The following is a 51,814-nucleotide window of genomic DNA, read 5'->3' as shown; positions in this document are numbered from 1 at the left end:
GCGCTGCGCGCCGCGCCACCTCCCCCAGAGGGGGAGGATTTCGGTCATCGCATTCCTCCCTTTTGGGGAGGGGGACCGCGCGAAGCGTGGTGGAGGGGGAACCGCCCCACCGCCGTTGCCCGTAACCGCGCAGGCGGGTAGAGCGTTCGGCTTCTCCCGCCCAACCGAAGTTTCAGACCATGCACGACATCAGAGCCATTCGCGAGAACCCCCAGGTTTATGTCGCGGGCTGGTCGTCGCGCGGGGTCGATCAGGCCGACGGGCTGGTGGCGGACATCCTGCGATTGGACGCCGAACTGCGCCACGCCCAGACCACCGGCCAGGACGCCCTGGCCAAGCGCAACGCCGCCTCCAAGCTGATCGGCGCCGCCATGGGCAGGAAGGACATGGCCGAGGCCGACCGCCTGAAGGCCGAGGTCGAGGCCCTGAAGGGCGACATCGCCGCGGCGGCCGAGGTCGAGGCGCGCGTCGGCAAGGAACTGCGCGACCTGCTGGCGGGGTTGAAGAACCTGGCGGCCGAGGATGTGCCGGACGGCGAGGACGAAGCGGGCAATGTCGAGGTCTCGCGCTGGGGAACCCCACGCGAAGGCGGCCCGGCCAAGGATCACGCCGACCTGGGCGAGGCCCTGGGCATGCTGGACTTCGAGGCGGCGGCCAAGATGTCGGGCGCCCGGTTCGCGGTGCTGAAGGGCCAGCTGGCTCGGCTGGAACGGGCCGTGGGCCAGTTCATGCTGGACCTGCAGACGGATCAGCACGGCTATCTGGAAGTGAACCCGCCCTACCTAGTCGGGTATGATGCGATGTACGGCACGGGGCAAATGCCCAAGTTCTACGACGATCTTTTCCTCGTCATGGACCCTGAGACCCGGACTAAACTTCTCAAAGAGGCCTTGGCTGACAGCCAAGCTCCCCAAGGCGGTGGGCCTCTCGCGGAGTTGGTATTGAGTGCCGTGGAAGCTGCGCCCACCAAGGAGCAGCTATTCGCCATCCCCACTGCCGAAGTCTCCCTGACCAACCTCGTGCGCGAGACCATCCTGTCCGAGGACGACCTCGCCACGCCGATGCGGATGACGGCGCTGACGCCCTGCTTCCGCGCTGAAGCCGGGTCGGCGGGGCGGGATACGCGCGGGCTGATCCGCCAGCACCAGTTCTCCAAGGTCGAGATGGTGTCGATCGCGCGGCCGGAAGACTCCGACGCCGAGCACGAGCGGATGACGGCCTGCGCCGAGGCGGTGCTGAAGGCGCTGGAGCTGCCGTTCCGGCGGATGCTGCTGTGCAAGGGCGACATGGGCTTCTCGGCCCAGAAGACCTTCGACCTGGAGGTCTGGCTGCCCAGCCAGGGGACCTATCGCGAGATCAGCAGCTGCTCGAACTGCGGCGACTTCCAGGCGCGGCGCATGGATGCGCGGTTCAAGCGCGCCGGCGAGAAGAAGACCGAGTTCGTCCATACGCTGAACGGGTCGGGGCTGGCGGTGGGCCGGACGCTGGTGGCGATCATGGAGAACTATCAGCAGGACGACGGGCGGATCGCGGTGCCGACGGTGTTGCAGCCCTATATGGGAGGTTTGACCCATGTGGGCGTTTAATCCTCCCCCGTTGGGGGAGGGGGACCGCGAAGCGGTGGAGGGGGCCTTCCGCCCCCGTGCCGGTTCCGCCTTGCCCCCCTCCGGCGCGCTATGCGCGCCTGTCTCCCCCAACGGGGGGGAGATCGCATGAGAATCCTCCTGACAAACGACGACGGGATCGAGGCGGAAGGTCTTGAATCCCTTGAGCGGATCGCGCGGACGCTGAGCGACGACATCTGGGTGTGCGCCCCCGCCGTCGAACAATCGGCCAAGGGCCGGGGCATAACCCTGACCGAGCCGCTGCGGGTGCATAAGCATGGCGAACGGCGGTTCTCGGTGACCGGGACGCCGACCGACTGCGTCATCCTGGCGGTCAACGATCTGATGCCGCAGAAGCCCGATCTGGTGCTGTCCGGCGTCAACCGGGGGCACAATATCGGCGAGGACGTCAGCTATTCCGGCACGGTGGCGGGGGCGCTGCAAGGCATGGCCTTCGGCATCCGCTCCATCGCCCTGAGCCAGAGCCTGGAAAGGTTCCATGACGAGGTGGTCGCCCACTGGGAGACGGCCGAAGCCTTCGCCCCGGCCATCATTTCGCGTCTGCTGGACCAGAAATGGGCGCCGGGCGTGGTGATGAACCTGAACTTTCCCAATCTGCCGCCCGAACGGGTCGAGCAGATCGAGGTGACGACGCAAGGCTTCCGCGACGTGGGCGAGATGCATGCGGTGCGCCGCACTGACCTGCGGGGGCGCGACTATTACTGGATGAGCTTCCGCGGCGAGAAGCAGGAGCATGCCGAGGGCACGGACCTGAGGGCCATCGAGGCGGGGCGGATTTCGGTCACGCCTCTGCACATCGACCTGACCCACATGCCGAGCGTCCATGACCTGAAAAAGGTGCTGGGCGGGGCGCCGCCGAAGACGGTGAAGGCGGCATGAACCTGCACGACGACCGCGCCGGACGGCTGATCCTGTCGCTGCGCCAGCAGGGGGTGACGGACCCCCGGGTGCTGGGCGCGATGGAGAGCATCGACCGCGCGGTCTTCGTGCACGAAAAATTCCTGGATCAGGCCTGGGAAGACCAGGCCCTGCCGATCGACTGCGCCCAGACCATCAGCCAGCCCTATATCGTCGGCCTGATGACCCAGGCCCTGGACGTCCAGCCCCGTCACCGGGTGCTGGAGATCGGCACCGGCAGCGGCTACCAGTGCGCGGTGCTGAGCCGGCTGGCGCGCTATGTCTATTCGGTGGAGCGGTATCGCAGTCTGCTGGTCGAGGCCGAGGCGCGTCTGCGCGCCCTGGAGATCGAGAACGTCATCACCCGTCACGGAGACGGCGGCCTGGGCTGGATCGAACAGGCGCCCTTCGACCGGATCATGGTGACGGCCGCATCGCCGGGCGAGCCGACCGAACTGTTGAAACAGCTGAAGCCAAACGGGGTTCTGGTGGCGCCGGTGGGCCGCACCTCGGTGCAGATCCTGCACCGCTATGTGGGGCAAGGTGACGGCTCGTTCCGGCGCGAAAGCCTGACGGAAGTGCGGTTCGTGCCCCTGGTCGAGGGGACGGCGAAGGAGGGGTGAGACCTTCCCCCGCTTGCGGGGAAAGTGTCAGGTCGTGGCGCGAAGCGACACGCCTGACGATGGGGGAAGTCATGCTTCTTGAAAGAAAACTTCCCTCTCCGACCCTGGTCCGCTGCGCGGACGCCAGGCCACCTCTCCCGCAAGCGGGAGAGGGTCTGGACGGCCGTTAACCTTCCCGCCCCACTTTGGCGATGATTGCGGGCTTGGCTTGGGCGGCGCGAGCGGGCAAACCGGGCGGGCGGATTTAACCACGTAAGGAGCGGCCGGTGCAGGTGATGTCGGGCGGAATGAGAGCGGTTGTGATCTTGGCGGCGTCGCTGAGCGCAGCGGCCTGTATGACCTATCCGTCCGAGCCGCAGTATTCGACGCGCCCTGTTCCTGCCGGAGGCGCCCAGCCGCAGGCTCAGCAGGGCCCCTATGGTCAGCCGGCCCAACCGCAGACCCCCGCCCAACCGTATCAGCAGCCGCCGGCGACGGCGCCGGTCGGCTCGATCGACGGCGGGGCCCTGCCGCCGCCGGTTTCGGTCACGCCGGCCCAGCCGACCTATCCGGCGACGCCCGCCCCATCTTCGCCGCCCGCCGTGGTGACGCCGGGCGCGGCCTATGTGATCCAGCCGGGCGACACCATCTCGGGCGTCGGCCGGCGGTTCCAGACGCCGGTTCAAACCCTGATCGACCTGAACGGGCTGGGGCCGCGCGGCGCGATCACCAGCGGTCAAAGAATCATTCTGCCCGATTCCGCCGTGGACACGGGACGCGATCCCTACGCCACGGGGCCGTCGCCGGCCGGTGTGCTGGTGCCGAACTCGGGGGTGGTTCCGCCGCCCCCGCCGCCGCCCTCGGGCAATCCGGCCCTGCCGGCCCAGACGCGGCCGGTCCAGACGCGGCCGGTCGAGAGCGCGCCCGGTCCGGCGACGACGCCCGTCGCAGGCGGAACCATCGCCCTGCAATGGCCGGTGCGGGGCGACATCCTGAGACGGTTCGGTCCGGTCGGCATGGGCGAGCGCAACAATGGGATCAATATCGGCGCCTCGGCCGGCGCCTCGGTCGTGGCGGCGGCCGGTGGGCGCGTGGCCTATGTGGGCGACGATCTGGTGGGCCAGGGCCTGACGGTGCTGATCGTGCACAACGGCGGCTGGCGCACGGTTTACGGCCATCTGGGCTCGGCCACGGTCAAGGACGGCGACGACGTGCGCGCGGGTCAGCAGATCGGCACCGTGGGTTTGACCGCCGGGGACGGCCGCCCGTCGATCCATTTCGAGACCCGCCAGATGCGCGGCGACGACCCCGTGGCGGTCGATCCCCTGAGCGTATTGCCGCGCTGATCGTTCGTTACGTTGCAATCCGCGAAGCGCGGCCCTAGGTTCCGCGCCTCGTTTTAATGGGGGCGCCGACGAGGGCCGCCCCGCCTTGTGTTCGGAGAGACCCCATGGGCGCCCCAGCTGACGGCGGCATGATGGCCGTGATCATGCAGTTCCTGCCGATCGTCGCCATCTTCATCCTGTTCTACTTCCTGCTGATCCGTCCGCAGCAGAAGCGCGCCAAGGAACATGCGGCCGCCATCGCCGCCGTGAAGCGCGGCGACACGGTGGTCCTGTCCAGCGGCGCCATCGGCAAGGTGACCCGCGTCGAAGAGGCCGAGGTCAATGTCGAGATCGCGCCCAGCGTCAATATCCGCGTCGTCAAGGCGATGATCGCCGAGGTGCGCAACCGCACCGCCGTCGCCGCCAACGACTCCAAGGCCTGAGACCCGAAGCGTATCGCTGAACCTGGACTGTCCTCATGATTCAGCTGTCGCGCTGGAAAATCATTCTCGTCGTCGCCTCGGCGATCATCGGCTGCCTGCTGGCCTATCCCAACCTGCTGAGCCCGGCTCAGCGGGAGGCGCTGCCCGGCTGGCTGCCGAAGAACGCCCTGAACCTGGGGCTGGACCTGCAGGGCGGCTCCTATCTGCTGCTCGAGGTGGACGTGCCGGCGATGCGCGAGAAGCGCGTCACCAATCTGATCGAGGACGTGCGGGTGACCCTGAACGGCGAGGGCATCGCCACCAACGGCCTCCAGCGCGAGGCGGGCGGCGTCGTGGTCGCTTTGGCGGACCCGGCGAAACAGACCGCCGCCTTTGAAGCCCTGCGCCGCCTCGCCGGCGCGCCGGGACCGTCCGGCCAGGTCGAACGGACGGCCAGCCGCGTCGGTTCGGACCGGGTCCGATTCGCCTATACGGACGCGGCCCTGGCCGGCATGGGATCGACGGCGGTCGATCAGTCCATCGAAGTCGTCCGTCGCCGCATCGACAGCCTGGGTACGCGCGAACCCTCGATCACCCGCCAGGGCGCCGACCGGATCGTGGTCCAGGCGCCGGGCGAGAGCGATCCGCGCAAGCTGGAGGAGGTCATCGGCCAGACGGCGCAACTGACCTTCCAGATGGTGGACACTGAGAATTCGGTGACGGAGGCCCAGGCGGGTCGCGTGCCGCCGGACGCTGAACTGCTGACCGATGAACAGGGCACGCCCTATCTGGTCAAGAAGCGGGTTCTGGTCTCGGGTGAAAACCTGACACGGGCCTCGGTCGACGCCGATCAGAGCGGCCGCCCCGCCATCGGCTTCCGCTTCGACGGCGCCGGCGCCCGCCGCTTCGGCGAGGCGACCTCGGCCAATATCGGCAAACCCTTCGCCATCATCCTGGACGGCAAGGTCATATCCGCGCCGCGCATCAACAGCGCCATCACCAACGGATCGGGCATCATCGAAGGCCAGTTCACGATCCAGGAAGCCGCGACGATGGTGAACCTGCTGAACGGGGGCGCCCTGCCGGCGCCGCTGAACGTCGAGGAACGCCGGACCGTGACCGCCGAACTGGGCGCCGACGCCGTGGCCGCAGGCGCCCTATCGACCGCCGTCGGCTTCGCCATCATCGTGGTCTTCATGATCCTGGCCTACGGCCTCCTGTTCGGGGGCGTTTCGGTGGTCGGCCTGATCCTGAACGGCGTGCTGATCGTGGCGGCCATGTCGCTGACCCAGGCGACCCTGACCCTGCCGGGCATCGCGGGTCTGATCCTGACCTTCGCCGTGGCGGTGGACGCCAATGTGCTGATCTATGAGCGGATGCGCGACGAGGCCCGGGCGGGCCGCAGCGTGATCGCCAGCATGGACGCCGGATTCTCCAAGGCCTGGGGCACGATCCTGGACGCAAACGTCACCACCCTGGTGGCGGCGGCGATCATGTTCGTCTTCGGCGCCGGTCCGGTACGCGGCTTCGCCTGGACGCTGAGCATCGGCGTCTTCACCTCGGTGTTCTCGTCGGTTCTGGTGGCCCAGGTGCTGCTGGCCTACTGGCTCAAGACCGCCAAGCCCAAAAAACTGCCGATCGCGGAGTAATGGCGATGCGTGGATGGCCCCTCATCAAACTGCTGCCGCAGAAGACGAACTTCCATTTCGTCAAATACTCCCGGTACGCCGCCGTCCTGTCGGTGGTGCTGTGCATCGCCTCGATCGTGGGCTGTTTCGTGCCCGGCCTGAACATGGGCATCGACTTCCGGGGCGGCGCCTCGATGGAGGTGTCCAAGCCCGCCGGCCAGACCATCGAGCTGGACCGGGTGCGCGAGGCGGTGAACGGTCTGAACCTGGGCGACGTCCAGGTGCAGGGCATCGCCCGGCGCGACACCAATGTCGATGACGGCTCGACCGCCATCCTGCGCTTCCAGGTGCCGGAAGGCCGCGATCAGACCCAGGTGGTGAACCAGGTCGAGCGCGCCATCAGCGGCACGGTCGGCGAGGTGCAGTATTCGGGCGTCAGCGTGGTCGGGTCCAAGGTGTCCGGCGAACTGTTCACCTCGGGCCTGTTGGCCCTGGCCGTCGCTATCGGCCTGATGTTCCTCTACATCTGGTTCCGGTTCGAGCCGCAATTCGGCTTCGGCGCCGTGATCGGCCTGCTGCACGACGTGGTGCTGACCTTCGGCCTGATCGTGGTCTTCCGCCTGGAGTTCAGCCTGAACATGGTCGCCGCCATCCTGACCGTCATCGGCTATTCGATGAACGACACCGTGGTGGTGTTCGACCGGCTTCGCGAGAACCTGCGCAAGTACAAGACCATGCCTTTGGGCGAGGTGATCGACCTGTCGCTGAACGAGACCCTGTCGCGGACCATCATCACCGGCGTGACCGCCGTCATGGTGCTGGCGGCCCTGGCCCTGTTCGGCGGCGAAGCCCTGTTCGGCTTCTCGATCGCCCTGATGTTCGGCATCATCGTGGGCACCTATTCGTCCATCTATGTCGGCGCGCCGATCATCCTGCTCTGGGGCGTCAAGCGCGGCGCCCTGAACGAGGAGGCCAAGCCGGTTAAGCTGGGCATGGCCAGCCGGCCCTGATCAAGACGACCTAGGTCTGCGGGGAGCCTTGAATAGGCGACGAGGGTGTTTAGGGTGAGCGACCTGTGATCGTTCTCAAGAACGGCGCGCCCTGGGGAGGGATCATCGCATGACCAATGCGGAGCTGAGTGTCGCCTTTTTCCTGCAGATGGCGGTGATCATCGCCGCCTGCCGGGTGGTGGGATGGGCGGCCAAGCGCTGGTTGGGTCAGCCGCAGGTTGTCGGCGAAATGATCGCAGGCGTGATCCTGGGGCCGTCCCTTTTCGGACTTCTGGCTCCCGACTTGCAGGCCGCCCTGTTTCCGAAGGAGTCGCGGTCCATCCTGTTCGTCGGCGCCCAGCTGGGCGTCGGTCTCTACATGTTCCTGGTCGGGCTGGGGTTTCGCCGGGATCATTTCCGCGCCCATGCGACCAGCGCGGCGGCCGTGTCTCTGGCCGGTATGGCGGCGCCGTTTCTGGTCGCGGTCGCCATCGCGCCCTGGCTACTGAGTCTTGGCCTGTTCGGCGAGGGAATCGTGACCTGGCAGGCCATGCTGTTTATGGGCGCGGCCATTTCGATTACCGCCTTTCCCATGTTGGCCCGCATCATTCACGAACGCGGCCTGAGCGGATCGAGGCTGGGATCGCTGTCTCTGGCCGCCGGCGCCATCGATGACGCCGGGGCGTGGTGCGTATTGGCGATCGTCCTGGCCAGCTTCGGCGCCGGCCCGATGGTGGCGGTGGTGGCGATCGCCGGAGGCGGCGCCTTCGCCCTTTTCATGATGACCTTGGGGCCCCGGCTTCTGGCGCCCCTAGGCCGGATCGCAGAGCGGGAGGGGCGCGTCGGACCGAGCGTATTGGGCGTCGTCCTGATCCTGTTCATGCTCAGCGCCTGGGCGATGGACGCCGTCGGCATCCATGCGGTCTTCGGCGGTTTCATCCTGGGGGTCGCCATGCCGCGCGGCCTTTTGACGGCGGAGATCAAACGTCAGCTGGAGCCTTTCGCCGTTCTGGTTCTGCTGCCGATGTTCTTCACTTTTTCGGGGCTCAATACGCAGCTGACGATGGTGGACAATATCGGTTTGGCCGCCGTCACCCTGGTGATCCTGGCCGGCTCCGTCCTGGCCAAGGGGGGCGCCTGCTGGGCGGCCGCCCGGCTGACAGGCCAGGACAACGCCACGGCCCTGGGGATCGGCGCCCTGATGAACGCGCGCGGGCTGATGGAGCTGATCATCATCAATATCGGACTTCAGCGCGGCGTCATCGGCCCAGCCCTGTTCTCCATCCTGGTTCTGATGGCCATCATCACGACCCTTATGGCGTCGCCGCTGTTCGAATGGGTCTATGGCCGCAGGGCGCGAGAGCGAGGGGAGCTGGGCGATCCGAATGAACCGGACGGCGACGGAGCCCAACTGTCGCCTCGCGCCACGGCCTGAACTGCGGCCGTTGATCCGGACGGACACAGAGGCGTCCGTCCGGTGGAAAACTCAACGCAGCGAGGCGGCGAAGCGCTGGATGCGGGTGCAGGCTTCTTCCAGCACGGCGTCGGAGGTGGCGTAGCTGATGCGGAAATAGGGCGACAGGCCGAAGGCCTCGCCCTGGACCACGGCGACGCCCTCGGCGTTCAGCAGCTCGGCGGCGAAGGTGCTGTCGCCGTCGATGACCACGCCCGATTCCGTCGTCTTGCCGATCAGGCCGGCGATGGACGGATAGACGTAGAAGGCGCCTTCCGGCACAGCACAGGTGATCCCCGTCGCCTGGTTCAGCATCGAGACGACCAGGTCGCGGCGCTTCTCGAAGGCGATCTTGCGCTCGGGGATGAAGTCCTGGGTGCCGTTCAGGGCCTCGACCGCGGCCCACTGGCTGATGCTGGTGGGGTTGGAGGTGGTCTGGCTGGCCACCTTGCGCATCAGGTCGATCAGCGGCTTGGGGCCGCCGGCGTAGCCGATGCGCCAGCCGGTCATGGCATAGGCTTTGGACACGCCGTTGACCGTCAGGGTGCGGTCGATCAGGTCGGGGGCGACCTGGGCGATGGTGGTGTATTCGAAGTCGCCATATACGAGGTGCTCGTACATGTCGTCGGTCAGCACCCAGACGTGGGGGTGACGACGCAGGACCTCGGCCAGGGCCAGCAACTCCGCCTGGGTGTAGGCGGCGCCGGTCGGGTTGGAGGGGCTGTTCAGGATCAGCCACTTGGTCTTGGGCGTGACGGCGGCCTCCAGCACCTGGGGGCGCAGCTTGAAGCCGTCCTTCTCCTCGCCGACCACGGTCACGGGCTCGCCCCCGGCGAGCAGGACCATGTCGGGATAGGAGACCCAGTAGGGAGCAGGCACGATGACCTCGTCGCCGGGGTTCAGGGTCGCGACCAGGGCGTTGAAGATGACCGGCTTGCCGCCCGGGGCGACGTGGATCTGCGACACGTCGTAGGTCAGGCCGTTCTCGCGGGCGAACTTGGCCACGATGGCCTTCTTCAGTTCGGGCATGCCGTCGGCGTCGGTATATTTGGTCTCGCCGCGGTTAATGGCGTCGATGGCGGCCTGTTTGATATTCTCCGGCGTGTCGAAGTCCGGCTCGCCGGCCCCTAGACCGATCACGTCGCGGCCTTCTGCTTTAAGCTTCCGGGCCTGGGCGGTCACGGCGATGGTGGCCGAAGGCTTGACACGGGCGAGGGCGGAAGATTGCAGGCTGGACATGGGAATCCCATCGGTCTTGGAAGGTTGTTGCCGGGGAGGCGAGGTTCCTTACGCGCGCAGGCCCGCCGGGACAATCCGCCCAGGCTCGCTAATGTACAGCCGGGGTGATAAGCGGCGCGTCTGATGCGTTGGATCCTCGATTTCCTGTCCAATATGGAGGCGCGGCGCTGGCGCGCCGTGCTGGCGACTATTGTCGTCCTGGGCGCGATGACGGCTCTGTTTGCTGTGGGTAAGAGCCAGCTGGGGCTGGACGCCGAGGCGCGGCTGGAGGCTTGGCTGGGCGGGTTCCGGCACGGACCGTGGGGCCTGCCTGCGGCCGTGATCGTGTTCACGGTCGCAGCCTTCTTCGGCGCGCCTCAGTTCATTCTGATCGCCGCCTGCGTGGTGGCCTTTGGCCCCTGGTTCGGGTTTCTGTACAGCTGGATCGCCACGGTCGCCTCGGCCGCCGTCACATATTGGATGGGGCGCGGGCCGACCGCGCGGGTGCTGGAGCGGCACGGCGGCAAGACGGTGGGGCGGCTGACCCGGTTCGTGGGTCAGAACGCCTTCTACGCCAGCTTCATGATCCGCAACGTGCCCTCGGCGCCCTTCATCGTGGTCAACATGGCCTTTGGCGCGGCGCGGGCGTCCTTTCCGGGCTTTCTAGCCGGGTGCGCGCTGGGGGTTTTGCCCAAGACGGCGCTTGTGGCGTTTTTCGGCGGCTCCTTCATGACGGCCGTCAGCGGCGACGGGGTCTGGACCTCGGCGATCCTCGCGGGCGTGGCCCTGGCATGGTTGGGTCTAATGCTGGGGGTCCGGGAGTGGGTGAGGCGTCGCGAAAAGGCGCGTGGGGACTGACGTCGCGGCAGGCGCTGGCAGGATGTTTCACAGGAAGTCCTTGCCGCTCATGACACTATCGTGAACGGCCCTGAGCGCCAAGCTTCCACAGGCCTGGGGGTGAACGCGTGTCCGGCACGCGAAGGGGGTTGTATTCCCTGTTTCATACGGGCACACGGGCCAGCGGTAGGCATGGCGAAGACGATCAGGAAGCCGTCCGGCAAGGGGATGTCAGGACGGCGGGGCGTCGCCAGGTCGACTGCGAAACTGACGCCCTCGGTCAAAGAACAACGGTATCGATTCCCATGAGCTTTTCCCTTTTCGGCGCGATCTCCAACGACATCGCGATGGACCTGGGCACCGCCAACACCCTGATCTACATGAAGGGCAAGGGCATCGTCCTGAACGAGCCGTCCGTGGTGGCCCTGCGCAACGTCGGCGGACGCAAGATCGTGCACGCCGTGGGCATTGAGGCCAAGCAGATGCTGGGCCGAACGCCCGGCCACATGGAAGCCATCCGCCCGATGCGCGACGGGGTCATCGCCGACTTCGAAGTCGCCGAAGAGATGATCAAACATTTCATCCGCAAGGTGCATAACCGCAAGGGATTCGTGAACCCGAAGATCATCGTCTGCGTGCCGTCCGGCGCCACGGCGGTCGAGCGTCGCGCGATCAATGATTCTTGCCTGAACGCCTCGGCGCGCCGCGTGGGCCTGATCGACGAGCCGATGGCCGCCGCGATCGGCGCCGGCCTGCCGATCCACGAGCCGACCGGCTCCATGGTCGTCGATATAGGCGGCGGCACCACCGAGGTGGCCGTGCTCTCGCTGTCGGGCATCGTCTATTCGCGTTCGGTCCGCGTCGGCGGCGACAAGATGGACGACAGCATCATCAGCTATATGCGTCGCAACCATAATCTGCTGATCGGCGAGACCACTGCCGAGCGCATCAAGAAGGACATCGGCACCGCCCGCATCCCGGCCGACGGGGAAGGCCTGTCGATCGAGGTCAAGGGCCGCGACCTGATGCAGGGCGTGCCGCGCGAAGTGCGCATCTCCGAACGCCAGGCGGCGGAAGCCCTGGCCGAGCCGGTGACCCAGATCATCGAGGCCGTGAAGGTCGCGCTGGAGGCCACCCCGCCCGAACTCGCCGCCGATATCGCCGACAAGGGCATCATGCTGACCGGCGGCGGCGCCCTGCTGCGCGGCCTGGACGTCGAAATCCGTGACCACACCGGCCTGCCGGTTTCGGTGGCGGACGACCCGCTGTCGTGCGTGGCGATCGGCTGCGGTCGCGTGCTGGAGCATCCGCGCTGGATGAAGGGCGTGCTCGACTCGGCGCTCTGATCTTTTTTGATTGCGGCCGGACGTAAGTCCGGCCGCAGATCCTTTTCAGCCCTGCGTGATCGACGGTTCCATTCCGGCCCTGATTTTGCGATAGGCAGGCAGAACGACAGGGATCGCCTGTCAATTCCAACCCCTTTTGTGGAAGGTCGCCCGTGGCGTTTCGCGACGGTCCCTTTGAAAACCTGAAGGTGCCGCTGGTCTGGACCGCCGCGGTTGTGGTCGTCGTGTCGATCGTGGCCGCCGGCCTCCTACTGGTGAGCGATCGCAAGGCCGTCGACGGCGGTTCCAGCTATGGCGCCGTGCGCGGAGCGGCTGATACGGTGACTGGACCTGTCAGCGGGATCTTGGCCGCGCCGGTGCGCTGGGTCGGCGCCGTCACCGACTATGTCGGGGGCTATTTCTTCGCGGTGTCGGAAAATCGGAAACTCAAGGCGGAATTGGCGGAACTCCAACCGTGGCGCGACCAGGCCATCGCCCTGAAGAACGTCAACGCGCGCTATGAAGCCTTGCTGGGGCTGCGGACTGAGCCGCCCGTTCCGATGATCACGGCGCGCGCCATCTCCGACGCGCGCGGACCCTTTAATCGGGCCAAGCTTCTGGACGTGGGCACGCGCCGCGGCGTGCGGATCGGCAATCCGGTGATCAATGAACACGGCCTCGTCGGTCGCGTGACGGGCGCGACCGGAGGCGTGAGCCGCATGGTGCTCCTGACCGATGTGGCGTCTCGGACGCCCGTCCTGGTGGATCGCACCGATGCGCGGGCGCTTCTCACCGGCGACGGCAGCGACAACCCGCGTCTGGAGTTTGTTCGCGGAGCCGGCTCGGTGCAGCCGGGTGATCGCATTCTGAGTTCTGGGGACGGTGGGGGACTGCCGCGCGGCATACCGATCGGCGTCGCCGCCAAGGGCATTGACGGCAGCTGGCGCGTCAAACTGTTCAGCGATCGTGGCGCTGTCGATTATGTGCGTGTGCTGTTGTTCCAGGACTTCGGCCAACTGGTCGATCCCAACGCCCTGAATGCGCCGCCCCTGGCGGGTCTGGGGACGGCGCCCGAGCCCAGCCTCGAACAGGCGGCTGCGATTGCGGACGTTGCCGCACGCCGGCAAGCGGCCGCACGCGCCCAGGCCGAACGCACGCGGCAGGCCCAGGCTTCGCAGGCCGCAACCGCCGGGCCGTCGGTTCAGCGCGGTCCGGCTCCGCGCGCCGCTCCGGATCAGTCCACGCCTGAGACTCCGCCGGGCGGACCCTCGCCTGCGCCGGGAGGCGCCGCGTGAGACGGCCGGTTGCGGTCCGCGTCGTCGGGCCTTTGCAATGGATCCTCTATCCGGCCCTTGTGGCGGTCGCGGCGACCATCGTCCTGGCCACCCCCGCCCAGCTTTTCGGCCTGACCTTGCCGGAGCCGGTCGTGCCCATGGTTCTGGCCTTCGCCTGGCCCTTGATCCGTCCGTCGATGACGGCGCCGGCTGTGCTGTTCGCCCTGGGCCTGTTCCTTGACCTGTTTTGGAACGGCCCGCTCGGCATGTGGGCCCTGTGTCTGATGGGGGTCTATGGCGTCCTGCTTCTGTCGCGCAATCTTTTGGCCGGACACGAAGGGCTGATCCGGTTCGCCTGGTATGTGGCCTGCACCCTGGGGGCGTTTCTGTTCGCCTATGTCATCGTGACGGTGCGGGCGGGCAATCCGCCGGCCATTCTGTCGCTGATCGGCCAGATCGTCCCGACCCTCCTGCTTTATCCGGTCGCTGACTGGATGCTTGAGCGGTTCGACGATGGAGACATTCGCTTCCGATGAGCGGCGAACCTTCCATTTTTTTCGCCGACGTCAATGAACGACAGGGCTCGTTCCTGCGGCGCACCTTCGTGTTCGGCGGCCTGGCGACCCTCGGCGTGGCGGCGCTTGTAGGGCGGCTGGCCCAGCTCCAGGTCGTGCAGGCTCAGGAGTATGCGACCCTCTCGTCGCAGAACCAGTTCAACTTCCGCATGGTTCCGCCGCCGCGGGGCCTGATCAAGGATCGCAACGGCGTCGTCATCGCCGGCAACCGCCCCAGTTTCCGAGTGCTGGTGGTGCGCGACGAAACCAAGGACCTGGACCAGACCCTGGACCTGCTGGGTCGGCTGCTTCCCGACACCCTGGAACGCCGCCGCGCCATCATCCGCGACGTCAACGCCTCGTCCAAGTTCAACCCGGTTCCGGTCAAGAGCGACCTGACCTGGGAGGAGTTCGCCAAGGTCAATCTGTACGCCAACGAGCTGCCGGGCGTCATGGCCGACATGAACGACGCCCGCTACTATCCGTTCGGCGGCTCTTTCGCCCATGTGGTCGGCTATGTGGCCAAGGTGTCGGACCGAGACGTCAAGGCCATCCGCGACAAGGGCGAAGAAGTGCCGCCCCTGCTGTTCAACCCCAGTTTCCGCATCGGCCGTCAGGGGGTGGAGAAGGCGCTGGACGAGGCCCTGCGCGGCGAGCCCGGCGGCAATCGCGTCGAGGTGGACGCGCGGGGTCGGGTGGTGGCCGAGGATGTGGGCGGCTCCCGCCCGGCGGTTCCCGGGCAGGAAGTGGTTCTGACCCTGGACGCCGACATTCAGAACCGGGCGCTGGAGGTGTTCGGCGAGGAGTCCGGCGCCTGCGTCGTGATGGACGTCCGCAACGGCGACATTCTGGCGATGACCTCCGCCCCCTCGTTCGATCCCAACCTGTTTGTGGGGGGCGTGCCTTCCAGCATCTATCGCGCCTTGGCCGACTATGAACGTCGCCCGCTGCTGGATAAGGCTCTAACGGGGACGTTCGCGCCCGGCTCGACCTTCAAGCCGGTCGTCGGGCTGACGGCGTTGAAACGGGGCGGCGACCCGAACCGACGGATCGTCTGCAACGGGGCCTACTATCTGGGGCGGCGGTTCGCCTGCCTGGGGCGACACGGTTCGCAGGACATGCGTTCGGCGATCAAGAACTCCTGCAACGTCTATTTCATGACCCTGGCGGTCGAGGTCGGGCCGGACGCCATCGCCGAGACGGCGCGAGAAATGGGATTCGGCCAGACCTACGACATCGGCATCTCCGGCCAGAAGCCGGGCCTGGTGCCTGACCGAGAATGGCGGCGGAAGAATCCCGTGCGGGGCGACGGCAAATGGTATCCGGGCGAAACGCCGAGCTACGGCATCGGTCAAGGCGCCTTGACGGTCAACGCCCTGCAATTGGCCGTCTATGCTTCGCGACTGGCCAATGGCCGAAAGGCCGTGACACCGCGGCTGATCAAGTCGATCGGGGGAGTGGAGCAGGGGGGCGACCGCAGCTTCGCCGACCTGCCCTATGATCCGGCCTTCGTGCAGGTGATGCGGGAAGGGATGGAGGCGGTGACCGACGTCGGCGGGACCGGCTTCAGGAACAGCCAACTGGGCCTCGGCGACATCCGCATGGCGGGCAAGACCGGGACGGCGCAGGCGCAGAACTACGGCGCCGGGTCGCGCAAGGGCGCGGGCCGGCCCTGGGCCCAGAAGGACCACAACCTGTTCATCGCCTTCGCGCCGGCGGACAATCCCCGCTACGCCGTGTCGGTGATTGTGCAACACGGCGGCATGGGCGGCGGTACAGCCGGCGCGCCGCGCGCGCGGGAGGTGATGAAGGTCGCCTTGCTGAAGGATCCGGAGATGCGCGCGCGAATGGAACGCCCGCCGGCGCCCGAACCGACAGAGACGACGGACCTGACCCAGCCTTCGACCGTCGAGCCGGCGGCGCCGACGCCGGAGGCGGTTGATCCGCTTCCCCCTTCGACTGAGCCGCGCTGATGACCGCTTCCGCCCTGTCCCGTCCCGGCGAGCGCGAACGCGTTTCGACCAAGATCAGCCAGCTCGACTGGCGGCTTCTGCTGCTCATCTGCGCCGTAGGCGGCGCGGGCGCAATGATGCTCTATTCGGTGGGGGGCGGCTCGTGGTCACCCTGGGCGGCTAAACACCTGATCCGGTTCGGCGTCTGCCTGGTGCTGATGCTGGGGCTGTCGATGATCAACATTCGCTACTGGTTCGCCCTGGCCTATCCCATCTATGGCGTGGCCCTGTTCCTGCTGGCCCTCGTCGAGACGCCGTTGGGCTACACCGCGCTCGGCGCCACGCGCTGGCTTGACCTGGGCGTGACCCGCATACAGCCCTCGGAAATCATGAAGATCGGCGTGGTTCTGGCCCTGGCGCGTTGGTACCACGGGGCCTCGGCCAAGGAGGCGAGCTTTCACTGGAAGCTGATCATTCCCGTCGCCATCATCGGCATGCCCTTCCTGCTGGTGGCGCACCAGCCGGATCTGGGCTCGGCAATGCTGATCGGCCTGACCGGCGCGGCCATCATGTTCATGGCCGGTCTGAACTGGAAGATCATCGCCGCCGTCGCCGCCGTCGCCACGGTCGCCGTCCCGCCCTATGTGATGTTCGGCATGCACGACTATCAGCGCCACCGGGTGCTGACCTTCCTGAACCCTGAGGCGGACATGGCCGACAAGGGGTATCAGATCGTCCAATCCAAGATCGCGATGGGCTCGGGCGGGCTTCTTGGCAAGGGCTACGGCCTGGGCAGCCAGAGCCAGCTGGAGTTTCTGCCCGAGCGGCACACCGACTTCATCTTCGCCGCCTTCGCCGAGGAGTTCGGCTTCGTCGGCGCCTTCTTCCTGCTCGGCGCCTATGCGGCCATCATATTGATCTCTTTGCGAATAGCGTCCCTGTCCCACAGTCATTTCGGCCGTTTGGCGGCGTCCGGCGTGATCGCCACCTTCGCCATGTATGTGCTGATCAACGGCGCCATGGTTATGGGGCTTGCGCCGGTCGTGGGCGTGCCCATGCCGCTGTTGTCCAACGGCGGCACCGTGATGCTGACCGTCATGATCGGCTTCGGCCTCGTCATGGCGACGCGGGTGCATCGATACGCCGAACTGCCGAAGGGCCATGGGCTGATCTGAGGCCGATTGAAAAGCGCGCCTCGGCAGGCCGTCCGCCTAGACCTCGCACGTTTGATTACAGCGCCGCAGATTCAGCGTGCGCCGTAGGCAGACTAGACTACTAAGGTAACCGGTGTCTTTTTTGTCCTCAGCCCTGTAACAGGAGGAACAGAAACGACTCGTCGCGTCCGGCCGGCGGGAACTGAGGGAAGGATTTCATGACCCAGCCGCTCCGACTACATCCCGACCGCCTGTTTCCAGCAGATGCGGGAACCCGCGCAGTCGCGCGGCGGCTGTATGACGCCGTCAAAGATCTGCCGATCATCAGTCCGCACGGGCATACAGACCCCAGCTGGTTCGCCCTGAACCAAGCCTTCGCCAACCCGGCTGAGCTGCTGATTACGCCCGACCATTACGTCTTTCGGATGCTGTATTCGCAGGGGATGGCGATGGAGGATCTGGGCGTGCCGCGCGTCGACGGCGGGCCTGTGGAGACGGATCCCAGGAAAATCTGGCGCCGGTTCGCCGAGAACTATCACCTGTTTCGCGGCACGCCTTCGCGCCTCTGGCATGACTGGGTCTATGCCGAGGTGTTCGGCCTGGATGTGCGTCTCTCGGGCGAGACGGCGGACCATTATTACGACGTCATCGACGCCGCCCTCAAAACCGACGGTTTCCGGCCACGCGCCCTGTTCGAACGCTACAATATCGAGGTTTTGACCACCACCGAGAGCCCGCTCGACACCCTGGATCACCACAAGACCATCGCGTCGTCAGGCTGGAAAGGCAGGGTGCTGACCGCATTTCGACCCGACCCGGTCCTGGATCCGGACTATGAGGGTTTCCGCGACAATCTGCACAGCCTGGCCGATCTCACCGGTCGCGACGTCATGAGCTGGGACGGCTATCTTCAAGCTCTCCGCGACCGTCGCGCCTTCTTCATAGAAAGGGGCGCGACCTCGACCGACCATGGCCATCCGACCGCCTTCACGGCGGATCTGCCGAGAGGAGAGGCCGAGGCTCTGTTCCGTCGCGTATCCACGGCGCCCGCGACAGCTGCGGACGCCGAGCTGTTTCGCGGCCAGATGCTGACCGAAATGGCCGCCATGTCGGTCGAGGACGGCCTGGTGATGCAACTGCATCCCGGCAGTTTCCGCAATCATTCGGCGACGGTGTTCGATCGCTTTGGACGCGACAAGGGATGCGACATTCCCACCCCGACCGATTACGTCAGGGCCTTGAAGCCGCTGCTGGATCGCTTTGGGGCGGACAGGCGCCTGTCCTTGATCGTCTTCACCCTCGATGAGACCAGCTACAGCCGCGAACTGGCTCCGCTGGCCGGTCATTATCCGGCGTTGAAACTGGGCCCCAGTTGGTGGTTCCACGACAGCCCAGAGGGCATGCGCCGCTTCCGCGAACAGGTCACCGAGACCGCCGGCTTTTACAACACGGTCGGGTTCAATGACGACACCCGCGCCTTCCTGTCGATCCCGGCCCGTCACGATGTGGCGCGGCGCATGGACTGCAGCTTCCTGGCCCGGCTTGTGGTGGAGCATAGGATCGAGGAGGACGAGGCGCACGAGGTCGCCCACGCCCTGACCTATGGCCTGGTCAAGGCGGCTTACAAGCTGTGAGCGGTCAAACGTCCCGGCTGAACTCAGGGGCTTTGTCGCAACTGCCTTTGGACGTCGCTCAGCCCAAATATGACCGTGCGGAGGTGAAGACCGGCGTAGTGCATCTGGGGGTGGGAGCCTTCCACCGCGCCCATCAGGCGGTTGTTTTCGACGACGCCCTGGCCGGCGGCGACCTGCGTTGGGGGGTTCTCGGGGCCTCGCTGCGGTCGCCGGGCGTCAGAGACCAACTGAATCCCCAAGACGGACTGTACACCCTGGTGCTGCGTGACGGGGCGCGCGAGGATCTTCGCGTCATTGGCGCGGGCTGCGGCGTCCTGGTCGGCCCGGAAGACCCCGCCGCTCTGGTGGCCGTGATGGCGAGGGCTGAGGTTCACATCGTCACCCTGACCGTCACCGAAAAGGGTTACCGTATCGACCCCGCAAGCGGCGATCTGATTTTCAATGATCCGGACGTGGCTGCGGATTTGATCGATCTGGAGGCGCCGCGCACGGCCCCCGGATTCCTTGTTGCGGCGCTGAAGGCGCGCAAGGCTGCGGGCCTTAAACCCTTCACCGTCATCAGCTGCGACAATCTTCCGCAGAACGGGCAAAGAATCAGGGCGGCCGTGCTGGCGATGGCGGGCCGTATCGACCCTGATTTGGCCGACTGGATCAGGCGTCATGGCGCCTTCCCGCAGACCATGATCGACCGCATTGTTCCTGCGACTACCCCCGACGATGTGGCGCGACTGACCGGCCGGCTCGGCTTTGAGGATCAAGGCATGGTCAAGACGGAGCCCTTCACCCAGTGGGTGATCGAAAACCATTTCGCCGGCGAGCGACCGGACTTCCCGGCCCTGGGCGTTCAGTTGGCGGAGTCCGTCGAGCCTTGGGAGAACGCCAAGCTGAGACTTCTGAACGGCGCTCACTCCGCCTTGTCCTACCTGGGGGCGCTGGCCGGCTTCGAACATGTGCATGAGGTGGTGGGCGTGCCGTCTTTCCGCACCTATGTCGAAGCCCTGTGGGACGAGGTCGAGACGACGTTGGAGCCGCCGCCCGGTTTGGTGATCGCCGACTATCGGAACGCCCTGATGGCGCGCTTCTGCAACGCCGCCCTGATGCATCGCACACGCCAGATCGCCATCGACGGTTCTCAGAAGCTGCCACAGCGACTGTTGGCGACAGCCGCAGATCGTTTGGCGGCAGGGCTCGGGATCAAGGCGACGGCGCTGGGCGTAGCGGCCTGGATGAGGTGGCAATCGGGTTTGACGGAAGGGGGAGAGCGCTTCGAGGTCGATGATCCGCTGGCCGCCGAAACGGCCCGGCGCCTGGCTGAGGCTGACAATGAAGCCGGCCAGGTGTTGAGTCTTCTGAGGCTTGCGGCCGTTTTTCCGCAGCGCCTGGCGGCGGACGACCGCTTCGCCCTGGCGGTTACGGACGCCTATCTGTCGCTGTGTCGCAAAGGAGCGGTCGAGGCGGCGCGGGAGGCGGCGGTCTAGATCATGTCTCGCATTGTGGTCTTAAATTCACTCGACGACGTCGCCATCGCCCTGGATGACATTTCCGAAGGCCAGACTCCCGAAGGCTTGGACGTCCCCGCGCGCACCCACATCCCCACGGGTCATAAGATCGCGCGTCATGCTGTGGAAGCGGGAGGAGTGGTTCGTCGCTATGGTCAGGTCATCGGCCGCGCCCGCATTGCGATCGCGCCGGGAGACCACGTTCACATCCATAATCTGATGATGACCGACGATGGACGAGAGGCCGAGGTGGGGGCAGATCTGCGTTCGCCGCCGCTGCGGTCTGACGCGACCTTTCAGGGGATCGTGCGCCCGGACGGGCGAGTGGGGACGCGAAACTATATCGGCGTGCTCACCAGCGTGAACTGTTCCGCCACAGTGGCGCGCCGCATCGCCGACGCCTTTCCTGATGACGGCCTGCCGGACGGTGTCGACGGAGTGGTCGCCTTCACCCACCAGGGGGGATGCGGCGGCTCATCCCTGTCTTCCGATGTGGCCCTCTTGCAGCGCACCCTGGGAGGCTATGCCCGCCACCCCAACTTTCACGCCCTGCTGATCGTGGGGCTGGGGTGCGAGGCCAATCAAATCCCCGCCTGGCTCGCCAATGAGGGGCTGAACGCCGGTCCCACCCTTCACGCCCTGACCATACAGGAGGCCGGAGGAACGGCGCGCGCGATCGAGGCCGGCGTCGCGATCGTTCGCGATCTGATCACGGAGGCCGCCAAGACACGACGCACGACCGTGTCGGTCGAGCATCTAACGGTCGGCCTTCAGTGCGGCGGTTCGGACGGCTGGTCCGGCGTCACGGCCAACCCGGCCTTGGGCGAGGCGGTCGATCGGCTGGTCAGCCACGGCGGGTCGGCCCTGTTGTCGGAGACACCCGAAATCTGGGGAGCCGAACACCTGCTGCTGCGCCGTGCTGCGTCACAGGCCGTCGCCGACAAGCTGCAGGCGCGCCTGGCCTGGTGGCGCGACTATGCGGCGCGACATCAGATGGAGCTGAACAACAACCCCTCTCCGGGCAATCTGAAGGGCGGATTGACAACCATCCTGGAGAAGTCTCTGGGGGCCGTCGCCAAGTCGGGCTCGACGCCGCTCAACGACGTGATCGGCTATGCCGAACCGCGGGCGGCCAGGGGGCTCAGCTTCATGGACAGTCCAGGCTACGACCCCTGTTCGGCGACGGGCCAGATCGCCTCGGGCGCCAATCTGATCGTCTTCACCACCGGCCGTGGCTCAGTCTTCGGGGCCAAGCCGGCGCCCTCGATCAAGATCGCCTCCAACGCCAAATTGGCGCGTTGGATGGACGAGGACATGGATATCGACGCATCGCCGGTGCTTACGGGCGCCAGCCTTACCGATGTCGGCGAACGGATCTTCCAAAAGATGCTGGCCGTGGCCTCTGGCGAGCCGTCAAAGTCGGAGGCGCTGGGCATCGGCGACAATGAGTTCGTCCCCTGGCAGGTGGGCGCCTACCTCTAAAGGCCGGACGCCGGACGGCCCGATCATTCGGGCCGCCCGCTCCAATCAGGCGACCAGGGCCTGGATCAGATCGCCCATGTTCCGAATGAAGACCGAGGTGGAAACGCCCTCGACCGGGTAGTCGGTCCGATAGGGCGACGTGTCCCAGACGTCGCCGACGCGTGTCATCTGATATTCGCCGCCGGTCACGGCAGTGGGGGAGTCGCCCCTGTAGGGGTTCGACGTCGTCGTCAGCGGCGTCGGCCAATAGCCCCGCGCATTCAGTCCGGCCAGAACCTCGGCTACGCGGCTCTCGCTGACCGGCGACGGCCGTTTGGCGTCGCCGGACATGTCCCAGACATCGACGTCCTGAAGGGTGAAATAGGTCGGAAGCCGTAGAGAGCCCGGTCGCGCCTTCAGCGGCGACCCTTGCGTCGCAGCCTCGACCGGCAGGGCGGAGAGGCGGGCATACTCCGCGCGAAGAGCGGGCGTGTCCACGTTCCGGAACGAACCGTAGTGGACGATCAGATTCTCGGGATTGTCGTCGGCGTAGTACTGGCCGTTGGCGACGTTGGATCCCCGACGATGGATGTAGATCGGGGTGTTGGCGCCTTCGAGAATGAAGGTGGGATGGGTCCGCCCCGGTGTATTGAGCGGCGGCTTGGTCGCGACCTGATCCAGCCAGTCCAGGGCCTCAGGCAGGCGGTCAAGGAATTTCCGGTCCCCGGTCAACCGGTAGAAGCCGAGCATCGACTTGATGTTGGTGCCCGTCGCATGGGTGACGAGGGCCTGAGGTTCGATCGTCCGCGCGCCGGCCGGCTTTAGGGTGTCGGGGAAATGCTGCAGGCCCCAGGCGGGCTGGGGCTGAGGCTGTTGGGTTCTGACGAAGATATCCATGCCGCGGTTGATCGCATCCAGGATGCGCGGATCGCCGCGTCCGTTCCGCGCCAACCCGTGCCAGGCGTAGATCAGAAACTCCAGATTCTCGCCTGCGACATCGTCATTGAAGGTGATGTAGGGCGTGTAGTCGGCGTGCCCGTGGACGCCGCCGTTCTGTACGAAGGGGTAACGTTGAGGCCAGCCTCCGTTCGGATACTGGCTGTCGAGAACAAAATCGATCGCCTTGTTCAGAGGCGCCAGATATTTGCGGTCTCGCTTTTCGAGGTACAGGCGAAGAAGCAGTTGCGAGGCCTCAGCCGTACCCGCGTCATCGAAGGTGGCGTTGCCGTAGTAGCGATGAAATTCCTCCAGCCGCCATGCGTTCTTGCCGACCGTGTCGTACCACCGCCTCAGCGAAGCCTCGCCGGCCGTGTCGATGACATAGTTCCAACCGCCAGCCGGGTGTTGGCCCCGGACAAGAGCGTCGGCGGCGGACTTGGCGGCCTCATAATAGAAGTCGTCGCCGGTCGCATGGTAGGCGTCCAGGAACAGGTGCCCCATGGTCGCGGTTCCAGGCGGCTGCACCCAGATCATGGTCGGGCTGGCTTCCAACTCGCCCCAGCGCCGAGAAAAGTCGGGCAGATACTGCCAGACATAACCGCCTTCGACTGCAGCCTCATCGGTCATAAAGCGTGCGGCCCGCTTCATCCCCGCCAGGATGGCGTCCCGCTGAGGCGCCGAGGCGGCGCCAGCGAGGGCGGGTGCGGAGGCGGCGACGAATGTGGCGGCGGCGCCGGCGGCCAAGACGGCGCGACGGCTCATGGAAGGGGCATGCATGCTGAAACTCCTGGACCTCTGAAACGGCTCTTCGCGGCCGGTTGGACACTCAATCAAGCACGACTGACACCGGTTTCCTAGGGGAGTCTCGACGGAATCCGGCCGGGGATCTAACGGCGAATGTCGAACCCGTTGTCACCCATGGCCGCCCGCACCTGATCGGCCGAAAACAGGTTGAAATCGCCCGGAACCGAGTGTTTCAGGCCGGCGGCCGCCAAGCCGAAATCCAGCGCCTGCTGATCCGACCAGCCGCTCCAGAGCCCGAACAGCACGCCGGAAGCGAAGGCGTCGCCACCGCCTACCCGGTCCACGACACCGGCCATGTGCAGGGCGTCCGCCTGCGTTTCGACGATCTGCCCACCGTCTCGCGTCAGCATCACCGCCGAAAGCGCCTGGTCGGCGACGCTGTCTTGCACCCGCAGGGTGCAGGCGATGCGTTGAAGACGAGGAAAGGCGTTGAAGGCGGCCTTTGCGGCCTCGCGACGCCGGACGGCCGGGTCGGCGTCGTCGAACCGCGCCCTCAGCACCAGGCCGAAGTCACGATCGTCAGCAAAGGCCAGGGTCGCGCCGCTCAGCATCCGGCCCAAAACCGTCGGGGGATCGCCGTCCCATTGCTCCCACAGCTTTCCGCGGAAGTTGCCGTCATAACTGACCTTAACCCCCAGGCGCGCCGCAGCTTCTATCAGGGCGACGGCGGCGGACGAGCCGTTAGGGCCCGTAGCCGGCGTGACGCCGGACGCGTGCAGCCATTCCACCCCGTCCAGCAAGGCGTCCCAGTCGAACGCCGTATGGACATGTTCGACGAAGGCGGAGCCGGCGCGGTCGTACAGGACTTCCGATGGGCGCCTTACGGCCCCAGGGGTGAGGAAGTACAGGCCCATGCGACCGGCCTTGAACACGACCGTCGAGGTATCGACGCCGTGTCGGCGCACTTCGTCACGCGCGGCGCGACCCAGGACGTTGTCGGGCAAGACTGTCGCCAAACCCGTGGGGGCGCCGAATTGGGCCAGGGAGACCGCGACATTCGCCTCCGCGCCCCCTGGACGGACCGTCAGGGCGGGAGACTGCAGAAGCAACTCGTGCTGATTGGGCGAAAACCGCAGCAGCATCTCGCCGAAGCAGAGGATGCGGCGGGGAGATGCGCTGTGGGTCATGCTTCAGACTAGCCGTCGCTCAGCGCGCCTGCCAACCGCCGTCGACCGGCAGGATGGCGCCTTGGACATAGTCGGACGCTCGGCTCGCCAGGAAGACGGCGGCCCCGCCGAGGTCCGAAGGCTCGCCCCAGCGGCCGGCCGGGATGCGGCCCAGGATTTCAGCCGAGCGGACGGGGTCCTCGCGCAGCGCCTGAGTGTTGGCAGTGGCGAAATACCCGGGCGCAATGGCGTTGGCGGTGATGCCGTGCGGCGCCCATTCGTTGGCCATCAGCTTGGTCAGGCCGGCCACGCCCGACTTGGAGGCGGTGTAGGAGGGCACCCGGATGCCCCCCTGGAAGGAAAGCATGGAGGCGATGTTGATGATCTTGCCGCCTTCGCCCTGTTTGATGAAGTGACGGGCCACGGCCTGGCTGAGGAAGAAGACGGTCTTCAGATTGATGTTCATCACCAGGTCCCAGTCGGCCTCGGTGAAGTCCACGGCGTCGGCGCGACGGATCAGGCCCGCATTGTTGACCAGGATGTCGATCCGGCCCATCGCCTCAAGGGTTTCCTGAACCACGCGCTCGACCGGTTCGATCGAGGTCAGATCGGCGCTGACCGCATGAGCGCGGCGTCCCATGGCCTTCACCTTGGCGACCGTGTCGTCGGAATCCGACAGGGCGACCGAAACGATGTCGGCGCCGGCTTCCGCCAGAGCCAGAGCGATTCCCTGGCCCAAGCCCACATTGCCGCCGGTGACCAGGGCGACTTTTCCGGTGAGGTCGAATGGAGTGGTCATATTGTGTTTCCTCTGGTCTGCGCCTTTTGCGACGCCGTTTAGCGGGTGTGATGCGGCAAGGGCGAATGTTCCGCTCTGTCAGCTTCGCCGCGAAATCGATCCGGGTGACCTTGCATCTCTCCCCATGTGGACTAGGTAACCGGTGTCATATTATGATGCAATCCATTAGCCCATAATCGCGCGACATGGTTCGATGTCGCCTGAACTCGCCTTGAGGAGTCCCCATGAAGATCGCGCTCATTATCGAAAACAGCCAGGCCGCAAAAAGCGAGACGGTGCATGCGGCTCTGTCCGCCGTCGCGGAGCCGCTGGGGCATCAGGTGTTCCACTATGGAATGTACGCCGCCGAGGATAAGGCGTCGCTGACCTATGTGATGAACGGCGTGCTGACCGCCATCCTGCTCAACTCCGGCGCCGCCGACTTCGTGGTGACCGGTTGCGGCACCGGCATGGGATCGATGCTGGCCTGCAACAGCATGCCGGGCGTCTTCTGCGGCCTGGTCATTGATCCGACCGACGCCTTCCTGTTCGGCCAGATCAATGACGGAAACGCCATCTCCATGCCCTATGCCAAGGGGTTCGGTTGGGCGGCGGAGCTGAACCTTCAGGACGTGTATCGCAAACTGTTCGAGGGCGAGCGCGGCCTGGGCTATCCCAAGGAACGTGCGGAGATCATGCGCAAGAACCGAGGCGTGCTGCGCGATCTGAAGGCCGCATCCTGCAAGGACATGCTGACCGTGCTGAAGGAGATGGATCAGGACTTGCTGAAAGCCGCGATCGCGGGCGAGCGGTTTTCCGAATACTTCTTCGCCAACGCTACGGACGAAGGTATTCGTGATTATCTGAAGGGCGTTCTAAGCGGCGCGAAGGCTTTGGAGCCCGCATAAGGCCAAGGCTCGGCCGGCGCGTGAACTGCGCCGGCCGCCTCTGGGAAAGGCTTTTTCAAGCCGCAGGAATAGCGGATTTCCGCACCACGAGAGCAGGTCGGACTTCCGGCTGCTTCAACTGTGCCGCGTCCACGCCGCGCATGGGCGCCAGAAGCTTCTCGGCCGCCATGCGGCCCATGTCGCGAATCGGCAGGCGGACGGAGGTCAGGTTCGGCCAGACCCGCGCGGCCATGGGCAGATCGTCGAACCCGACGATCGAAAGGTCGCGCGGCAGCTCCAGCCCCCGCTCGCGGGCCGCCTGCATGATCCCGATCGCCATGTCGTCGTTGAGGGTGAAGATGGCGCTGGGCGGGTGGGCCAAGGAAAGCAGGGCGTGGCCGGCTTCAACACCTGATTCAAACGTATAGGCGCCCTTGAAGTCGTATTCGGGCGCCAGTGGAATCCCGCGCGCCGACAGGGCGTCGATAAAGCCCTTGCTTCGCACCGCCGACGATCGGAACAGGTCCGGCCCGCGAACCAGACCGATCCGCCGGTGGCCCAGGTCGGCAAGGTGATTCGCCGCCTCAGCCGCCCCTATCCCGTCGTTCGTCACCACCATCGACGCCGGCTCGTCCAGGGCTACCGAGGCGATACGGACATAGGGGCAATCCAGTTCGCGCAACAGCGCGATGACCGCCTCGTCCTCAGACACCGAAGGGGGCATGATGACGCCATAGAGCCTTTGCCGCTCCACGAAGCCTCGGATGTCCTCAAGCAGAGTAGGGGAGTTGCGGTTGCAAGGATGGACGACAAGTTCCAACCCCGAACCCTTCAGGGCGTCCAGCACGCCTTGCTGCATATTGACGACATAGGTCGGGCTGGGGTTGTCGTAGATCAGGCCGATCAGGAAAGAGCGGCGGAACGCCAGCCCGCGCGCCTGGGGATCGGGCGTAAAGCCCAACGCCTTGATGACCGCATTGACCCGTTCCCGCGTGTCCTGGCGCACGAACGGCGACTGGTTGATCACGCGCGAAACGGTCTTTTTGGACACTTCCGCCACGCGGGCGACGTCGTTGATGGTGGCCCGCTTAGCCGTCTTGCCGGGGCGCGGATCGTCTTGAGCCAAGGTGCGGCTCCTTCCTTCTTGTCGAGCTTCAGCCATAACGCCGACTCGCGCCGGACGCTACAAACCTCTTCAAAGCGCATTGACACCGGTTTCCTCCCTCGCTCTTATCGCGGCCTGTTTGCGAGGCCTTACCTTGATCCGCACCTATTCATTCGTGAGCGTCGCGTCATGAGCGCGACGCCGATCGCCGAAATCGGGACGGCCTCTGTCGCCGCAGAGCCGGATCAGATCGCGGCGCGCTTCGTGGCGGCGCGGCTCGCCTGCCGCGCCACGCCGGATTATCCAGGCCGGATTCCCGAAAACATGGTCCAGGCCTATGCGATCCAGTCCGCCGCCATAGAGCGGTTTCCCGACAAGGTCGTCGGATGGAAGGTCGGCGGGGTGCCGCCTTCACAGCAGCCGGAGCTGGGGATTCACCGACTGGCCGGCGCCATCTTTGCACGCAATGTTTGGGCGAACGTTGAAGGCGCTGCGACGGCGTTGCCGGAGATCGAGGGCGGCTTTGCAGCCGTCGAGTCCGAGTTCATCGCCCGCATCGGTCATGATCTGGACCCCGACAAGACGGATTGGAGCTTGGCGGACGCCGTCGCGGCGATCGACAAGATCTTCGTGGGCGTCGAACTGGCGGGCAGCCCCTTGTCGGCGATCAATGACCTGGGCTCCGCAGTCGTCGCCTCAGACTTCGGCAACAACGGCGGCCTGATCATCGGGCCTGAATTGGCGGATTGGCGCGAGCGGCTGGAGGCGATCGAGGTCGAAACCTTCGTCAACGGCGAGAGCGTCGGCGTCGGCGGTTCTGCGTCGCTTCAGGGCGGCGCAATGGAGTCCGTCCGTTTCTTGGCCGAGCATTGCGCCCGATGGGGCCGACCGCTGAAGGCCGGCATGTTGATCTCCACCGGCGCCGTTACCGGCGTACACCGGGTCCATGCAGGGGATCAGGCCGTATGCGTGTTCAGGGGCGTTGCCGAACTCCATTGCTCGGTCGTGAGGGCTGAAGCGCAGTAATCTTCTTAAACACGTCAACCTGGCCGCCGTTGAGGGACGAGAGAGCCGGGACGCGTGAGGAACCATCAGGAACGGGAATAATCATGACCGACGCGTCAAGCGCAGGACCGATTGAGATCAAGGCGCCGTCGCCGGGCAAGTATCGGTGGATCATCATGTGGCTGCTGTTTGCAGCCATGGTCATCAACTATGTCGATCGCCAGATGATCGGCTTCTTGAAGCCCATGCTGTCAACCGAGTTCGGTTGGTCGGAGACCGACTACGCCGACATCGTCTTCTGGTTCCAGGCCTCCTACGCCGTGGCCTATCTGCTCTGGGGCCGGATCATGGACCGCGTCGGCGCACGCTGGGGCTTGGGCGTGGCATTCGGCATCTGGCAGATCGGCCACATCCTGCACGGTGCGGCGCGGGATCTGTCGCACTTCATGATGGCGCGCATGCTCCTGGGCGTCGGCGAGGCCGGCGGATTCCCTGGAGGCATCAAGGCCGTCGCCGAGTGGTTCCCCAAGAAGGAACGCGCCCTGGCGACGGGCCTGTTCAACGCGGGCACCAATATCGGCGCCATTGTCACGCCCCTGATCGTTCCGGGTCTGGTTCTGGCCTTCGGCTGGCAACTGGCCTTCGTCATCACCGGCCTGCTGGGCCTAATCTGGCTGCCGATCTGGCTTTTGGTCTATCGCCGGCCGCGCGAACAGAAGCGGCTGTCGGCCGCCGAGCTGGCCTATATCGAGCAGGATCCTGCCGATGTCGTTGAAAAGGTCAAATGGACCAAACTGTTGGGCGTTAAGGAGACCTGGGCCTACGCCCTGGGCAAGTTCCTGATCGATCCCATCTGGTGGATGTTCCTGTTCTGGCTGCCGGACTTCCTCGGCAAAACCTACGGGCTTGATCTGAAATCCTTCGGCCCCCCGCTGGTCGCCATCTACCTGTTGTCGGACGTGGGATCGGTCGGCGGCGGCTGGCTGTCGTCTCGCTTCATGCACCGCGGCATGAGCGTCAATAGGGCCCGCAAGATCACCATGCTGATCTGCGCCCTGTGCGCCGTCCCGGTCGCTTTCGCCGCCATGGCGTCCAACCTCTGGGTGGCGGTCGGCATCATCGGTTTGGCCACTGCGGCCCACCAGGGCTTTTCGGCCAATCTCTACGCCCTGCCGGGCGACGTCTTCCCGCGCTCGGCGGTCGGTTCGGTCGTCGGGATCGGGGGCATGTTGGGGGCCATCGGCGGCATGGCGATGGCGAAGTACGCCGGCTATGTGCTGGAGCAGATCGGCACCTATACGCCGATCTTCATCGTGGCGGCTTCAGCCTATCTGATCGCCCTGTTGGTGGTGCATCTGCTTTCGCCGAAGTACGCTCCGGCCAAGGTCTGATCAAAGCGCGGCCGGACGATCACTCGTCCGCCCGCTTCTTTTTGGATGAAGAGATGAAGCTGCTTCGAAGACATCTGCTCGGCCTGGTCTTGGCCGCAGGCGGGCTGGCGTTCGGACGACCGGCGGCGGCCGAGGCTTTCTCTGCTGGAGAGCGGCAGGCGGCCGCGCCGCCCGACCCCGACGAAACGATCCGGTTGTGGCCCCGCGGCGCGCCGGGCGCGGAGGGGGTGCGGCTCACGCCGATCGTGCCGGAGCGTTCGACCGATCCGGCTTTTCACGACCGCTACGCCCAGTACACCGATGATCCTATGCTGACAGTCTTTCGGCCGGCACGGCCCAACGGCTCGGCCCTGCTGTTGATCCCGGGCGGCGGCTACCGTTGGGCGGTTCTCGACAAAGAGGGCTACGACGTCGCCCGCGTCTTCGCGGCGACCGGTACGACCTGTTTCGTGCTTCGCTACCGACTTCCGGCGGATGGTTGGGCCGCCGGGCCGGACGCCCCGCTACAGGATGCGCAACGGGCGATGCGGCTGATCCGCTCCCGCGCGGACGTCTATGGAGTGGACCCGGCGCGGATTGGCGTCCTCGGGGCCTCTGCGGGCGGGCATCTCGCAGGATTGCTCAGCGCCAGGCGCGATGAGACCTATCCCGCCATCGACGCCGAAGACGCCGTTTTGCTAAGGCCCGACCTGACGGTCTTGATGTACCCGGTGGCCACCATGGCTGACCCCCACGCCCACCAGGGTTCGCGAACCCATCTGCTGGGCCAGGCTCCTGCAGCGGACCAGATCAGGGCCTATTCTCTGGAGGCGATGGATTGGCGGGACGCCGCGCCGGTTTTCATGCTTCACGCCATGGACGACCTGGCGGTCCCGGTCGAGAACAGCCTTCAACTGTTGAGCACGCTGAAGGCTGCGGCCGTGCCGACGGAGGCGCACATCTTTCAAGAAGGCGGCCACGGCTTCGGCGTACGTCTGATCCAGGGCCGGCCCGCCCAGGTCTGGCCTGACTTGGTCCGGGCCTGGGCCGGTCGGCTGAACGTGCCGCTCTAGGCGGGTCAGGTTCCGGGCTGGATATAGGGAATGGCGGCGAAGAAGGCGCGCTCGTCGCCCCTGGGATCGTTCGCCATGCGTGGCTCGACATCAAACAGCAGAGTCTGGCGCTGTGGCAGTTCGTAACGGTCCCAGCGCGGCAGGCCCGGGTGGTTCGGATCACCGTCCCGCGCCAAGGCGGCGAACGCCTTTCGCATGGCCGCCGAGACGGTCTCGGCGCCAGGACCGTTCACGCGGGATTCAGGCGAGGCGACGGTTCCGAAGACCAGGGGGATGTCCGCCGTGTGGAAGGCGCCCTTGCGGCCCGAGGCCATGACGCCGGGAAAGTCGAGCTGATAGACCCAGGCGGGCGCTCCGGCCTTGGCGCGTTCCTCGGCCTCGATCACCGCCCCACGCCAGGATCGGCCGGCCGTGGTCGCGGCGATCAACACCTGGTCGGGCGACCAGTCGGGATGCATGCGACGATAGGCGTCGACGACGACCTCAGGCGCGACGTCGATCCGCATGACGGACGGCGTCAATCGACCCGGCAGCGTGTCCCAGGTCAGATTCTGGTTTTTGGGATCGTCGCCCATGAAGCCCAGCGTCTCCTCGCGGGTATTGCCGATGATCATGGGCGTCTTGAGACCCGAGGACGCGGCGTCCGGATAGAAGGGATGTCGGGGCAGGGCGCGGAAATCCAGAACCGGGCCGAAATACAGTCCGCCGAACCCGAGAATCGGGTCCTGCTCCGCCTGGGCTTCGAGCAGGCGTTCCACCGGCAGGGTCGCCGCCTCGGCCGCGCGATCGGGCGTCAGCCCCAGGGCCTTCAACCAGGTCACAGCGCGAGTGGTGGCGTTGATCGGCCCGGACGCCGTGACCTGTTGACCGCTCATGGTGGCGGCGCAGTGGAACAGGCCTTCCGCCGCCGGCATGGCCATCAGGGTGGCGATCTTCGCGCCGCCGCCGGACTGGCCGAACAGCATGATCCGATTGGGATCGCCGCCGAAGGCCGCGATATTGTCGCGAACCCATCTCAGCGCGAGGATCAGGTCAAGCTGACCGAGGTTGCCGGAGTCTTCAAAGCCCGGAACGAGCCGCGCCAGATAGGCGTAGCCGAAGGCGTTGAGGCGATGATTGAGCGTGACCACGACCACATCCTCCTCTGCGGCCAGTCGCGAGCCGTCGTAGAGGGGATGCGAGCCCGAGCCGGTGGCGTAGGCGCCGCCATGGATATAGACCATCACCGGCCGCCGAGCGGCGTCGGCGCCAGGGGTCCAGACATTCAAGAAAAGGCAGTCTTCGCTTTGGTTGGGTTCATCCCCGCGTTGAGGAGCGGCGGCGCCGAACTGGACGGCGAGGACCGGCGTCCGCCAAGGCGCGGGCGGTTCGGGCGGCCGAAATCGCCGTGTCGGGGCTCCGTAGCGAATCCCCTTGAAGACGCTGAGTTCTCCTTCTCGCAGGCCGATGACGGGCCCAGCCGTCGTCGTGACGCGCGGCGCCGACGCGCGCGGCCCTGCCGTCGCCGTTTGCGCTATGACGGCGGCGCTCAAACCCGCCGCTAAGGCCGATCGCCGCGTCATGGACGTCTGTTCTGCGGAACTGCTGGAGAGGGGCTGCTTCAACCTGATGTCCTTCCCTGTCGCCGGTGTTCTGTCGCCCGGTCGGTAATGGTCGGCAAGGCCGCCTTGCCTATGATGCGCGGGCCGCGAAAACCCGTCAGAGGTCCGTCTTGCAATAGAAAGGCGACTGTGCGTACAACAACTATGACACCGGTAGCAGTACTTTGGCAAACCAAAGCTGACACCGGTGTCGTCCGCCAGCAGCGGGCGGCTGAACGGAGGCGATTGATCTCCGAGGGCCATGAACGGGAGGAGAAAGCCAGATGACCCCACGCCAGAAATTCGCCCAACGCGCCCTGACCGCGACCGCATCGCTCGGCGCCTTGACCCTCGCGCTCATGGCGCACGACGCCGCCGCTCAGGCGACCGAGACCGCGCCTCAGCTCCAGAACGCCACTGAGGTTGACGAGATCGTGGTCACCGGTTTTCGGGCCAGCCTTCAGAACGCCCTGAACATCAAGCGGCGCGAGGCGGGCGTGGTGGACGCCATCTCGGCTGAAGACATCGCTGACTTCCCCGACACCAACCTCGCCGAGTCGATCCAGCGCATTCCCGGCGTCTCCATTGACCGCGACGCCGGCGAAGGCCGCACCCTGACCGTCCGGGGTCTAAGTTCGGAGTTCACCCGGACGCGGATCAACGGCATCGAAGCCCAGGCTTCCACCGGGGCGACCGATTCTTCCGGCGGCGTGAACCGAGGGCGGGGCTTCGATTTCAACGTCTTCGCCTCGGAGCTCTTCAACAATATCACGGTGCGCAAGACCTCCTCGGCCGAGGTGGAGGAGGGCTCTTTGGGGGCCACGGTGGACCTTCGGACCAGCCGACCCTTCGACAAGATGGGCTTCCAAGGCGCCCTGTCTGGCCAGTACGGCTACAATGACCTGTCGGAAGACTGGAGCCCCCGCTTCGCGGGCCTGATCTCCAACACCTGGGCCGACGATCAGCTGGGCGCCCTGTTTTCCATCGCCTACAGCGAACGTGAGAGCCTGGAAGAAGGCTTCAGCTCCGTCCGTTGGGGTCCGGCCAGCGCCGACGGGGGTTTCCAGAACGGCAGCGTCCTGCCCAGCCCGGCGAACACCTATCATCCGCGTATTCCGCGCTACGGCAGCCTTGAACATGGTCAAGAGCGGCTCGGCGCGACCCTTTCGCTTCAGGCGCGGCCCGGCAACGGGCCGACCCTGTTCACCCTGGATATGCTCTACTCCAAGTTGGATTCGACCCGCAGCGAGAACTTCCTGCAAGCCTGGTCCCTCAGTCGAGGGGCGGATCAAGGCGGCAAGCCCCAGGTGGATATCGTCGATTTTGCAATCGATCCCGACACCGGCGAGATGACCTATGCCCGGCTCGACGACATGGACATCCGCAGCGAGCAGCGGTTCGACGTCCTGGAGACTGAGTTCAAACAGATGACCTTTGCGGTCGAACACGAGTTCTCGGACCGACTGAGGTTCAACGGCCTGATTGGCCGGGCGGAATCGAGCTTCGGCAATCCGGTGCAGGTCAGCGCCATCATCGACCGACAGAATGTCGACGGCTACTCCTATGATTTCCGGGAAAATCGCAATCTTCCGGCCATCAACTGGGGCTTTGACGTCACCGATCCGGCGCAATGGTCCATCGTCGGCCCGACCGGCGCCCAGCCCCGGTCCGAGCTGCGCTCCAGCGCCAACTTTCAGGACAATGTCTACACCACCGGCGAAGCCAATCTTGCGTTCGAGTTGAGCGAGCGTCTGACCCTGAAGGCGGGCGTCAGCCGCAAGGAATATGAATCAAGCAGCCGGGCCTTTGCGCGGCTGGCGAATGGCGCGCCGGCGCTTCCGGCTGGGGTGACCATGGCGGATGTGACGGATCTGCGGACCGGGTTCGGCAAGAATTTGGACCTGCCCGCCGGGGCGGCGACATCCTGGATCCGTCCGGACCTGGAGGCGCTGCAAACCGTCTGGGATTATCGTTGCAACTGCGACACCGGGGTCGCCGGCGGCGACTTCCGTCTGATCGGGTTGAACGGCAACCCCTCTACCTACGGCAACTGGCGCGAGGTGACGGAGACCGACACGGGCGGCTTCGTTCAGGCGGATTGGAATCTGGAGATCATGGGCCTGCCGGTCCGCGGCAATGTCGGCGTGCGTCAGGTCAAGACCGAGGTCGAAGCCCTGGGCTATTCCAACGTCGGCGGGGTGGCGACGCCGGTGACGGGCCAGAACGAGTATGAAGACACCCTGCCGTCGCTGAACGTCGCGATTGAGCCGATGGAGGACCTGATCGTCCGCTTCGGCGCCGCCAAGGTGATGTCGCGTCCGCCGGTCACCAGCCTTGTTCCGGTCTTCGCGCTGAGCGCGGTCAACGCATCGAGCAACACCGCCTCGCTTGGAAACGTCGAACTGGAGCCCTATCGCGCCAAGACCTATGATCTGTCGGTCGAATATTATTTCGCGCCCGAAGCCCTGCTGTCTTTCGCCTATTTCTACAAGGACATCTCCACCTTCGTGCAGACGACCCAGCAGACCCTGACCTACGGCGAACTGACGGCGCTCAATCCCGTGGCCTTCCCGGCGGTCTCCACCCGGCCGCCCGGTTCGCCCTATGTGTTCAGCACCCCTACCAATACGGAAGGGGGGCCGCTGAAGGGGTTTGAAATCAGCTACCAGCAGACTTTCAGCTTCCTGCCGGGGCCGCTGTCCAACATCGGCGCGCTGCTGAACTACACCCACGTCGAGTCTGAGATCGACTACTGCACCACGGCGAGCTGCACCGTCATCGTGACTGAGGATCTGGTGAACCTGTCGCCCGAGGCTTGGAACGCGACCCTCTACTATGACGACGGCAAGCTGAACGCGCGGGTCTCAGCCGCCTACCGCGACGCCTATTACCAGAATGTCCCGGGTTCAAACGGCGCGGCGGGTCTGATTCCGTTCCAGGGCAAGTCCGAGACGACGACGATCGACGCCTCTGCCTCTTACAATCTGACGGACAGCCTCAGCTTGTCGGTTGAGGGGCTGAATCTGACGGACGAGGAAAACCGTCAGAACCACGGCGACCTAGGCGGATCGCGCGACAGCACCTATGTCTACCATCACACCGGCCGCCAGATTTACATCGGGGCGCGCTACCGCTTCTGATCGACGGGGCTTCCTGTCCATCGTGCGGCCGAACGGGCGATGCTTAGGCATCGCCCGTTTTGCATGAAAGGCCCTGAGTTTGGCCTTCACGCAGCAAGAACCCCGGTCCCGCAAGGCGGAACCGGGATTGGAAGGTCAGATCGGTTGGTGATCAGGCCTTTGCGGCCCGTTGCTTATCCGACGCGCTGCGGGCCAGCTCGCGGTTCATCCACAGGGCGACCAGGGTGCAGATCGCGCCGGACAGCAGATAGGCGCCGGCGGCGATCAGGCCGAACTGGCTGGAGATCCACAGAGCGGCGAGGGGAGCGAACCCGGCCCCGAACAGCCAGGCCAGATCTGACGTCAGGGCCGAGGCCGTGTAGCGGTTGGCCAGGGAGAAGCTGGAGGCCACCGGACCCGAGGCCTGGCCAAATGACAGGCCCAGCAGGATGAAGCCGGAAATCATGAAGGTCAGCTCGCCGATCGCGCCGCCGTTCAGCAGTTGAGGCGCAAAGCCCGAGAAGGCGGCGATGCCGGCGGCTGTGATCGCCAGCAGGGTCCGGCGGCCGTAACGGTCAGCCAGAAGACCCGAGGCCAGGATGGACAGAAGACCGAAGGCGGCGCCGACCATTTCGATCAGCAGGAAGCGCACCGGCGTCTCCTGCGTGAACAGGAAGACCCAGGACAGGGGGAAGACGGTGACCATGTGGAACATGGCGAAGCTGGCCAGGGGCGCGAAGGCGCCGATGGCGATGCGCGGACCCTCGGCCTTAACAGCGGTGTGGACCGGCACCGGCTGAAGTTCGCGCGTCTCGAACAGCTTCTGGAAGCTGGGGGTGACGACGATCCGAAGCCGCGCGAACAGGGCCACGACGTTGATCGCGAAGGCGACGAAGAACGGATAGCGCCAACCCCAATCCAGGAAGTCGGCGGCCGACAGGGTGTTCAGGAAGAAGGCGAACAGGGCGGAGGCCACGATCAATCCGATCGGGGCGCCCAACTGCGGGATCATGGCGTACCAGCCGCGCCGGTTCTCCGGCGCGTTCAGGGCCAGAAGCGACGCCAGCCCGTCCCAGGCGCCGCCTAGGGCGACGCCCTGGCCGATGCGGAAGACGGCCAGCAGGACGGCCGCAGCGATGCCGATCGTCTCGTAGCCCGGCAAGAAGGCGACCGCGACGGTCGAAGTGCCCAGAAGGAACAGAGCGGTCGTCAGCTTGGCGCCGCGCCCGAACTTCTGGTCGATGGCGATGAAGAGGGCGGTGCCGAGAGGCCGCGCCAGGAAGGCCAGGGCGAACACGGCGAAGGACAGCAGGGTGCCGCCGATCGGACCCGCAAAGGGAAAGATCAATTGCGGGAACACCACGACAGAGGCGATGGCGTAGACGAAGAAGTCGAAGAACTCCGACGTGCGGCCGATGATCACACCAATGGCGATCTCCCCGGCGTCCACCTTGCCATGGCTATGGTCATGACGGGCATGGAGGGCGGCGGCGTCGCGTTCCAGCGACTCTGACGAGGGGGTCGTCGAGGCGGACATGGGCTGGCATCGCTCCGTAAAACGGGTAAAATTGGAAGATCACGGCTCAGACGCCGTATTATGACCGCGCGCCCTTTGCGATGAAAGGCGGTCCGAGGGGATAGGACAGATTGTCCAATGTCGTTCCGCATCGAAGCTGACTATCGGGCCGAATTCGAACGCCAACCGTCGCGACTCCTCCCCCTTGTCCGACGTTTTCCGATTGGAGCCGTCTTGCGCCTTCTGCGCCTACTTCTGCTCGCGCCCCTGGCAGCCGCGCTGTCGGCCTGCGACCTGGTCGTCCTGAAACCTGCAGGCGACGTCGCCCAGCAGCAGGGCGACCTGTTGATGGTGTCGACCCTGCTGATGCTGCTGATCATCGTGCCGGTGATGGCTCTGATCGTCTTCTTCGCCTGGAAGTACCGGGCGTCGAACAAGGAGGCCGAATATCAGCCCGACTGGGACCACTCGACCCATCTGGAAGTCGTAATCTGGGCGGCGCCGCTGCTGATCATCATCTGCCTGGGCGCCCTGACCTGGGCGGGCACGCACCTCCTGGACCCCTATCGCCCGATCGACCGGATCAAGCCGGGGCAGGCCGTGGCGGAAAACGTCGAGCCCCTGCAGGTCAATGTGGTGGCCCTGGATTGGAAGTGGCTGTTCATCTATCCGCAGTACGGGGTGGCGACGGTCAATGAACTGGCTGCGCCGGTGGATCGTCCGATCCGGTTCCACATCACCTCCTCCTCGGTGATGAACTCCTTCTATATTCCGGCCCTGGCGGGTCAGATCTACGCCATGCCCGGCATGGAGACCAAGCTGCACGCCGTGATCAACCGGCCCGGCGACTACGAGGGCTTTTCGGCCAACTATTCGGGCGACGGCTTCTCGCACATGCGTTTCGTCTTCCACGGGGTCGATCAGGCCGGGTTCGACGGCTGGATCGCCGGCGTGCGGCGCGGCGGTCAGGCCTTGGACCGCGAGCGTTATCTGGAACTGGAAAAGCCCAGCGAGAAGGTCCCGGCCCTCTATTTCGCCAATGTCGAAGGCGGACTGTGGGACGCCATCCTCAATATGTGTGTCGAGCCCGGCAAGATGTGCATGGGCGAGATGATGCAGATCGACCGCAAGGGCGGCCTCACCATGGCTTCGGTGCGCAACACCATGCCGCTGGTCTACGACAAATACGCCGGCCGCGGGAAGAACGCCGCCGTCTTCGGCTCCGACGACAGCTATGTGATGACCATCTGCACCCCCTTGCAGGCCGAGGCGGCCGCCGCAGAGCGTATTCGCCGCGCTGAATTGGATTCGGTCAGCGCCCCGGTCAGCCTGGCTCCTTTGATGGGGCAGGGCCTGTCGCTTCAGGGACAGCCGATGGCGGCGCTGTCCCGATCACAACAATCGACGGGGGCGGTTTCGACCGACGTCCGTTCCGCCCCCAACGCTTGAGCGAACACAGTCGATGAACGCTGACACCCTCATTCCCCTTATCTTCGGGCGGCTGACGCTCGAGGCCCTGCCGCACGAGCCCATCGTGCTGGCGACCATGGTCGTCGTCGTGCTCGGCGGGGCCGCCCTGGTCGGCGCCCTGACCTATTTCAAACTGTGGGGCTATCTCTGGAAGGAGTGGTTCACCACCGTGGACCACAAGAAGATCGGGATCATGTACATGATCCTGGGTCTGATCATGTTCGTGCGCGGCTTCGCCGACGCCATCATGATGCGCCTGCAACAGGCCATGGCCTTCGGCGGATCCGAGGGCTATCTGAACGCCCACCATTATGACCAGATTTTCACCGCCCACGGCGTGATCATGATCTTCTTCGTGGCCATGCCGCTGGTGACGGGCATCATGAACTATGTCGTGCCGCTCCAAATCGGCGCGCGCGACGTGTCCTTCCCCTTCCTGAACAACTTCAGCTTCTGGATGACGACGGCCGGCGCCGTCATCGTAATGGCCTCGCTCTTCGTCGGCGAGTTCGCCCGGACGGGCTGGCTGGCCTATCCGCCGCTGTCGGGGATCGGCTATAGCCCCGGCGTCGGCGTCGACTACTATATCTGGGCGCTTCAGATCGCGGGGGTGGGGACCACCCTGTCCGGCATCAACCTGATCGCCACCATCGTGAAGATGCGCGCGCCCGGCATGGGCATGATGAAGATGCCCGTCTTCACCTGGACTTCGCTGTGCACCAACGTGCTGATCGTGGCGTCCTTCCCGGTCCTGACCGCCGTCCTGGCCCTGCTGACGCTGGACCGTTACGTCGGCACCAACTTCTTCACGAACGACTTCGGCGGCAATCCGATGATGTACGTGAACCTGATCTGGATCTGGGGTCACCCGGAGGTCTACATCCTGATCCTGCCGCTGTTCGGGGTCTTCTCGGAGATCGCCTCGACCTTCTCGGGCAAGAAGCTGTTCGGCTACACCTCCATGGTCTACGCCACGGTCGTCATCACCATCCTGTCTTACCTGGTGTGGCTGCACCACTTCTTCACCATGGGCTCAGGCGCCTCGGTGAACTCCTTCTTCGGCATCACCACGATGATCATCTCGATCCCGACGGGCGCGAAGATCTTCAACTGGCTGTTCACCATGTATCGTGGCCGCATTCGTTTCGAACTGCCGATGATGTGGCTGGTCGCCTTCATGCTGACCTTCGTCATCGGCGGTATGACGGGCGTGCTGCTGGCGGTGCCGCCGGCCGACTTCGTGCTGCACAACTCGCTGTTCCTGATCGCCCACTTCCACAACGTCATCATTGGCGGCGTGTTGTTCGGCCTGTTCGCCGCCATCAACTTCTGGTGGCCCAAGGCCTTCGGCTTCAAGCTGGACAAGTTCTGGGGGATGGTCAGCTTCTGTTGCTGGGTGCCCGGCTTCTGGCTGGCCTTCGCGCCCCTGTACGTTCTGGGTCTGATGGGCGTGACGCGCCGGATGCGCGTGTTCGACGATCCGTCGCTGCAGATCTGGTTCGTGATCGCGGCCATCGGCGCGGGCGTCATCGCCCTGGGCATCGCCGCCATGTTCATCCAGTTCGCGGTGTCGATCATCAATCGCGACAAGCTGCGCGACACGACCGGCGACCCTTGGGGCGGCCGAACGCTGGAATGGGCGACCTCTTCGCCGCCGCCGGCCTATAACTTCGCCTCCACCCCCGTCGTCCATGACGCCGACGCCTGGTGGGACATGAAGAAGAAGAAGTATCAGCGCCCGCTGAGCGGCTACAAGGCCATTCACATGCCCTCGAACACGGGCGCCGGCGTCATCATCTCCGGCCTGTGCCTGGTGATGGGCCTGGCCCTGGTCTGGTACATCTGGTGGCTGGCGGCGCTCAGCTTCCTGGGCGTGCTGGCGGTCTCGATCGCCCATACTTTCAACTACAAGCGCGACTACTACATCCCTGCGGATGAGGTCCGCGCGACCGAAGAGGCGCGCACCCGCCTCCTGGCCGGAACGGAGGGCTGATCCATGAGCGCGACGGCGATCAAGATCGACGACCCGAACGTCTTCCACCTGGAAGAGGAGCCGCATCACGAGGAAGGCTCCAGCACCATGCTGGGCTTCTGGCTCTATCTGATGAGCGACTGCCTCATCTTCGCGATGCTGTTCGCCGTGTTCGGCGTCGTGGGGGGCAACTATGCCGCAGGTCCCGGACCGAAGGAGCTGTTCGACCTGGAGCTGGTGGCGGTCAACACCGCCATGCTGCTGTTCTCGTCGATCACCTACGGCTTCGCCATGCTGGCGATGGACAAGAACAAGACGCGCCAGACGCTGATCTGGCTCGCCGTCACTGGCCTGTTTGGTCTGGCCTTCCTGGGGATCGAGCTCTACGAGTTCGCCCACCTGATCCATGAAGGCGCGACGCCGCAACGCAGCGCCTTCCTGTCGGCCTTCTTCACCCTAGTCGGCACCCACGGCCTGCACGTGACCTTCGGCATCATCTGGCTGGTGACGCTGATGGTCCAGGTCAGCTGGAAGGGGCTGATCCCCGCCAACAAGCGCCGCCTGATGTGCCTGTCGATGTTCTGGCACTTCCTCGACGTCATCTGGATCGGCGTCTTCACCTTCGTCTATCTGCTGGGCATGGTTCGATGAGCGCCGACAAGAACGACCACTCGCCGGAGTCCCACGACACCGACCACCTGGGCCACGAGGGGCATAATCACGGCTCCTTCAAGAGCTATCTCATCGGGTTTGTGTTGTCGGTGATCCTGACGGCCATCCCCTTCTGGCTGGTCATGACCGGGGTCCTGCCGACCCAGGCCACCGCCCTGATCGTCATGGCCTTCGCCGTGGTGCAGATCGTGGTGCACATGATCTACTTCCTGCACATGAATTCGAAGTCCGAAGGGGGCTGGACCATGCTGGCCCTGATCTTCACGATCATCGTCGTGGTCATCGCCCTGTCGGGCTCGCTGTGGGTCATGTATCATTTGAACACCAATATGATGCCCTCCACCCATGACATGAGCCAGATGTCCTCCTGAGAGGACGGCTAGGAGACCGCCATCCAGGCCCGGCAGTCCATCGCGCGGCGTACTTCCCCGGTTCTCCTCTGGGCCGGGCTGGGGGCGGCCCTGCTGTTCGCCGGCTTCGTCGCCCTTGGCGTCTGGCAGCTCGAGCGGCTGAGGTGGAAGACCGAGCTGATCGCACAGGTGGACGCCCGGGTTCACGCCGCCCCTCAGCCGGCGCCGGGCCCCGCCGCCTGGGCGACGCTGTCTCAGGCCAATGATCAGTACCGACGGGTCATGGTCCGCGGCGTGTTCGATCATGGCCGCGAGACCCTGGTTCAGGCGGTGACCGACTATGGCGCCGGCTTCTGGGTTCTGACGCCGCTGCGAACGACGCAAGGCTTCACCGTTCTGGTCAACCGGGGCTTCGTTACCCCCGAGAGGCGCGCGCCCGAGACTCGAAGCGGCGCGCAGGTGGGCGGTCCGCAGACCGTCGTGGGTCTTTTGCGCGTCACCGAGCCCGGAGGCGGCTTTCTTCGCGCCAATGATCCCGGCGCGGGGCGCTGGTATTCGCGCGACGTCGCGGCCATTGCGGCGGCGCGCGGCCTGTCGAACGCCGCACCCTATTTCATCGACGCCGACGCCCGACCGAACCCGGACGGATGGCCGCGCGGCGGATTGACCGTTATCGCCTTTCCGAACTCTCATCTCGTCTACGCCCTCACCTGGTTCGGCATGGCCTTGCTGACCCTGGTCGGATACGGCGTGTTGGCGCGCGAAACGCGACGCCGACGGGCGGCGCCATGAACTCGGTCTTGCAGCGCCTGTTCGGAATGGGCGACTGGCGCGAGACGGCGGTGTCTCAGGAAGCCGTAAACCGCCGCAATCTTCGCCTTCTGGTGCAGTTGCGATGGCTGGCCGTGGCGGGACAGATCGCCACCATCCTGATCGTCCACTTCCTCATGGATATTCGGGTTCCGATCGGCTGGCTGCTGATCGCCCCGGCCGGTCTGGTGGTGGTGAACCTGATCAGCATTCCATTGACCCAGAGGCGCGACGCCATATCCGATCAGGAACTGATGCTGGCGCTTCTCGCCGACGTCGCCGCCCTGACATGGCAACTCTTCCTGACGGGAGGCGCGGCCAATCCATTCGTGGCCCTCTATCTGTTGCAGGTGGTCCTGGGCGCCGTGCTTCTGGCGCCGGCCTACGCCTGGTCGCTGATCGTCGTGACCAGCCTGTGTTTCGGCGGGCTTGGCCTGTTCAACCGGCCGCTCGACCTTCCCGCAGAGCATGGCGGGGGCTTAAGCCTCTATCTCGCGGGTGGGCTGATCTGTTTTCTGCTAATGGCGGTTTTGCTGGTCCTGTTCATCACCCGGATCACCGAGAACCTGAGAGCCAGAGACGCCTATCTGGCGGACATCCGACAGCAGGCGACCGAGCAGGACCACATCGTCCGCATGGGCCTGCTCGCCTCCGGCGCAGCCCATGAACTCGGGACGCCCCTGGCCTCCCTTTCTGTCATCCTCAGCGACTGGCGTCGCATGCCGCTCCTGAAGGCCAACGCTGATCTGATCCAGGACATGCAGGTGATGCAGGCCGAGGTCGAGCGCTGCAAATCCATTGTGACCGGCATTCTGATGTCGGCCGGAGAGGCGAGGGGACAGGCGCCGACCCAAACTACCCTGGTGCGATTTCTGCGCGAGGTCGCCGACGGCTGGGGCGCGCGGGACAGCCGCGTGAAGGTGGAGCTGACGCCGTGGAACGGACTCGATCCACGGATCATCGCCGACCCGGCCCTGCGACAGGTTCTGAGCGTCCTGTTCGACAATTCGGTCGAGGCGGGCGCCCGGCGGGTCATCGTCACGCCCACGGTGACCGAAGGCTGTTTGCAGGTCACGCTGCGGGACAATGGGCCGGGCTTCCCCGCCACGGTTCTTGAGCGGCTGGGCAAGCCCTATAATACGACGAAGGATCGCCCTGGCGCGGGCCTGGGCCTGTTTCTGCTGGTCAATGTGATCCGCTCCCTCGGCGGCGTGGTCGAAGCGTCCAATCCCGCCGCAGGCGGGGGAGAGGTGCGGCTGACCGTCCCGATCGACGTCCTGGCGCCGGAGGATAATTCTGCTGGAGAACTTCCATGAGCGATGAAGCCCCCGTGCTGTTGATCGTCGAGGACGACGAGTCCTTTTCGCGCACCCTGCGGAAATCCTTCGAGCGTCGCGGCTACACTGTCGTCAGCGCCGACGGCCCCGACCAGATGGGCGAGGTTTTGAAGACGCATCGGCCCGGCTTCGCCGTAGTGGATCTGAAACTGGGGGGCGCCTCGGGCCTGGCCTGCGTCTCCACCCTGCATGCGCTGGACCCCGAGATGAACATCGTCGTCCTGACCGGCTTCGCCAGTATCGCGACGGCGGTGGAGGCCATCAAACTGGGCGCCCGTCACTACTTGGCCAAGCCGGCCAGCACCGACGACATCGAGGCCGCCTTCGGCAAGTCCGCAGGCGACGCCGATACGCCGCTGACTACTCGTCCCACCTCCATCAAGACTCTGGAATGGGAACGCATTCACGAGACCCTGGCTGAAACCGACTTCAACATCTCAGAGGCCGCCCGCCGCCTGGGCATGCACCGCCGCACGCTGGCGCGAAAGCTGGAGAAGCGCCGCGTCACCTGATCGACAGGCTGAGGTCGTCGTCGCATGCCAAAGGCGGCGGTGAGCGATCGGATGTGGAGGGAAGGGGGCGCCGCCGATCGCGTCGGCGACTAATCCCGAGTGGCTCCGCGGGTAGGATTCGAACCTACGACCAGCCGATTAACAGTCGGCTGCTCTACCACTGAGCTACCGCGGAACTGCTCGGGAGGCGGGCCTATAGCAGCGGCCGTTCGATTCGTGCAATGGGGAAAATGACGAATGCGCACGATCTCCATCCATGACCCTGACGATCCGAGGATCGCCGGCTTTCGCCACATCCGCGAACGCGACCTGACCGGCCGCGAAGGGCTGTTCGTGGCCGAGGGCGAGGTGGTTTTGCGCGTTCTAGCCTCCGCCGCTTCACGCTGCCGTCCACGCGCGATCCTGTTGGCGCAGAAGCGCGTCGAGGCGCTGGCGGACATCATCGCGACCCTTCCGGCCGACGTCCCCGTCTATGCGGCGTCCCAGATGGTGCTCGACGGGATCGCGGGCTTCGCCCTGCACCGCGGCATCCTGGCCCTGGGGGAGAAGCCGGCGGCGGCTTCCGTCGAGGCCCTGCTGTGCGACGTGCGAGCAGATGATGTGTTCGTCGTGGCCTGCGGCGTCGGCAATCACGACAATATGGGCGGCCTGTTCCGCAATGCGGCCGCCTTTGGCGCGCGGGCGGTTCTTCTGGACGACCTCTGTTGCGACCCCTTCTATCGCAAGGCCATTCGGGTTTCCGTCGGGGCCGTGCTGCGAACCCCATTCGCCGTGGGAACCAGGGCGTCAGCCTTGGTCGAGGCGCTTCGAGCGGCCGGCGTCGAGGTGCTGGCGCTGACGCCCTCGGCGACCGAGCGATTGGCCGACTATCGTCGCAGCGGACCGGTGGCCGTCGTGTTGGGATCCGAAGGGCCGGGCCTGCCCCCAGAGGTGATCGGTCGATGCCGGGCGGTCGGCGTTCCCATGGCGGGCGGCTTTGATTCGCTGAATGTCGCGGCGACCAGCGCCCTGGCTCTGTATCAGATGACATCGAACGGAGATCACCCAGAGTTTAAGCGTTAACCTTCTATTCACCTTGCGTGTCGAACGAAGTTGTGGCGACCATCGGCCTGCTGGGGGGGCTGATCATGAATCTTCTGTACTTTCTGAACAGGAACGCCAGGGTCGCTCTGGCTATCGCCTTGGGTGTCGCCGCCTTGGGCGCGGCCGGTGCGATCGGGTGGATCACCGCACCGGTCTGATTCGGATCGGCGGCTGAGACAAAAGGGGCGCGAACCGTGCGGTTCGCGCCCCTTTTCAGTGCAGCGTCTCTTCGCGATGGAGGCCTGACCGGGAATCGAACCCGGGTGCAAGGATTTGCAGTCCTCTGCGTCACCACTCCGCCATCAGGCCGCTGTGATCCCCGATCACTCGGGGGCGGTCATCGCGAGGGGCGTTCGCTATCAGATCGGATTGTCCGCTGCAACGCACGGAACTATAAGCACGCGATAATTCCTCTCCCCCTCCCGTTTGAAGGCTGACCACAGATGGATTTCACTGCCGAGCGCAAGGCCATGGTCGATTCCCAGGTTCGCGTGAACGATGTCACCAGCCATGAGATCCACAAGGCGATGATGGCGGTGCCGCGCGAGAACTATTGCGCGCCAGACCGGATCTTCGCCGCCTATTCGGATGCTGAGGTCGAGATCGCGGCCGACCGTCGATTGATGCCGGCGCGGGATTTGTCGAAACTGCTTCAGGCCGCCGACGCCCGCGAGGGCGAAAAGGCCCTGGCCATAGCGGCGCCCTATGCTGCGGCGGTGCTAGCGCGCATGGGCTTGACGGTGACGGCTCAGGAAGCCGAACAGGCGGTGTTCGACGTTGTCGGGGCGCCTTTGGAGGTGGAAGGCGTCGCGACGGCCCTGGCCCCGCTGAGCCGACCGGTCGGCGAGGGCTGGGATCTGATCGTCTGCGAAGGCGGCGTCGCCGCCCTGCCGGACGCCTGGGGCGCCGCCCTGCGGATCGGCGGTCGGATGGTTCTGGTCGAGCGTCGTGGCGCTATCGGCAAGGCGGCCCTCTACACCAAGGGCCGAGAAGGGCTGTCTCGCCGCGAACTGTTCGATTCGTCGCCGGCCCTCCTGGCGGAACTGACGCCGGCGCCCAGTTTCGCCCTGTGAAACCGACGGTAAGCCCGGGTGCAGCCTGGACTCGGCGGTGAGCGTGAAAAAAACTTAACTGGCGTGGAACGGGCGGAAGCCGCAGTTACGCTGAAGAACATCGGACGCTCGCGGGGGCGTCAGGCAAGGACGGACAATGTTGAAACGCTCGCGTACCCTGGCTTCGGCCGCTGTGGTTGCTCTCGTGACCGGACTGGGCGCGCCCGCCTGGGCTGAAACCCTCCAGGATGCGATCGCCCTGGCCTATCGCACCAATCCGAACCTGCTGGCGCAACGCGCCAACCAGCGGGCTTTGGACGAGACGGTCGTTCAGGCGCGGTCGGGCCTGCGGCCGACGCTCAGCGGTTCGGTGGGGGCCAGCTACACCCGCAACGACTTTCCGACCGTGACCCAGTTTGTCGACACCAACAATGACGGCGTGCCCGACACCCAGGTCTCCAGCTCGTCGAGCGAGAGCGACGGCGCCACGGCCGGGGTCAGCCTGTCCCAGAACATCTGGACGGCGGGACGCAGCGCCCTAGCGATCGACCAGGCCCGCGCCGGGGTGTTGGCGGGCCGGGAGACCCTGCGCGGTACCGAACAGTCGGTCATGCTGGCGGTGATCCAGGCCTATGTGAACGTCACCCGCGACATGGAGATCCTGCGTATTCGCGAGGAGAATCTGTCGGTTCTTCAGCGCCAGCTGGAAGAGACCAGCGCACGGTTCGAGGTGGGGGAGATCACCCGCACCGACGTGGCCCAGGCCGAAGCCTCCCTGGCTCAGTCGCAGGCCGACCTGGCCAGCGCGCGGGCGCAACTGTCGACCTCGCGCGCCGCTTATGCCGCCGTGGTGGGCCAGTCGCCGACCGACCTGGAGGCCGCCCCCGTCCTGCCGACGATTCCGGCCGATTTCGACGCCGCCATGGAGGTGGCCCTGGCGCGCAACCCCGGTCTTCTGGCGGCGCAATACCGGCTTCAGCAGGCCGAGGCGGCGGTGGCGGCGGCGCGCGCCGAATATCTGCCTTCCATTCGTGCGACAGCCTCCTACGGCGGTACGGCGACCGACCTCAGCAATCTGGATGAGCTGGCGGATCGCCGCAGCTTTACGGCCGGCGCCACCCTGTCGGTGCCGCTGTTCACCGGCGGCCTGAACCGTTCGCGGGTCGCCCAGTCCCTGGAACAGGCCAACGCCGCCCAGATCGCCATCGAGGCCGAACGGCGCACCATCCTGCAGAACGTCAGTTCCGCCTACGCCCAGGTTCTGTCCACACGGGCGAACGTCACCGCGGGGAACGAGGCGGTTCGCGCCGCCTCCGTCGCCGCCGAGGGCGTGCGGCAGGAGGCCCAGGTGGGCCTTCGCACCACTCTGGACGTGCTGAACCAGGAAGTGGCTCTGCGCTCGGCCCAGACCGCCCTGGCCAGTGCCCGCGCCGCCGAATATGTCGCCCGCGCCTCGCTGCTGTCGGCCATGGGACAGTTGGAAGGGCCTGCCTTGAACCCGACGCTGGAAGCCTATGACGCCAAGGCCAACTACGACCGCGTGCGCAATCGCGGGGCCTTGCCCTGGGACGGCGTGATCGAGGCGCTGGACCGGGTGGCCTCGCCGCCCGTCGTGGACGCTGACGATGCGCCCGACGCCGCGATCGACGCCCAGCTGAAAAGCGAAGTTGTCGAGACGGCGCCGCAGAATTGAGCCTCTGATCAGCCTTCAAGCCTAAAACGCCCGTTGATTCCGGCGGGCGTTGGTGCGACGACAAACGGGCGGCCGGGGGGATCAGCAGTCTTTTCGGGGCGTGTCGCGACGTCTGGCGTCGTGTCTCAGTTTGTTCCAGGTCTCTCCAAGGTTTAGCCATGACCGATCAGCCCGCGCAGGAACCGACCATGGAGGAGATCCTGGCGTCTATTCGCCGGATCATCTCCGAAGACGAGGCGCCGGCGGAAACCCCCGCTGCTGCGGCGGCGGAGCCGCAAGCCGCCCCCGAACCGGAACCCCAGCCGGAGCCTGAGCCGGAACCGGCCGAGACCATCTTCGCCGCCCAGCCGGAGCCGGTCGCCGATGCCGAGCCCCAGCCAGCGGCTGCGGAAGAAGACGTTCTCGAGCTGACCGAGCTTTATGAAGCGCCGCCTGCCGCCGAGAGCATCGGCGATCTGGATGTGGTCGAAGCCGTTGAAGAGGCCCCTGCCGCGATGGAGCCGGCGCCTGCGGCGTCCAGCGGCTATGATGCCCTGGTTGGCGAAAGCGCCGCCGCCAGCGCCGCCTCGGCCTTTGCGGGCTTGGCGGCCAGCTTCAAGAAGCCGGAGGCCGCGCCTGCGCCGGCGGGAGGCGACATGAGCTTCGTCAGCGGCAATACGGTCGAGGCGATGGTGGCGGAAATGCTGCGTCCGCTGCTCAAGGACTGGCTGGACAACAATCTGCCGGGGATCGTCCAGGCGGCGGTACAGAGGGAAGTCGAACGCATCGCGCGCAGCGCCTAGCCCTTCGCTTCACCTCAGACTATCGAGGGGCGGCTCCTGAAGGGGCCGCCCTTTGTCATTCAAGGCCGCGCCCTGGCCGCACGACAACGATCAAAGAAGACCCATGCTCGAAAAGACCTTCGAACCCCAGGCCGCCGAACCCCGCCTGTACGCCCAGTGGGAAGATAGCGGCCTGTTCGCGCCCCGCGCGGAAGGGGCCGAGGGCGCCTATTCGATCGTCATTCCGCCGCCGAACGTGACGGGCAGCCTGCACATCGGCCATGCGCTGAACAATACGCTTCAGGACATCCTGGCCCGCTATCACCGGATGAAGGGCAAGGCGGTGCTGTGGCTGCCGGGTACGGACCACGCCGGCATCGCCACCCAGATGGTGGTCGAGCGCCAGCTGGCCGCCGCCGGAAATGTCGGGCGGCGCGACATGGGTCGCGACGCCTTCATCGACAAGGTCTGGGAGTGGAAGGCCGAGAGCGGCGGGACCATCGTGCGCCAGCTGCGCCGCCTGGGGGCCTCGTGCGACTGGTCGCGCGAGCGGTTCACCCTGGACGAGGGGCTGAACGCGGCCGTGCGCAAGGTCTTCGTGCAACTGCACAAGGAGGGCCTGATCTATCGCGACAAGCGGTTGGTGAACTGGGATCCGCATTTCCAGACCGCCATCTCGGACCTGGAGGTCGAGCAGCGCGAGGTGGACGGCGCCTATTGGCATTTCGCCTATCCGCTGGCGGACGGCGTCACCTACGAACACCCCGTCGCCTTTGACGAGGACGGCGAGGCGACGGAATGGGAGACGCGCGACTTCATCGTGGTGGCGACGACCCGGCCCGAGACGATGCTGGGCGACACCGGCGTGGCCGTTCATCCGGAGGATGAGCGGTACAAGGGGCTGGTCGGCAAGTTCGTGACCCTGCCGATCACCGGACGCCGTATTCCCGTTGTGGCTGATGAGTATGCTGACCCGACCAAGGGCTCGGGCGCGGTCAAGATCACCCCGGCGCATGATTTCAACGACTTCGGCGTCGGCAAGCGCGCCGGCCTGCCGGCCCTGAACGTCATGGACGCCTTCGCCCGGATCGTCGCCGACGACGTGCCGGAAATCCCGGCCGAATACGTCGGCATGGACCGCTTCGCCGCGCGCAAGGCCATCGTGGCTCGCGCCGAGGAAGAGGGCTGGCTGCGCGAGATCGAGAAGACCAAGCATGTGGTGCCGCACGGCGACCGTTCCGGCGTGGTCATCGAGCCCTGGCTGACGGACCAGTGGTACGTCGACGCCAAGGTCCTGGCCCAGCCCGCGCTGAAGGCGGTGGAGCAGGGCGAGACGGTGTTCGAGCCGAAGTCGTACGAGAAGATTTATTTCGAATGGCTGAGGAACATCGAGCCCTGGTGCATCAGCCGCCAGCTATGGTGGGGCCACCGGATCCCGGCCTGGTACGGTCCGAACGGCGAGATCTATGTCGCCGAGACGGAAGAAGACGCCCGCGAACTGGCGATGGCGGACTATGATTCCGAGGTCGCCCTGACCCAGGACGAGGACGTGCTGGACACCTGGTTCTCCTCGGCCCTGTGGCCGTTCTCGACCATGGGCTGGCCCGAGAAGACCGAGGATCTGGAGCGGTTCTATCCGACCAGCGACCTGGTCACGGCGGCGGACATCATCTTCTTCTGGGTCGCCCGGATGATGATGATGGGCCTGCACTTCATGGACGAGGTCCCGTTCAAGCGGGTCATCATCAACGGCCTGGTCCGCGACGAAAAGGGCCAGAAGATGTCGAAGTCCAAGGGCAACGTCATCGACCCCCTGGGAATCATCGACGAACTGGGCGCCGATCCCTTGCGCTTCACCATGGCCATCCTGTCTGGCACGCGCGACATCAAGCTGTCGAAGCAGCGGATCGAGGGATACCGCAACTTCGGCACCAAGCTGTGGAACGCGGCCCGGTTCAGCCAGATGAACGGCTGCGCCCGCGTCGAGGGCTTCGATCCCGCGACCGTCGAACAGACGATCAACCGCTGGATCCGGGGCGAACTGACCAAGGCCGAGCGGGCCGTGTCGGAGGCCATCGAGGGCGGGCGGTTCGACGATGCGGCCGGGGCGCTGTACCGGTTCGTCTGGAACGTCTTCTGCGACTGGTATCTGGAGCTGGCCAAGCCGATCTTCCAGGGCTCGGACGAGGCCGCAAAGGCCGAAACGCGAGCCATGACGGCCTGGACCCTGGACCAGACGCTGAAGCTGCTGCACCCGGTCATGCCCTTCATCACCGAGGAGCTGTGGGCCGAGCTGGGCAAGGAGGGGCCGGCGCGCGAGACCCTGCTGATCGGCGCCGAATGGCCGGTGCTGCCGGACGGCTTCATCGAAGCCTCGGCCGAGGCCGAGATCGGCTGGCTGGTCGATCTGGTCGGCGAAATCCGGGGGCTGCGGGCCGAGATGAACGTGCCGCCGTCGGCCAAGGCGCCGCTAGCCTTCGTCGCGCCGGACGCCGCCACGGCCGAGCGGATCGCACGCCATCGCGACCTGATCCTGACTCTGGGCCGAGTGTCCGAGGTCGGTTCGGCGGACGCCGCGCCGACGGGGGCCGTGACCTTCGTCTCGGGCGGATCGACGGCGGCGCTGTCGCTGGCGGGGATCATCGACCTGACCGCCGAACGGGCGCGGTTGGAAAAGGAGATCGCCGTCTTTGACGCCGATATCGGCCATGTGAACAAGAAGCTGGGCAATCCCAACTTCGTGTCGCGCGCCGCGCCCGAAGTGGTCGAGGAGCAGCGCGCCAAACTGGCCGAGGCCGAGGCGGGCAAGGTCAAGCTGCAGGCGGCGCTGGCGCGGCTCAGCGAGATCGGATGACCCAATCCTCCCCCACGGGGGAGGGGGACCGCGCGCAGCGTGGTGGAGGGGCCCTGCCCCGGACACCAGCCTTGGATCGAGCCCCCTCCACCGCTTCGCGGTCCCCCTCCCCCGTGG

General features: G+C 65.8%; 41 protein-coding genes and 2 tRNA genes. 34 read left to right on the top strand and 9 right to left on the bottom strand.

Features of this window, described 5'->3' with window-relative positions:
- Positions 1 to 179 precede the first annotated feature (179 nt).
- The 8 genes from serS to AC07XS_RS06935 all read left to right on the top strand — a co-directional run bounded on the left by serS (position 180) and on the right by AC07XS_RS06935 (position 8,923).
- Positions 180 to 1,586: a serine--tRNA ligase gene (serS, locus tag AC07XS_RS06970; RefSeq protein ID WP_182714306.1), complete on the top strand. Its 1,407-nt coding sequence runs from the start codon at positions 180 to 182 to the stop codon at positions 1,584 to 1,586.
- 126 nt (positions 1,587 to 1,712) lie between these two features.
- The gene (gene surE, locus AC07XS_RS06965; protein ID WP_182714305.1) at positions 1,713 to 2,504 is read left to right on the top strand and encodes a 5'/3'-nucleotidase SurE; all 792 of its coding nucleotides are present in this window, start codon (positions 1,713 to 1,715) and stop codon (positions 2,502 to 2,504) included.
- Positions 2,501 to 3,145 carry a protein-L-isoaspartate(D-aspartate) O-methyltransferase gene (locus AC07XS_RS06960; RefSeq protein ID WP_054765861.1) on the top strand — a complete coding sequence of 215 codons (645 nt, stop codon included), beginning with the start codon at positions 2,501 to 2,503 and terminating at the stop codon, positions 3,143 to 3,145. Before surE ends, AC07XS_RS06960 begins: the two co-directional genes overlap by 4 nt.
- A 275-nt stretch (positions 3,146 to 3,420) precedes the next feature.
- Positions 3,421 to 4,470, top strand: coding sequence for a peptidoglycan DD-metalloendopeptidase family protein (locus AC07XS_RS06955; protein ID WP_321208062.1), 1,050 nt, complete (start codon positions 3,421 to 3,423; stop codon positions 4,468 to 4,470).
- A gap of 104 nt (positions 4,471 to 4,574) precedes the next feature.
- The gene (yajC, locus tag AC07XS_RS06950; RefSeq protein WP_054765860.1) at positions 4,575 to 4,892 is read left to right on the top strand and encodes a preprotein translocase subunit YajC; all 318 of its coding nucleotides are present in this window, start codon (positions 4,575 to 4,577) and stop codon (positions 4,890 to 4,892) included.
- Between the two features lie 35 nt (positions 4,893 to 4,927).
- A complete protein-coding gene (gene secD, locus AC07XS_RS06945; protein WP_054765859.1) occupies positions 4,928 to 6,520 on the top strand; it encodes a protein translocase subunit SecD in 1,593 nt (530 codons plus the stop codon).
- Positions 6,520 to 7,509 (top strand): protein translocase subunit SecF, encoded by a 990-nt coding sequence (gene secF, locus AC07XS_RS06940; RefSeq protein WP_054765858.1) that lies wholly within the window; start codon positions 6,520 to 6,522, stop codon positions 7,507 to 7,509. The genes secD and secF overlap by 1 nt, the downstream gene beginning before the upstream one ends.
- A gap of 109 nt (positions 7,510 to 7,618) precedes the next feature.
- Complete coding sequence (locus AC07XS_RS06935) at positions 7,619 to 8,923, top strand: cation:proton antiporter (RefSeq protein ID WP_182714304.1); 1,305 nt, start codon at positions 7,619 to 7,621, stop codon at positions 8,921 to 8,923.
- A 51-nt stretch (positions 8,924 to 8,974) separates the two neighbouring features.
- On the opposite strand, the gene AC07XS_RS06930 is transcribed toward AC07XS_RS06935, so the two are convergent.
- Complete coding sequence (locus AC07XS_RS06930) at positions 8,975 to 10,180, bottom strand: pyridoxal phosphate-dependent aminotransferase (RefSeq protein ID WP_182714303.1); 1,206 nt, start codon at positions 10,178 to 10,180, stop codon at positions 8,975 to 8,977.
- A gap of 123 nt (positions 10,181 to 10,303) precedes the next feature.
- On the opposite strand from AC07XS_RS06930, the gene AC07XS_RS06925 reads away from it, so the two are divergent.
- The 9 genes from AC07XS_RS06925 to AC07XS_RS06885 all read left to right on the top strand — a co-directional run bounded on the left by AC07XS_RS06925 (position 10,304) and on the right by AC07XS_RS06885 (position 21,870).
- Positions 10,304 to 11,017, top strand: a complete 714-nt coding sequence (locus tag AC07XS_RS06925; RefSeq protein ID WP_152950322.1) for a TVP38/TMEM64 family protein — start codon at positions 10,304 to 10,306, stop codon at positions 11,015 to 11,017.
- Between the two features lie 284 nt (positions 11,018 to 11,301).
- Complete coding sequence (locus tag AC07XS_RS06920) at positions 11,302 to 12,342, top strand: rod shape-determining protein (protein ID WP_054765854.1); 1,041 nt, start codon at positions 11,302 to 11,304, stop codon at positions 12,340 to 12,342.
- Between the two features lie 152 nt (positions 12,343 to 12,494).
- Entirely contained in the window at positions 12,495 to 13,616 is a 1,122-nt protein-coding gene (gene mreC, locus AC07XS_RS06915) for a rod shape-determining protein MreC (protein WP_054765853.1), read from the top strand.
- Positions 13,613 to 14,131: a hypothetical protein gene (locus AC07XS_RS06910; RefSeq protein ID WP_054765852.1), complete on the top strand. Its 519-nt coding sequence runs from the start codon at positions 13,613 to 13,615 to the stop codon at positions 14,129 to 14,131. Before mreC ends, AC07XS_RS06910 begins: the two co-directional genes overlap by 4 nt.
- Complete coding sequence (mrdA, locus tag AC07XS_RS06905) at positions 14,128 to 16,122, top strand: penicillin-binding protein 2 (RefSeq protein WP_182714301.1); 1,995 nt, start codon at positions 14,128 to 14,130, stop codon at positions 16,120 to 16,122. Before AC07XS_RS06910 ends, mrdA begins: the two co-directional genes overlap by 4 nt.
- Positions 16,122 to 17,276, top strand: coding sequence for a rod shape-determining protein RodA (rodA, locus tag AC07XS_RS06900; protein WP_182714300.1), 1,155 nt, complete (start codon positions 16,122 to 16,124; stop codon positions 17,274 to 17,276). Before mrdA ends, rodA begins: the two co-directional genes overlap by 1 nt.
- A gap of 197 nt (positions 17,277 to 17,473) precedes the next feature.
- Positions 17,474 to 18,889 (top strand): glucuronate isomerase, encoded by a 1,416-nt coding sequence (uxaC, locus tag AC07XS_RS06895; protein ID WP_182714299.1) that lies wholly within the window; start codon positions 17,474 to 17,476, stop codon positions 18,887 to 18,889.
- A gap of 32 nt (positions 18,890 to 18,921) precedes the next feature.
- Entirely contained in the window at positions 18,922 to 20,367 is a 1,446-nt protein-coding gene (locus AC07XS_RS06890; protein WP_321208058.1) for a mannitol dehydrogenase family protein, read from the top strand.
- Positions 20,368 to 20,370: 3 nt separating this feature from the next.
- Positions 20,371 to 21,870, top strand: a complete 1,500-nt coding sequence (locus AC07XS_RS06885) for an altronate dehydratase family protein (protein WP_182714297.1) — start codon at positions 20,371 to 20,373, stop codon at positions 21,868 to 21,870.
- Positions 21,871 to 21,915: 45 nt separating this feature from the next.
- Here AC07XS_RS06885 and AC07XS_RS06880 read toward each other — a convergent pair whose 3' ends face one another.
- The 3 genes from AC07XS_RS06880 to kduD all read right to left on the bottom strand — a co-directional run bounded on the left by AC07XS_RS06880 (position 21,916) and on the right by kduD (position 25,497).
- A complete protein-coding gene (locus AC07XS_RS06880; protein ID WP_182714296.1) occupies positions 21,916 to 23,565 on the bottom strand; it encodes a pectate lyase in 1,650 nt (549 codons plus the stop codon).
- 110 nt (positions 23,566 to 23,675) lie between these two features.
- Positions 23,676 to 24,719, bottom strand: a complete 1,044-nt coding sequence (locus AC07XS_RS06875) for a sugar kinase (RefSeq protein WP_182714295.1) — start codon at positions 24,717 to 24,719, stop codon at positions 23,676 to 23,678.
- 19 nt (positions 24,720 to 24,738) lie between these two features.
- Entirely contained in the window at positions 24,739 to 25,497 is a 759-nt protein-coding gene (gene kduD, locus AC07XS_RS06870) for a 2-dehydro-3-deoxy-D-gluconate 5-dehydrogenase KduD (protein WP_152950318.1), read from the bottom strand.
- Between the two features lie 224 nt (positions 25,498 to 25,721).
- Between kduD and AC07XS_RS06865 the strand changes: the two genes are divergently transcribed.
- Entirely contained in the window at positions 25,722 to 26,384 is a 663-nt protein-coding gene (locus AC07XS_RS06865) for an RpiB/LacA/LacB family sugar-phosphate isomerase (protein WP_182714294.1), read from the top strand.
- Positions 26,385 to 26,439: 55 nt separating this feature from the next.
- Here the strand turns inward: AC07XS_RS06865 and AC07XS_RS06860 are convergent, their stop codons facing one another.
- The gene (locus AC07XS_RS06860; RefSeq protein ID WP_227975925.1) at positions 26,440 to 27,489 is read right to left on the bottom strand and encodes a LacI family DNA-binding transcriptional regulator; all 1,050 of its coding nucleotides are present in this window, start codon (positions 27,487 to 27,489) and stop codon (positions 26,440 to 26,442) included.
- A 168-nt stretch (positions 27,490 to 27,657) separates the two neighbouring features.
- Here AC07XS_RS06860 and AC07XS_RS06855 point away from each other — a divergent pair, with 168 nt between their 5' ends.
- The 3 genes from AC07XS_RS06855 (at position 27,658) to AC07XS_RS06845 (ending at position 30,916) form a co-directional block, all read left to right on the top strand.
- Positions 27,658 to 28,494 carry a fumarylacetoacetate hydrolase family protein gene (locus AC07XS_RS06855; protein ID WP_182714293.1) on the top strand — a complete coding sequence of 279 codons (837 nt, stop codon included), beginning with the start codon at positions 27,658 to 27,660 and terminating at the stop codon, positions 28,492 to 28,494.
- Positions 28,495 to 28,577: 83 nt separating this feature from the next.
- Positions 28,578 to 29,864 carry an MFS transporter gene (locus tag AC07XS_RS06850; RefSeq protein WP_152950316.1) on the top strand — a complete coding sequence of 429 codons (1,287 nt, stop codon included), beginning with the start codon at positions 28,578 to 28,580 and terminating at the stop codon, positions 29,862 to 29,864.
- 53 nt (positions 29,865 to 29,917) lie between these two features.
- Positions 29,918 to 30,916, top strand: coding sequence for an alpha/beta hydrolase (locus tag AC07XS_RS06845; protein ID WP_182714292.1), 999 nt, complete (start codon positions 29,918 to 29,920; stop codon positions 30,914 to 30,916).
- Between the two features lie 5 nt (positions 30,917 to 30,921).
- Here AC07XS_RS06845 and AC07XS_RS06840 read toward each other — a convergent pair whose 3' ends face one another.
- Positions 30,922 to 32,478: a carboxylesterase/lipase family protein gene (locus AC07XS_RS06840; RefSeq protein WP_182714307.1), complete on the bottom strand. Its 1,557-nt coding sequence runs from the start codon at positions 32,476 to 32,478 to the stop codon at positions 30,922 to 30,924.
- Positions 32,479 to 32,780: 302 nt separating this feature from the next.
- Here AC07XS_RS06840 and AC07XS_RS06835 point away from each other — a divergent pair, with 302 nt between their 5' ends.
- On the top strand, positions 32,781 to 35,636 hold the full coding sequence (locus AC07XS_RS06835) for a TonB-dependent receptor (RefSeq protein ID WP_182714291.1): 2,856 nt from the start codon (positions 32,781 to 32,783) through the stop codon (positions 35,634 to 35,636).
- A gap of 151 nt (positions 35,637 to 35,787) precedes the next feature.
- Here AC07XS_RS06835 and AC07XS_RS06830 read toward each other — a convergent pair whose 3' ends face one another.
- Positions 35,788 to 37,152, bottom strand: coding sequence for an MFS transporter (locus tag AC07XS_RS06830; protein ID WP_152950312.1), 1,365 nt, complete (start codon positions 37,150 to 37,152; stop codon positions 35,788 to 35,790).
- A 213-nt stretch (positions 37,153 to 37,365) separates the two neighbouring features.
- Here AC07XS_RS06830 and cyoA point away from each other — a divergent pair, with 213 nt between their 5' ends.
- From cyoA to AC07XS_RS06795, 7 genes are read left to right on the top strand one after another with little or no spacing between them, the layout of a single operon-like run.
- Positions 37,366 to 38,580: a ubiquinol oxidase subunit II gene (cyoA, locus tag AC07XS_RS06825; RefSeq protein WP_182714290.1), complete on the top strand. Its 1,215-nt coding sequence runs from the start codon at positions 37,366 to 37,368 to the stop codon at positions 38,578 to 38,580.
- Positions 38,581 to 38,593: 13 nt separating this feature from the next.
- The gene (gene cyoB / locus AC07XS_RS06820) at positions 38,594 to 40,594 is read left to right on the top strand and encodes a cytochrome o ubiquinol oxidase subunit I (protein WP_054765836.1); all 2,001 of its coding nucleotides are present in this window, start codon (positions 38,594 to 38,596) and stop codon (positions 40,592 to 40,594) included.
- A 3-nt stretch (positions 40,595 to 40,597) separates the two neighbouring features.
- Positions 40,598 to 41,224 (top strand): cytochrome o ubiquinol oxidase subunit III, encoded by a 627-nt coding sequence (gene cyoC, locus AC07XS_RS06815; protein ID WP_054765835.1) that lies wholly within the window; start codon positions 40,598 to 40,600, stop codon positions 41,222 to 41,224.
- The gene (cyoD, locus tag AC07XS_RS06810; RefSeq protein WP_152950309.1) at positions 41,221 to 41,616 is read left to right on the top strand and encodes a cytochrome o ubiquinol oxidase subunit IV; all 396 of its coding nucleotides are present in this window, start codon (positions 41,221 to 41,223) and stop codon (positions 41,614 to 41,616) included. The genes cyoC and cyoD overlap by 4 nt, the downstream gene beginning before the upstream one ends.
- A 21-nt stretch (positions 41,617 to 41,637) precedes the next feature.
- Entirely contained in the window at positions 41,638 to 42,387 is a 750-nt protein-coding gene (locus tag AC07XS_RS06805; RefSeq protein WP_321208060.1) for an SURF1 family protein, read from the top strand.
- Complete coding sequence (locus tag AC07XS_RS06800; RefSeq protein ID WP_152950307.1) at positions 42,384 to 43,721, top strand: ATP-binding protein; 1,338 nt, start codon at positions 42,384 to 42,386, stop codon at positions 43,719 to 43,721. Before AC07XS_RS06805 ends, AC07XS_RS06800 begins: the two co-directional genes overlap by 4 nt.
- Positions 43,718 to 44,254: a response regulator transcription factor gene (locus AC07XS_RS06795; RefSeq protein ID WP_152950306.1), complete on the top strand. Its 537-nt coding sequence runs from the start codon at positions 43,718 to 43,720 to the stop codon at positions 44,252 to 44,254. Before AC07XS_RS06800 ends, AC07XS_RS06795 begins: the two co-directional genes overlap by 4 nt.
- A 100-nt stretch (positions 44,255 to 44,354) precedes the next feature.
- On the opposite strand, the gene AC07XS_RS06790 is transcribed toward AC07XS_RS06795, so the two are convergent.
- Positions 44,355 to 44,429: transfer RNA gene (locus AC07XS_RS06790), tRNA-Asn, on the bottom strand.
- Between the two features lie 62 nt (positions 44,430 to 44,491).
- Between AC07XS_RS06790 and AC07XS_RS06785 the strand changes: the two genes are divergently transcribed.
- Positions 44,492 to 45,316, top strand: coding sequence for a TrmH family RNA methyltransferase (locus AC07XS_RS06785; RefSeq protein ID WP_182714289.1), 825 nt, complete (start codon positions 44,492 to 44,494; stop codon positions 45,314 to 45,316).
- 256 nt (positions 45,317 to 45,572) lie between these two features.
- Here AC07XS_RS06785 and AC07XS_RS06780 read toward each other — a convergent pair.
- Positions 45,573 to 45,646, bottom strand: a tRNA-Cys gene (locus AC07XS_RS06780).
- Between the two features lie 134 nt (positions 45,647 to 45,780).
- On the opposite strand from AC07XS_RS06780, the gene AC07XS_RS06775 reads away from it, so the two are divergent.
- The 4 genes from AC07XS_RS06775 (at position 45,781) to AC07XS_RS06760 (ending at position 51,697) form a co-directional block, all read left to right on the top strand.
- Positions 45,781 to 46,410, top strand: coding sequence for a protein-L-isoaspartate O-methyltransferase family protein (locus tag AC07XS_RS06775; protein WP_182714288.1), 630 nt, complete (start codon positions 45,781 to 45,783; stop codon positions 46,408 to 46,410).
- Positions 46,411 to 46,546: 136 nt separating this feature from the next.
- The gene (locus tag AC07XS_RS06770) at positions 46,547 to 48,082 is read left to right on the top strand and encodes a TolC family outer membrane protein (protein ID WP_182714287.1); all 1,536 of its coding nucleotides are present in this window, start codon (positions 46,547 to 46,549) and stop codon (positions 48,080 to 48,082) included.
- A 158-nt stretch (positions 48,083 to 48,240) separates the two neighbouring features.
- Positions 48,241 to 48,864 carry a DUF2497 domain-containing protein gene (locus AC07XS_RS06765; RefSeq protein WP_182714286.1) on the top strand — a complete coding sequence of 208 codons (624 nt, stop codon included), beginning with the start codon at positions 48,241 to 48,243 and terminating at the stop codon, positions 48,862 to 48,864.
- A gap of 103 nt (positions 48,865 to 48,967) precedes the next feature.
- Complete coding sequence (locus tag AC07XS_RS06760; RefSeq protein ID WP_182714285.1) at positions 48,968 to 51,697, top strand: valine--tRNA ligase; 2,730 nt, start codon at positions 48,968 to 48,970, stop codon at positions 51,695 to 51,697.
- Positions 51,698 to 51,814 lie beyond the last annotated feature (117 nt).

This window comes from Brevundimonas sp. GW456-12-10-14-LB3 (assembly GCF_059424365.1).
The sequence above is the reverse complement of the archived record's forward strand: the minus strand, read 5'-3'. Positions and strand labels throughout refer to the sequence as shown.

Coding starts and splice junctions, on each gene's coding strand:
- AC07XS_RS06925 (WP_152950322.1), top strand. CDS start 10,304: ATGCGTTGGATCCTCGATTTCCTGTCCAATATGGAGGCGCGGCGCTGG.
- AC07XS_RS06930 (WP_182714303.1), bottom strand. CDS start 10,180: ATGTCCAGCCTGCAATCTTCCGCCCTCGCCCGTGTCAAGCCTTCGGCC.
- kduD (WP_152950318.1), bottom strand. CDS start 25,497: ATGACCACTCCATTCGACCTCACCGGAAAAGTCGCCCTGGTCACCGGC.
- cyoD (WP_152950309.1), top strand. CDS start 41,221: ATGAGCGCCGACAAGAACGACCACTCGCCGGAGTCCCACGACACCGAC.
- AC07XS_RS06865 (WP_182714294.1), top strand. CDS start 25,722: ATGAAGATCGCGCTCATTATCGAAAACAGCCAGGCCGCAAAAAGCGAG.
- surE (WP_182714305.1), top strand. CDS start 1,713: ATGAGAATCCTCCTGACAAACGACGACGGGATCGAGGCGGAAGGTCTT.
- AC07XS_RS06955 (WP_321208062.1), top strand. CDS start 3,421: ATGTCGGGCGGAATGAGAGCGGTTGTGATCTTGGCGGCGTCGCTGAGC.
- AC07XS_RS06880 (WP_182714296.1), bottom strand. CDS start 23,565: ATGCATGCCCCTTCCATGAGCCGTCGCGCCGTCTTGGCCGCCGGCGCC.
- AC07XS_RS06875 (WP_182714295.1), bottom strand. CDS start 24,719: ATGACCCACAGCGCATCTCCCCGCCGCATCCTCTGCTTCGGCGAGATG.
- cyoB (WP_054765836.1), top strand. CDS start 38,594: ATGAACGCTGACACCCTCATTCCCCTTATCTTCGGGCGGCTGACGCTC.
- AC07XS_RS06760 (WP_182714285.1), top strand. CDS start 48,968: ATGCTCGAAAAGACCTTCGAACCCCAGGCCGCCGAACCCCGCCTGTAC.
- AC07XS_RS06960 (WP_054765861.1), top strand. CDS start 2,501: ATGAACCTGCACGACGACCGCGCCGGACGGCTGATCCTGTCGCTGCGC.
- AC07XS_RS06935 (WP_182714304.1), top strand. CDS start 7,619: ATGACCAATGCGGAGCTGAGTGTCGCCTTTTTCCTGCAGATGGCGGTG.
- AC07XS_RS06835 (WP_182714291.1), top strand. CDS start 32,781: ATGACCCCACGCCAGAAATTCGCCCAACGCGCCCTGACCGCGACCGCA.
- uxaC (WP_182714299.1), top strand. CDS start 17,474: ATGACCCAGCCGCTCCGACTACATCCCGACCGCCTGTTTCCAGCAGAT.
- AC07XS_RS06850 (WP_152950316.1), top strand. CDS start 28,578: ATGACCGACGCGTCAAGCGCAGGACCGATTGAGATCAAGGCGCCGTCG.
- AC07XS_RS06830 (WP_152950312.1), bottom strand. CDS start 37,152: ATGTCCGCCTCGACGACCCCCTCGTCAGAGTCGCTGGAACGCGACGCC.
- AC07XS_RS06855 (WP_182714293.1), top strand. CDS start 27,658: ATGAGCGCGACGCCGATCGCCGAAATCGGGACGGCCTCTGTCGCCGCA.
- AC07XS_RS06775 (WP_182714288.1), top strand. CDS start 45,781: ATGGATTTCACTGCCGAGCGCAAGGCCATGGTCGATTCCCAGGTTCGC.
- serS (WP_182714306.1), top strand. CDS start 180: ATGCACGACATCAGAGCCATTCGCGAGAACCCCCAGGTTTATGTCGCG.
- mrdA (WP_182714301.1), top strand. CDS start 14,128: ATGAGCGGCGAACCTTCCATTTTTTTCGCCGACGTCAATGAACGACAG.
- AC07XS_RS06785 (WP_182714289.1), top strand. CDS start 44,492: ATGCGCACGATCTCCATCCATGACCCTGACGATCCGAGGATCGCCGGC.
- AC07XS_RS06765 (WP_182714286.1), top strand. CDS start 48,241: ATGACCGATCAGCCCGCGCAGGAACCGACCATGGAGGAGATCCTGGCG.
- AC07XS_RS06770 (WP_182714287.1), top strand. CDS start 46,547: ATGTTGAAACGCTCGCGTACCCTGGCTTCGGCCGCTGTGGTTGCTCTC.
- AC07XS_RS06885 (WP_182714297.1), top strand. CDS start 20,371: ATGTCTCGCATTGTGGTCTTAAATTCACTCGACGACGTCGCCATCGCC.
- secF (WP_054765858.1), top strand. CDS start 6,520: ATGGCGATGCGTGGATGGCCCCTCATCAAACTGCTGCCGCAGAAGACG.
- AC07XS_RS06795 (WP_152950306.1), top strand. CDS start 43,718: ATGAGCGATGAAGCCCCCGTGCTGTTGATCGTCGAGGACGACGAGTCC.
- rodA (WP_182714300.1), top strand. CDS start 16,122: ATGACCGCTTCCGCCCTGTCCCGTCCCGGCGAGCGCGAACGCGTTTCG.
- secD (WP_054765859.1), top strand. CDS start 4,928: ATGATTCAGCTGTCGCGCTGGAAAATCATTCTCGTCGTCGCCTCGGCG.
- AC07XS_RS06920 (WP_054765854.1), top strand. CDS start 11,302: ATGAGCTTTTCCCTTTTCGGCGCGATCTCCAACGACATCGCGATGGAC.
- AC07XS_RS06800 (WP_152950307.1), top strand. CDS start 42,384: ATGAACTCGGTCTTGCAGCGCCTGTTCGGAATGGGCGACTGGCGCGAG.
- cyoC (WP_054765835.1), top strand. CDS start 40,598: ATGAGCGCGACGGCGATCAAGATCGACGACCCGAACGTCTTCCACCTG.
- AC07XS_RS06845 (WP_182714292.1), top strand. CDS start 29,918: ATGAAGCTGCTTCGAAGACATCTGCTCGGCCTGGTCTTGGCCGCAGGC.
- yajC (WP_054765860.1), top strand. CDS start 4,575: ATGGGCGCCCCAGCTGACGGCGGCATGATGGCCGTGATCATGCAGTTC.
- AC07XS_RS06840 (WP_182714307.1), bottom strand. CDS start 32,478: ATGACGCGGCGATCGGCCTTAGCGGCGGGTTTGAGCGCCGCCGTCATA.